General features: G+C 68.4%; 54 protein-coding genes, 2 tRNA genes and 3 pseudogenes (1 of these 59 cut by a window edge). 29 read left to right on the forward strand and 30 right to left on the reverse strand.

Annotation, left to right across the window (positions count from 1 at the left end):
* Positions 1–151: 151 nt before the first annotated feature.
* Complete coding sequence (locus ACFFCA_RS08930) at positions 152–1,102, reverse strand: helix-turn-helix domain-containing protein (RefSeq protein ID WP_375483901.1); 951 nt, start codon at positions 1,100–1,102, stop codon at positions 152–154.
* A 191-nt stretch (positions 1,103–1,293) separates the two neighbouring features.
* Here ACFFCA_RS08930 and ACFFCA_RS08935 point away from each other — a divergent pair, with 191 nt between their 5' ends.
* Both ACFFCA_RS08935 and ACFFCA_RS08940 read left to right on the forward strand, forming a co-directional pair.
* Complete coding sequence (locus tag ACFFCA_RS08935) at positions 1,294–1,983, forward strand: alpha/beta fold hydrolase (RefSeq protein WP_375483903.1); 690 nt, start codon at positions 1,294–1,296, stop codon at positions 1,981–1,983.
* Positions 1,984–2,001: 18 nt separating this feature from the next.
* On the forward strand, positions 2,002–2,835 hold the full coding sequence (locus tag ACFFCA_RS08940) for an alpha/beta fold hydrolase (protein ID WP_375483905.1): 834 nt from the start codon (positions 2,002–2,004) through the stop codon (positions 2,833–2,835).
* Between the two features lie 566 nt (positions 2,836–3,401).
* Here ACFFCA_RS08940 and ACFFCA_RS08945 read toward each other — a convergent pair.
* The 3 genes from ACFFCA_RS08945 to wrbA form a co-directional block, all read right to left on the reverse strand.
* Entirely contained in the window at positions 3,402–3,926 is a 525-nt protein-coding gene (locus ACFFCA_RS08945; RefSeq protein WP_375483907.1) for a MarR family winged helix-turn-helix transcriptional regulator, read from the reverse strand.
* 68 nt (positions 3,927–3,994) lie between these two features.
* Positions 3,995–5,167, reverse strand: a complete 1,173-nt coding sequence (locus ACFFCA_RS08950; RefSeq protein ID WP_375484072.1) for a low temperature requirement protein A — start codon at positions 5,165–5,167, stop codon at positions 3,995–3,997.
* A 15-nt stretch (positions 5,168–5,182) separates the two neighbouring features.
* On the reverse strand, positions 5,183–5,785 hold the full coding sequence (wrbA, locus tag ACFFCA_RS08955) for an NAD(P)H:quinone oxidoreductase (RefSeq protein WP_375483909.1): 603 nt from the start codon (positions 5,783–5,785) through the stop codon (positions 5,183–5,185).
* A gap of 252 nt (positions 5,786–6,037) precedes the next feature.
* Between wrbA and ACFFCA_RS08960 the strand changes: the two genes are divergently transcribed.
* A complete protein-coding gene (locus ACFFCA_RS08960; protein ID WP_375483911.1) occupies positions 6,038–7,531 on the forward strand; it encodes a BTAD domain-containing putative transcriptional regulator in 1,494 nt (497 codons plus the stop codon).
* A gap of 12 nt (positions 7,532–7,543) precedes the next feature.
* Here ACFFCA_RS08960 and ACFFCA_RS08965 read toward each other — a convergent pair whose 3' ends face one another.
* From ACFFCA_RS08965 to ACFFCA_RS09010, 10 genes are all read right to left on the reverse strand, one after another.
* Entirely contained in the window at positions 7,544–8,404 is an 861-nt protein-coding gene (locus tag ACFFCA_RS08965) for an alpha/beta fold hydrolase (RefSeq protein WP_375483913.1), read from the reverse strand.
* A gap of 79 nt (positions 8,405–8,483) precedes the next feature.
* On the reverse strand, positions 8,484–9,176 hold the full coding sequence (locus ACFFCA_RS08970; RefSeq protein ID WP_375483915.1) for a hypothetical protein: 693 nt from the start codon (positions 9,174–9,176) through the stop codon (positions 8,484–8,486).
* Positions 9,173–10,702 (reverse strand): FAD-dependent oxidoreductase, encoded by a 1,530-nt coding sequence (locus ACFFCA_RS08975; RefSeq protein WP_375483917.1) that lies wholly within the window; start codon positions 10,700–10,702, stop codon positions 9,173–9,175. The genes ACFFCA_RS08970 and ACFFCA_RS08975 overlap by 4 nt, the downstream gene beginning before the upstream one ends.
* Before the next feature lie 26 nt (positions 10,703–10,728).
* Positions 10,729–11,532: an alpha/beta hydrolase gene (locus ACFFCA_RS08980; RefSeq protein ID WP_375483919.1), complete on the reverse strand. Its 804-nt coding sequence runs from the start codon at positions 11,530–11,532 to the stop codon at positions 10,729–10,731.
* Positions 11,533–11,591: 59 nt separating this feature from the next.
* Positions 11,592–12,548 (reverse strand): hypothetical protein, encoded by a 957-nt coding sequence (locus tag ACFFCA_RS08985; protein WP_375483920.1) that lies wholly within the window; start codon positions 12,546–12,548, stop codon positions 11,592–11,594.
* Between the two features lie 249 nt (positions 12,549–12,797).
* Complete coding sequence (locus ACFFCA_RS08990) at positions 12,798–13,484, reverse strand: ester cyclase (RefSeq protein WP_375483922.1); 687 nt, start codon at positions 13,482–13,484, stop codon at positions 12,798–12,800.
* Positions 13,485–14,315: 831 nt separating this feature from the next.
* Positions 14,316–15,332 (reverse strand): NADPH:quinone reductase, encoded by a 1,017-nt coding sequence (locus tag ACFFCA_RS08995; RefSeq protein ID WP_375483924.1) that lies wholly within the window; start codon positions 15,330–15,332, stop codon positions 14,316–14,318.
* A gap of 127 nt (positions 15,333–15,459) precedes the next feature.
* A complete protein-coding gene (locus tag ACFFCA_RS09000) occupies positions 15,460–16,116 on the reverse strand; it encodes a DUF4232 domain-containing protein (RefSeq protein WP_375483926.1) in 657 nt (218 codons plus the stop codon).
* A gap of 43 nt (positions 16,117–16,159) precedes the next feature.
* Positions 16,160–17,725 (reverse strand): FAD-dependent oxidoreductase, encoded by a 1,566-nt coding sequence (locus tag ACFFCA_RS09005; protein WP_375483927.1) that lies wholly within the window; start codon positions 17,723–17,725, stop codon positions 16,160–16,162.
* Positions 17,726–17,779: 54 nt separating this feature from the next.
* Positions 17,780–19,291 carry an acyl-CoA synthetase gene (locus ACFFCA_RS09010; protein WP_375483929.1) on the reverse strand — a complete coding sequence of 504 codons (1,512 nt, stop codon included), beginning with the start codon at positions 19,289–19,291 and terminating at the stop codon, positions 17,780–17,782.
* A 216-nt stretch (positions 19,292–19,507) separates the two neighbouring features.
* Here ACFFCA_RS09010 and ACFFCA_RS09015 point away from each other — a divergent pair.
* Positions 19,508–20,291: pseudogene (locus ACFFCA_RS09015) on the forward strand (SDR family NAD(P)-dependent oxidoreductase).
* Between the two features lie 18 nt (positions 20,292–20,309).
* Here ACFFCA_RS09015 and ACFFCA_RS09020 read toward each other — a convergent pair.
* Together ACFFCA_RS09020 and ACFFCA_RS09025 are read right to left on the reverse strand one after the other, a co-directional pair.
* A complete protein-coding gene (locus tag ACFFCA_RS09020) occupies positions 20,310–20,903 on the reverse strand; it encodes a TetR/AcrR family transcriptional regulator (RefSeq protein WP_375483931.1) in 594 nt (197 codons plus the stop codon).
* A gap of 69 nt (positions 20,904–20,972) precedes the next feature.
* Positions 20,973–21,551, reverse strand: a complete 579-nt coding sequence (locus tag ACFFCA_RS09025; protein ID WP_375483933.1) for a TetR/AcrR family transcriptional regulator — start codon at positions 21,549–21,551, stop codon at positions 20,973–20,975.
* Between the two features lie 492 nt (positions 21,552–22,043).
* Here ACFFCA_RS09025 and ACFFCA_RS09030 point away from each other — a divergent pair, with 492 nt between their 5' ends.
* The 3 genes and pseudogenes from ACFFCA_RS09030 to ACFFCA_RS09040 form a co-directional block, all read left to right on the forward strand.
* Positions 22,044–23,219, forward strand: a complete 1,176-nt coding sequence (locus ACFFCA_RS09030) for a serine hydrolase domain-containing protein (RefSeq protein WP_375484074.1) — start codon at positions 22,044–22,046, stop codon at positions 23,217–23,219.
* Positions 23,216–23,965 carry a hypothetical protein gene (locus ACFFCA_RS09035; protein ID WP_375483935.1) on the forward strand — a complete coding sequence of 250 codons (750 nt, stop codon included), beginning with the start codon at positions 23,216–23,218 and terminating at the stop codon, positions 23,963–23,965. Before ACFFCA_RS09030 ends, ACFFCA_RS09035 begins: the two co-directional genes overlap by 4 nt.
* A 71-nt stretch (positions 23,966–24,036) precedes the next feature.
* A pseudogene (locus tag ACFFCA_RS09040) lies at positions 24,037–24,372 on the forward strand (dihydrofolate reductase family protein); the annotation flags it as partial.
* Positions 24,373–24,563: 191 nt separating this feature from the next.
* Here ACFFCA_RS09040 and ACFFCA_RS09045 read toward each other — a convergent pair.
* Together ACFFCA_RS09045 and ACFFCA_RS09050 are read right to left on the reverse strand one after the other, a co-directional pair.
* Positions 24,564–25,112 carry a DUF1440 domain-containing protein gene (locus ACFFCA_RS09045; RefSeq protein ID WP_375483936.1) on the reverse strand — a complete coding sequence of 183 codons (549 nt, stop codon included), beginning with the start codon at positions 25,110–25,112 and terminating at the stop codon, positions 24,564–24,566.
* Positions 25,113–25,166: 54 nt separating this feature from the next.
* Complete coding sequence (locus ACFFCA_RS09050) at positions 25,167–26,405, reverse strand: FAD-dependent monooxygenase (protein ID WP_375483938.1); 1,239 nt, start codon at positions 26,403–26,405, stop codon at positions 25,167–25,169.
* 408 nt (positions 26,406–26,813) lie between these two features.
* Between ACFFCA_RS09050 and ACFFCA_RS09055 the strand changes: the two genes are divergently transcribed.
* Positions 26,814–27,227, forward strand: a complete 414-nt coding sequence (locus ACFFCA_RS09055) for a lipocalin-like domain-containing protein (protein ID WP_375483940.1) — start codon at positions 26,814–26,816, stop codon at positions 27,225–27,227.
* Positions 27,228–27,320: 93 nt separating this feature from the next.
* Here ACFFCA_RS09055 and ACFFCA_RS09060 read toward each other — a convergent pair whose 3' ends face one another.
* Positions 27,321–28,313, reverse strand: a complete 993-nt coding sequence (locus ACFFCA_RS09060; RefSeq protein WP_375483942.1) for an NADPH:quinone reductase — start codon at positions 28,311–28,313, stop codon at positions 27,321–27,323.
* A 151-nt stretch (positions 28,314–28,464) separates the two neighbouring features.
* Here ACFFCA_RS09060 and ACFFCA_RS09065 point away from each other — a divergent pair.
* From ACFFCA_RS09065 to ACFFCA_RS09080, 4 genes and pseudogenes are all read left to right on the forward strand, one after another.
* Positions 28,465–28,542: pseudogene (locus tag ACFFCA_RS09065) on the forward strand (TetR/AcrR family transcriptional regulator); the annotation flags it as partial.
* Positions 28,543–28,737: 195 nt separating this feature from the next.
* On the forward strand, positions 28,738–29,577 hold the full coding sequence (locus ACFFCA_RS09070; RefSeq protein WP_375484078.1) for a hypothetical protein: 840 nt from the start codon (positions 28,738–28,740) through the stop codon (positions 29,575–29,577).
* Between the two features lie 173 nt (positions 29,578–29,750).
* Positions 29,751–30,884 (forward strand): glutathione-independent formaldehyde dehydrogenase, encoded by a 1,134-nt coding sequence (locus tag ACFFCA_RS09075; RefSeq protein ID WP_375483944.1) that lies wholly within the window; start codon positions 29,751–29,753, stop codon positions 30,882–30,884.
* Positions 30,885–30,932: 48 nt separating this feature from the next.
* Positions 30,933–31,343, forward strand: a complete 411-nt coding sequence (locus ACFFCA_RS09080; protein WP_375483946.1) for an ester cyclase — start codon at positions 30,933–30,935, stop codon at positions 31,341–31,343.
* Positions 31,344–31,376: 33 nt separating this feature from the next.
* Here the strand turns inward: ACFFCA_RS09080 and ACFFCA_RS09085 are convergent, their stop codons facing one another.
* Positions 31,377–32,159 (reverse strand): TetR/AcrR family transcriptional regulator, encoded by a 783-nt coding sequence (locus ACFFCA_RS09085; protein WP_375483948.1) that lies wholly within the window; start codon positions 32,157–32,159, stop codon positions 31,377–31,379.
* Between ACFFCA_RS09085 and ACFFCA_RS09090 the strand changes: the two genes are divergently transcribed.
* A complete protein-coding gene (locus ACFFCA_RS09090; RefSeq protein ID WP_375483950.1) occupies positions 32,043–33,074 on the forward strand; it encodes an aldo/keto reductase in 1,032 nt (343 codons plus the stop codon). The genes ACFFCA_RS09085 and ACFFCA_RS09090 overlap by 117 nt on opposite strands.
* A gap of 48 nt (positions 33,075–33,122) precedes the next feature.
* Here ACFFCA_RS09090 and ACFFCA_RS09095 read toward each other — a convergent pair whose 3' ends face one another.
* Positions 33,123–33,779 (reverse strand): TetR/AcrR family transcriptional regulator, encoded by a 657-nt coding sequence (locus ACFFCA_RS09095; protein WP_375483952.1) that lies wholly within the window; start codon positions 33,777–33,779, stop codon positions 33,123–33,125.
* 89 nt (positions 33,780–33,868) lie between these two features.
* On the opposite strand from ACFFCA_RS09095, the gene ACFFCA_RS09100 reads away from it, so the two are divergent.
* The 9 genes from ACFFCA_RS09100 to ACFFCA_RS09140 all read left to right on the forward strand — a co-directional run bounded on the left by ACFFCA_RS09100 (position 33,869) and on the right by ACFFCA_RS09140 (position 42,067).
* Positions 33,869–34,618, forward strand: a complete 750-nt coding sequence (locus ACFFCA_RS09100) for an SDR family NAD(P)-dependent oxidoreductase (RefSeq protein WP_375483953.1) — start codon at positions 33,869–33,871, stop codon at positions 34,616–34,618.
* Between the two features lie 68 nt (positions 34,619–34,686).
* Positions 34,687–35,580 (forward strand): PAC2 family protein, encoded by an 894-nt coding sequence (locus ACFFCA_RS09105; RefSeq protein WP_375483955.1) that lies wholly within the window; start codon positions 34,687–34,689, stop codon positions 35,578–35,580.
* The gene (locus ACFFCA_RS09110) at positions 35,581–36,597 is read left to right on the forward strand and encodes a LacI family DNA-binding transcriptional regulator (RefSeq protein WP_375483957.1); all 1,017 of its coding nucleotides are present in this window, start codon (positions 35,581–35,583) and stop codon (positions 36,595–36,597) included.
* 85 nt (positions 36,598–36,682) lie between these two features.
* Complete coding sequence (locus tag ACFFCA_RS09115; protein ID WP_375483959.1) at positions 36,683–38,035, forward strand: ABC transporter substrate-binding protein; 1,353 nt, start codon at positions 36,683–36,685, stop codon at positions 38,033–38,035.
* 102 nt (positions 38,036–38,137) lie between these two features.
* Positions 38,138–39,160: a carbohydrate ABC transporter permease gene (locus ACFFCA_RS09120; protein ID WP_375483961.1), complete on the forward strand. Its 1,023-nt coding sequence runs from the start codon at positions 38,138–38,140 to the stop codon at positions 39,158–39,160.
* Positions 39,157–40,116, forward strand: a complete 960-nt coding sequence (locus ACFFCA_RS09125; protein ID WP_375483963.1) for a carbohydrate ABC transporter permease — start codon at positions 39,157–39,159, stop codon at positions 40,114–40,116. Before ACFFCA_RS09120 ends, ACFFCA_RS09125 begins: the two co-directional genes overlap by 4 nt.
* Positions 40,113–41,486 carry a GH1 family beta-glucosidase gene (locus ACFFCA_RS09130; protein ID WP_375483964.1) on the forward strand — a complete coding sequence of 458 codons (1,374 nt, stop codon included), beginning with the start codon at positions 40,113–40,115 and terminating at the stop codon, positions 41,484–41,486. The genes ACFFCA_RS09125 and ACFFCA_RS09130 overlap by 4 nt, the downstream gene beginning before the upstream one ends.
* A gap of 45 nt (positions 41,487–41,531) precedes the next feature.
* Complete coding sequence (locus ACFFCA_RS09135) at positions 41,532–41,795, forward strand: hypothetical protein (protein WP_375483966.1); 264 nt, start codon at positions 41,532–41,534, stop codon at positions 41,793–41,795.
* A 107-nt stretch (positions 41,796–41,902) separates the two neighbouring features.
* Positions 41,903–42,067: an antitoxin gene (locus ACFFCA_RS09140; protein ID WP_375483968.1), complete on the forward strand. Its 165-nt coding sequence runs from the start codon at positions 41,903–41,905 to the stop codon at positions 42,065–42,067.
* A 61-nt stretch (positions 42,068–42,128) separates the two neighbouring features.
* On the opposite strand, the gene ACFFCA_RS09145 is transcribed toward ACFFCA_RS09140, so the two are convergent.
* Entirely contained in the window at positions 42,129–42,533 is a 405-nt protein-coding gene (locus tag ACFFCA_RS09145) for a secondary thiamine-phosphate synthase enzyme YjbQ (protein ID WP_375483970.1), read from the reverse strand.
* A 53-nt stretch (positions 42,534–42,586) separates the two neighbouring features.
* Here ACFFCA_RS09145 and ACFFCA_RS09150 point away from each other — a divergent pair, with 53 nt between their 5' ends.
* Positions 42,587–45,772, forward strand: a complete 3,186-nt coding sequence (locus tag ACFFCA_RS09150) for a BTAD domain-containing putative transcriptional regulator (RefSeq protein ID WP_375483972.1) — start codon at positions 42,587–42,589, stop codon at positions 45,770–45,772.
* Positions 45,773–45,853: 81 nt separating this feature from the next.
* Here the strand turns inward: ACFFCA_RS09150 and ACFFCA_RS09155 are convergent, their stop codons facing one another.
* Together ACFFCA_RS09155 and ACFFCA_RS09160 are read right to left on the reverse strand one after the other, a co-directional pair.
* Positions 45,854–46,687: an ABC transporter permease gene (locus ACFFCA_RS09155; RefSeq protein ID WP_375483974.1), complete on the reverse strand. Its 834-nt coding sequence runs from the start codon at positions 46,685–46,687 to the stop codon at positions 45,854–45,856.
* 2 nt (positions 46,688–46,689) lie between these two features.
* Positions 46,690–47,655 carry an ATP-binding cassette domain-containing protein gene (locus ACFFCA_RS09160; protein WP_375483976.1) on the reverse strand — a complete coding sequence of 322 codons (966 nt, stop codon included), beginning with the start codon at positions 47,653–47,655 and terminating at the stop codon, positions 46,690–46,692.
* 103 nt (positions 47,656–47,758) lie between these two features.
* Here ACFFCA_RS09160 and rph point away from each other — a divergent pair, with 103 nt between their 5' ends.
* Together rph and rdgB are read left to right on the forward strand one after the other, a co-directional pair.
* Positions 47,759–48,481, forward strand: coding sequence for a ribonuclease PH (rph, locus tag ACFFCA_RS09165; RefSeq protein ID WP_375483978.1), 723 nt, complete (start codon positions 47,759–47,761; stop codon positions 48,479–48,481).
* A 10-nt stretch (positions 48,482–48,491) separates the two neighbouring features.
* Entirely contained in the window at positions 48,492–49,082 is a 591-nt protein-coding gene (rdgB, locus tag ACFFCA_RS09170) for an RdgB/HAM1 family non-canonical purine NTP pyrophosphatase (protein ID WP_375483980.1), read from the forward strand.
* A 33-nt stretch (positions 49,083–49,115) separates the two neighbouring features.
* On the opposite strand, the gene ACFFCA_RS09175 is transcribed toward rdgB, so the two are convergent.
* From ACFFCA_RS09175 to orn, 4 genes are all read right to left on the reverse strand, one after another.
* Positions 49,116–49,188 (reverse strand) — tRNA-Lys (locus ACFFCA_RS09175).
* Between the two features lie 42 nt (positions 49,189–49,230).
* On the reverse strand, positions 49,231–50,451 hold the full coding sequence (locus tag ACFFCA_RS09180) for a YbhN family protein (protein ID WP_375483982.1): 1,221 nt from the start codon (positions 50,449–50,451) through the stop codon (positions 49,231–49,233).
* Between the two features lie 197 nt (positions 50,452–50,648).
* Positions 50,649–50,724, reverse strand: a tRNA-His gene (locus ACFFCA_RS09185).
* 85 nt (positions 50,725–50,809) lie between these two features.
* Positions 50,810–51,400, reverse strand: a complete 591-nt coding sequence (gene orn, locus ACFFCA_RS09190; protein ID WP_375483984.1) for an oligoribonuclease — start codon at positions 51,398–51,400, stop codon at positions 50,810–50,812.
* A 60-nt stretch (positions 51,401–51,460) separates the two neighbouring features.
* Between orn and ACFFCA_RS09195 the strand changes: the two genes are divergently transcribed.
* Positions 51,461–51,772 carry a 4a-hydroxytetrahydrobiopterin dehydratase gene (locus ACFFCA_RS09195; RefSeq protein ID WP_375483986.1) on the forward strand — a complete coding sequence of 104 codons (312 nt, stop codon included), beginning with the start codon at positions 51,461–51,463 and terminating at the stop codon, positions 51,770–51,772.
* Positions 51,773–51,790: 18 nt separating this feature from the next.
* Here the strand turns inward: ACFFCA_RS09195 and ACFFCA_RS09200 are convergent, their stop codons facing one another.
* Positions 51,791–52,420 carry a TetR family transcriptional regulator gene (locus ACFFCA_RS09200; protein ID WP_375483988.1) on the reverse strand — a complete coding sequence of 210 codons (630 nt, stop codon included), beginning with the start codon at positions 52,418–52,420 and terminating at the stop codon, positions 51,791–51,793.
* Positions 52,421–52,531: 111 nt separating this feature from the next.
* Between ACFFCA_RS09200 and ACFFCA_RS09205 the strand changes: the two genes are divergently transcribed.
* The 3 genes from ACFFCA_RS09205 to ACFFCA_RS09215 are packed head-to-tail and all read left to right on the forward strand — an operon-like array spanning position 52,532 to position 55,097.
* Positions 52,532–53,656, forward strand: coding sequence for a ferredoxin reductase (locus ACFFCA_RS09205; protein ID WP_375483990.1), 1,125 nt, complete (start codon positions 52,532–52,534; stop codon positions 53,654–53,656).
* Positions 53,657–53,701: 45 nt separating this feature from the next.
* Complete coding sequence (locus ACFFCA_RS09210) at positions 53,702–54,847, forward strand: fatty acid desaturase family protein (protein ID WP_375483992.1); 1,146 nt, start codon at positions 53,702–53,704, stop codon at positions 54,845–54,847.
* Positions 54,848–54,863: 16 nt separating this feature from the next.
* The gene (locus tag ACFFCA_RS09215) at positions 54,864–55,097 is read left to right on the forward strand and encodes a hypothetical protein (RefSeq protein WP_375483994.1); all 234 of its coding nucleotides are present in this window, start codon (positions 54,864–54,866) and stop codon (positions 55,095–55,097) included.
* A 3-nt stretch (positions 55,098–55,100) separates the two neighbouring features.
* Here the strand turns inward: ACFFCA_RS09215 and ACFFCA_RS09220 are convergent, their stop codons facing one another.
* Positions 55,101–55,300, reverse strand: the final stretch of a protein-coding gene (locus ACFFCA_RS09220; protein ID WP_375483996.1) for a TetR/AcrR family transcriptional regulator. The gene runs 355 nt beyond the window's last position; only the last 200 of its 555 coding nucleotides appear in the window; its start codon lies beyond the right edge, outside the window — the gene reads right to left on this strand; its stop codon occupies positions 55,101–55,103.

Below are 55,300 nucleotides of genomic sequence, written 5' to 3' on the forward strand. Positions count from 1 at the left end.
TCGGACGCTACGACTCACGCCGTGTGCCCACCGTCGAGTCTCAATCAGACGGCTCTGGCGCTATCGAGCTTGGCATCGGAGCGCGGTTGCGGGCTCCGCGGCTGGGTCCGGCACCGTAATGAGTGGGCTGGGTTCACGCCCGATGGCGCGGTCAGGGTTGGGTGGCGCGCAGTTCGCGCGGGGTGAGCCCAAAGGTCGTTTTGAATGCACGGTTGAAGCCGCTGAGGTCGCTGAAGCCGCAATGGTGCGCGATGGCGGCGATGCTGTGTCTGGCGGAGCGGGGGTCGAGTAATTCGTTTCGGGCACAGTGCAGTCGACGTCGGCGGAGGTAGAGGGCCACGGTCTCGTGCTCGTCTTCGAAGAGCTTGTGCAGGTAGCGGGTGGAGATGTTCGCGGCTGCTGCAATCTGGTCGGGTGTGAGTGCTGGGTCGCGAAGGTGCGTGTCGATGTAGCTTTTGATGCGATCCCGCAGGATGCGGTGGCGCGCGTCACCGCGTTGGGGGTTCGTTGGGGTGGCCAGCAGCGACACGACGAGGTCGGTTGCGTGCGCCAGTATGTGCTCAGCGTTGGCTTCGGCGATTTGAGACGCGTGCTGGGTGATGTCTAGAACGAAGCGAGACACGACGCCGGTCAGGCCGCTACCACCGGACAGCCGCTGAGCGCTCATACGGCGACGTTCGACCTCGGTGAGTCGGACCGCGTCAACGGGGATGCATAGGGCGGTTGCCGCCCACGGTTCCGGGGGCGTCCAGGTAAATGGGCGAGAATTCTCATACAGGACGGCATCGCCTGGGCCCAGAGTGGCGACGCGGTCGTCTTGCTGAAGAGAGGCGCTGCCGGCGGTGAGAATTGCGACCTGGAAGTAGGCGGCGTCCGACTGTTTGATCAGTGCTGGCGTACGGCGATGGATATGCGCTGTTGCCTCGTGCTCCAGGAATAATAATCGCCCGCGGGCAGTGCTACGCAACACTGCTGTGGGCTCACTCGGCTCGGCCCACCCATCGAGCTGGATAGGCGCCAGAGTGTCGCTCAGGACGCTACGCCACAGCGCCTCGCGATCACGACTGTCCACGCTGTCTGTGGTAACGACGACGTCCGGCATGGCACCTCCTAGCGGTCTTCGAAGTACAGCATCAGCGCTCAGGGCGGTCAACGCCGTTCTTAGCGTCGTGCACTGACGTCCCGGGGTTGTGCGCGCGCGTCCGAGAACAAAGCTGTCCACGGCGCGCAGGCTCTTTGGCGCAGGTCGACAGTGCGCGTTCCGCGCATGCCTGCCCCAAGGAGGTCCCTCACATGAGCAGTCCCACTGTTGTGCTCGTCCACGGCGGATTCGTCGACGGATCCGGGTGGAAGGGGGTCTATGACGAACTCAAGTCCACCGGTCTCGAGGCCCGGATCGTGCAGAACCCCACCAAATCCCTCGCCGACGATGCAGTCGTGACCCGCAACGTCCTCGACACAGTCGACGGTCCTGTCGTGCTCGTCGGACACTCTTATGGCGGCGCCGTCATCAGCGAAGCCGGCACCCATCCCAACGTCGCTGCCCTCGTCTATGTCACCGCGTTCGCGCCCGACACCGGTGAATCCGTCGGCTCCATCATCGACACCTTCCCGAAGGACGGACCGCAGCCACCGATCCTGCCCCCGGTCAACGGCTTCCTGTTCCTCGACCGAGCCAAGTTCGCCGACTCCTTCGCCGGCGACGTGTCCACGGAGGACGCTGAGTTCATGGCCAACTCGCAAGTGCCCTGGGGCCTGGACGCAATCAGCGGGACAGTTACCGACGCAGCGTGGCGATCCAAGCCCAGCTGGTACCTCCACGTCACCGACGACCGCATGATCCCGCCCGCGCAACAGCTCGCGATGGCCGAACGAAGCGGCGCGGCCATCACCGACACCCCCGGCAGCCACGCCATCTACGTCTCACAGCCCACGATCGTCGCCGACCTCATCCGCAGCGCCGCACACAGCGCGACCGACTAGCCACGACGGAGACCCGCAATGACCAAAGAAGTCTCTCGTCGTCACGTGCTGGCAGCTGGCGCGACGCTCGCCGCGTCGGCCGCTGTAGTGGCCGGCTCGACGGGAGCGGCCGCAGCGACCGGGCGCAAGCAGAACACGCCGAAGCCGACCATCGTCCTAGTCCACGGCGGCTACGCCGACTCGTCGTCCTGGAACGGCGTCATCACGCACCTGCAGCGGCGGGGGTACCCCACAATCGCCGGATCGAACCCACTGCGCGGCATCCCCACTGACGCCCCATACATCGCCAGCTTGCTTGACTCCATCAACGGACCCGTCGTGTTGGTGGCGCACTCCATGGGTGGAACCGTCATCACCAACGCGGCCGCAGGAAAAAGCAACGTGAAGGCGCTGGTGTACGTGGCCGCCTTCGTTCCCGACATCGGGGAAACGCAGGGCGAACTCATCACCAAGTACCCCGGCAGCGAAGTCGGGCCGGTAAGCGTGCCAGTGCCCTACACAAAGGCTGACGGCACCACGGGCACCGACCTGTACCTCAGCAAGAGCGGCCAAGCCGCGTTCGCCGCCGACCTGACTGAAGCGCACTTCAAGGTCCTGCAGGCAACGCAACGGCCGTTCGACGCCGACTCGTTTACCTTCCCGACGACGGCCGCGGCGTGGAAGACAATCCCGTCGTGGTGTCTGATTGCGGGCAGCGACAAAGCGATTCCACCCCGAACTGAACGCTGGATGTATGAACGCGCGAGAGCCCGCCAGATCGTCGAGATCCCGCACTCCTCGCATGTAGCGTTGATCAGCCACCCAACGACCGTCGCCAAGCTGATCGAGCGCGCCGCCCGGTCGGTTCAGTAACACAAGGCGACCCACTCCTACGCGCTAAAACGGGAGTGGGTCGCGCCGGGTTACTCAGAAGTACGAATCGCTGATTCAAACACCTACGCGAGGAGCTTATTCAACAACCGCCACATCGATTCATCTGAGCGTCAAGTGTGTATTGCACTCGACCCACTTTGGTGGACACCTGATCCTGGCCGTCCGTCGAGGTACCCGGATGAGTTTCGGCATAGCAGTGCAGATGGCGTTGGCCACTGAGGAGTCCAGAGCGTCAGTGGCCCGGGCGGCTGGGGGTGAATGAGACAACGCTGCGCAACTGAGTTGCCAATAAGCTGGCAGAACCAGCATGGCGGGCGAACCCGTTGTCGGCGAGCCCGTCGGAGTTTGAGGAGCTGCGCCGGCTGCGACGCCAGAATGAAGAGCTGCGGATGGAGAAAGAAATCCTCTACTAGGCAGCCGCCTATTTGCCCAGGAGACTATCCGGTCTGCCGCTCCCAACTGACCATAGGTGATCGAGGTGACTCGTGAGTGCGCGTCCGTTTGCCCTGGAACGGTTGGCGTCGGATGCGGGTTTGCTCCGGCCGTTAGACCGGGTGACGGACCCTCTTCCGTTTAAGGTCGGGGTCACGCTCGTTTACAACGTCCCGCAGGATTCGCAGAGCGTCTTCGAGTTGACGTCGCTGGGACGGGGACAGGGCCGAGAAGGTGACGGTTAGGTCGTCGATGTGACTGGGCAGCGCTCCGAGGACGGCTTGTCGCCCGGCCGGCGTCAGTTTTGCGTACACCGCTCTGCGGTCATCGCCCTCGCGGCTGCGTTCCACTAAACCCTGCTCTTCGAGCCGGTCGATCAGGCGAGTCACCCCACCTGTGGTGAGCGCGAGTTCGCGGACCAGATCACTTGACCGCACGCTGGCACCCGGCGAACGGATCAGCCGGATGAGAACCTCGAAGGTGGATACGGGCAGATCTGAGTCCCTGCGGAGGCCTTCGTCCATCCGTAACCCGAGCCCGTTGGCCGTTTCGACCAGCAGCCCAGCCAGGGTGACGTTCTCGCTACGAATCAGCGAATCTTCGTTGTTGACCTCGCGGCGGGATCGACCGGTTGCCATTCAGTTCGCTCCTTCAGTGCCTAGGCAGTAGCTGACCAGTCAGGAGCTTACTAGAATCGGGACGGTGTTTAGTCGAGGCCGTTCGGGGTGTCACTGACGACGCGCACAGCGGGGGTAGGGCCTGCCTTTCGTGCTCGGCTGATGTTCAACCCGGAATGCACGACGAGTGCGCCCACACAGGCCAGGAGCCACGTCGGTGTTTTGAGGCCGTGGCCGAAGAGCAGGAGGGCCACCAGTCCGGACATGAGTACTGCTCGGGGCGTGGCCAAGGATCGTGACCGAGGGACGCGTAAGACCCACCCCATGGCGTTGAGCGTAAGTAGGTACGCCCCGATTCCTCCGGCAATCATCGCGGCCGCACTTCCCGGCGCATAACCGTCGGCGTGCTCGGCGGCGAGTTGGGTGCCGGCCCCGACGAAAATCACGCCGAGTACCAACGGGAAGTGCAGGTAGGCGCAGATGATGAAAGCGATGCGACCGCTGTTGTCCTGGTCGGCCAGCATCCGGTACCGGAGCCGCCAGGCATGGCGGTCGAAGAACCCCCACCACAAGAGCGCCGCGATGACGAAGCCTTCGGCCAGCACGACCGATGTCGACGGCTGCAAAGGCCTGTCTACGACACTGACCGTGTTGACGGCCGCTTCTCCGAGCACGATGATCGCGAAGGCGGCGAAGCGGTCGGGTAGATGGCGCTCGTCAACAGGCAGCATCCTCTGCAGCCGGTCAGCCACAGCCGGGATCAAGATGTCGACGATCATGGCCATGATCCAAACGATCATCTTGATCGACTCCGGCAGGAAGATGGACACGAACCACGCCGCCGCGGTCAGCGTAAATCCGGTGGCGTAGAACGCGGTGAGGCGCTGGTCTTCTTCGCGGACGCGTACGTAGATGACGGCAATGACGAGGCGCACGGTGAGATAACCGGCCGCGAACCAGGTGTCGGAAGCTCCGGGCACCTCCGGTACGGCCAGCGCCATCAAGCCTGACGCACCGGCCGCGAGGAGCAGCAGGACGGTCGTGATGTTGTCGTCGCTGGGGAACCGGTTGAGCGCGAAGGTCACGCCGGTCCAGGTCCACCACACGGGGACGAACAGCAGCACCACGCGGGCGGCGGTGCGCCAACTCGGGCCCTCATGCAACACGTCCGCGAGCTGCGCGACGCAGAGCACGAACACGAGGTCGAAGAACAACTCGAGACCGGGGTTGCGTTGCTCGGGCCGGGAAACACGCGCCATCATGTTCACGCGTCGAGATCAGCCCTGCAGGCGTGCGGCGATCGCGGCCAGCCTCTTGCATTGATAGTGGGCGGCGGACACCGTCGCCTCGTCGGGGAGCGCGCCGGCACCTGAGGCCCAGGAGGTGCCGTACGGGTTCCCGCCGGCTTCGGAGACCAGCGGGTCTGTGTATCCGGTCGGCACGATGATGCATCCCCAGTGGTACAGGACGTTGTTCAGGGCCAGAATTGTCGACTCCTGCCCGCCGTGGTTGTTGGCGGAGGAGGTGAAGGTGGTGGCGGGCTTGTCGACGAAACCGCCCGCCTGCCACAAGCCGCCGGTTGAGTCGATGAACTGTTTGAGCTGAGCGGCCGGCGTCCCGAAGCGGGTGGGCGTACCGAGCGCCAGCGCGTTGCACCACTCGAGATCTTCGAGCACGGCAGTACGCACGCTGTCCTTCGTCGCGTCGACGTGGGCCTGCCAGACCGGATTGGCAGCGATCGCCGCATCGGGGGCCAGCTCGGGTGTACGACGCAGTCTGACCTCGGCGCCCGCGGCGCGAGCGCCGTCGGCGACACTCTCGGCCAAGCGGTGCACGCTGCCGGTTGCGCTGTAGTAGATGACCGTGACTCGCACGGACATGACATCCTCCTTCGCCGGACGGCCGGTCGAACGGTGAAGGTTTCGTGCCGGCACTCGGTCCCCACCCTGACGGCGGAACCCGCCTATTACCTGACGATAGGCAAGCGAAGTGACCGCCCAGTGCGTCGCCGGGACCGCCGACCGCGGAGCCGAAAAATTTTCCTCCGGTGTGTTGCGGAGCGACCTGGCACGGGTACAAACTTGCTGACAGATCAGTAACTGATTACTCAGTCAGATCGCAAGGAGGTCGTCATGGGACTGCAGCTGAACAGCATTGCCGTTGCCACGAGTCACCGTTCGGTCTGTGGACCGGCGCCGGCGCTGACTCCGACGTCGGAAATGGACCGAGAGCAGGATCGGACCGGCCGGGCGGCCGAGGTGCAGTTCGTCCTCTTCGGCGGGGTGCGCATCGTCCGGGCCGGCGTCGAGATCGAAGTGACCCAACCGAAACAACGCGGTCTGCTCGCGCTGCTTCTGGCCAATGTCGGCGAGGTGGTCTCTGTGGGTTCGATTGTCGACGCTCTCTGGGCCGGCGAACCTGCCGCCACGGCCGTCAACCAGCTGCACCGACACGTCGGCGCTCTGCGACGTGCCTGCGAGCCCGGGCTCGGGCGACGGCAGTCCGGCCAATTCATTCTCGGCAGCGGTCACGGCTACCGGATCGCGGTCGACCCCGATACGAGCGACCTTGTACGGTTCCGTCAGCTCGCCACCCAGGCACGCGAACTCGGCGACGTGGGGGACCAGGCGAACGCCCTCAGGCTGTCACTGCGGGCGCTCGCGGTCGCTGCTTCGCCGGCTGCTGACGAGGACTTCCAGGACCTGCCGGAGTTCGCGTCCGTCGAGGACGAGCGGATCGCCGCCATCGTGACGGCGGTGAAGCAGTGCAGATACGCAGCGGACTACGCAGCACTCCTACCGGCCCTGCGGTCGGCGAGCGAACGTCATCCCTACGACGAGTCACTGGCGGCGAACCTGGTCGACGTGTTGTCCCGCACGGGACGAAGCGCCGAGGCGGTGCGCCTGTACCGCGCCGTACGTCAGAGGCTGCATGACGAGCTTGGCTGCGAGCCCGGCTCCGGGCTCAAGCGGGCGCTGGCGGCAGCTCTGCGTGCGGATTCGACGCCGCCGGAGGAGGCCCGGGTCGACAGCACCGGGACGGTGCCACCGCGCGGCCGCCTGCCCGTGCCGCTGCCCGGCTTCGTGGGCCGCCGCCATATGCTGGCCACGCTTGCGGAGTCTGCGGAGCAACGGGAAATCCTGCTGCTGGCGGGCGCCGGCGGGGTCGGGAAGACGGCTCTGGCGGTCAGACACGCAACCCAGATCGCCGGTCGGTACCCCGACGGGCAACTGTATGTTGATCTTGGCGGTCACGACCCGGGCCGCGAGCCGATCTCCACGCTTGACGCCCTTGCGGACATGCTCGCGGGTTTGAACGTCCCCGCCCATGCCACGCCGCGGGGCGCCAACGAGCGATCGAGGTTGCTGCGCAGCATCTTGTCCTCGCAGCGGCTCCTCGTGCTTCTCGACGACGCGCACGATTTCGCGCAGATCGAGAAGTTGCTGCCCGGCTCGGGCCCGGCCGGCGTCATTGTCACCAGCCGGCACCCTCTGCCCGAGCTCGTCGCGCGCCACGGCGTCGAACTCGTCGAGGTCCGGTCCGTGGATGACGAGCTTCTCGACCTTCTGGCGCGTCGTTCCGCGTCGTCACGTGACAGTCGCGACCTGGCCGACACGGCGCCCTGACGCGGAATCTGTCTATCCGAGCAGTTCGTCGAGCATGGGGTCGACGAGCCGCGTCAGCACCGACAGGTGCCCTTCTCCCGGCGCGCGGTGAAGTGACGCGTCGGGCAGGTGTTCGGCGACCCACTGACTGTGCGCGAGGGGAACGTTGCGGTCGTCGCTGCCGTGCCACATCGAGACTGGCACGTCGACGGTGCCCAGGTCGAAACCCCAGGGCTTGACGAAAGCCAGCTCGTCGTCGACCCAGCCGTCGACGCCCGTGCTGAGGGCGACCCGGTTCGCCGCGGCCAGGTCCTCGGCGAACTCCCCGGTGAGCACCGCCGCGTCTGCGGCAACCAACGTGTCGCCTGTTTCGTCGAAGGCCCGTGGGTCGGCGTGCGGATGCAACATCGCGGCCGCCGCGTGTGACACGACCTCGCGAAGATGCGACTCGCCCTGCAGCGCGGCCTCCCACTCATCGACCTCGACACGAGCCATCCCCTGCAGGAAATCGAGTCCCTCTCCGTCGTACGGGGCAAGACCCGAAACGACAAGTGTGCCGATGACGCCCGGTAGGCGTGCCGCACAGGCGAGCGCGTGCGGCCCACCGCCGGACCATCCGGCCACGAAGTACCGGTCGACACCAAGTGCACGAAAAACCGCGTCGGAGTCGGCGACGACGTCGACTACCGCCCGCCCCGGCGACCGTGTGGACGTGGCGTAACCGGCTCGCGAGATGATGACGAGGCGCGCGCCGCGTCGGTGCACCGCAGCCTCGAGCTGCCGGGTCAGCAACCCACCCCCCGTGCCGTGATGGAACAGCAGAGGTAACCCGTCTTCTGGTCCGCTGATCCGGACCCTGAGGTCCCGGCCATCGTCGAGTTTCAGCGTGGTCATTTGATTCGTTGCCTTCCAGGCATCGTGTCGGACGGTTGAAGGAGGGCGCGGCTCGGTCGCCGCGCTTCGCTGGGCCGGCTCAGCTCGCGCGGCCGTCGAGAGCAGCGAGTCGGCGACTCTGGTAACGGAAAAAACCGATCAGGAACGCCGCCCCGAACGCGAGTCCGCTGACCAGCGCCGAAACCCTGCTCAGAGTCAGGGGCGCGCGGAGCAGCACGTAGACCCCGGTGCCCCCGACGACCGCGTCCACGAAGGCGACCATCGTCGCCAACGTAAACACGCTGAGCAACCGGCTTCGGCGCAGACCCATTCCGCCGAATGCATCGTCGGCCGAGGCCGTAGACGTAAACGAGAAGAACCTGGACGCATCGGGGTGCAGACCCACGTAGTACGAACGGATGCGCGCCATTTCCGCGAGGTGGAGCAGATTCTCCCCGCTCGTGTCGACGAGGCGGACCACGGTGAACAGTCCCAGCAGGAAGATCGTCGGAACCAGGACGGCGAGGGCCCCCAGCAGAAGCGGCTGACGGTCGGCCGCGAACCCCAGAGCGATCAGGGAGCTCGACAGCACACCCAGGAAGATGGACGCCCTCCCAACGGCCTCGCTGACTGTCGTGCTCGCCGCCGACTGCAGTGCGAACTGTTGCGTCGTCAGGGTTGTGAGCAGCGCCGACGACTGCTCGGCGGTCGGCGAACCAATTGATGACTGGGTGTCCGGTGGGGCCACAGCCCTCAACTCATGTTGGTTGTCACCGGTCTGCTGGTCGGTCATTGCGCGTCGCTTGGGGTGACCTGGGCAAGTACGCTCTCGACCATCTCCGCGCCGCCGGCGTCCGAGATCACGGCGAGATAGCCGTCGGGTCGGATCAGCGCCAGCGTATGGTCCTGAGCGCCGTAGGCGACGCGAAGATGGCCACGTGTGTCCATCACACGGCCGGGCCCTGGCGCCTCGGCTACCCGGACGGTCTGCAGGTCGAGGCCCCTGTTGCCCACTGGTGGCATGTCGCCGAAGGCCAGCAGAGTGAAGCGTCCGCCTCGTGTGAGGTCGAACAGCCGGTATTCGCCGTCGGGTGTCTCGAGGTGGGTCGCATCCGGTGCCCGGTCGCCGGCGCGAAGGTCGGCGTCGACGTCACGATCGTCGAAGGCCAGGGCGGAGCCGCGGTAGTTCAGGTCGAGTTGCAGGGTGCTGGCGTCGCGGCGAGTGGCCATGCCCTCTTGCATGGTCTGCGACAGGCGGGCGTTCGACAGACCTAGCACGTGGGCCGCAATCGACCGCCGCTCAGCCTCGTAACTGTCCAGGAGCGACTCCGGGGCGCCGTGCACGACCGCCGCGAGCTTCCATCCCAGGTTGTGGGCGTCCTGGATCCCGGTGTTCATGCCCTGGCCGCCGGCGGGCGAGTGCACGTGCGCGGCGTCCCCGGCGAGGAAGACCTGGCCCTGGCGGTACTGCTGGGCGAGGCGGACGTTGGCACGCCACAACGACGGCCACGTGGGCTCGCCCAGCTGCAAATCAGCTTGACCGGTCCGGCGCTCGAGGACGGCCTGCAGGTTGGCGAGGTCCAGCCCAGGGTTTTGTCCCGGGGCGATGCTGGCCTGGTACTGGAACACCTGGGTCGACGGCAGTGGGCACAGGCTGAGGAAACCATCCTCGTGGCGCCACATGCGCCACGCATCCCGGCCGAGACCGCCGACGTTCACGTCGGCGACGATCATCCGCACGTCCTCGAGCGTCTCGCCCTCGAACACGATCCCTACTGCCTCGCGGACGGTGCTATGGCCGCCGTCGCAGCCGACCAGCCACCGCGCCTCGAGAGTCTCGGTCCGATTCCCGGTCTTGATTACGGCCGAGACTCCCTGGTCGGACTCTGAGAAACCCACGAGCCGGGCGCCGAACTCCACCGCAACGCCGAGTTGGTCCAGCCGGAGCCGCAACGCTTCCTCGACGCGCCACTGCGGTGTCACCAGGCTTGTCGTGTACGGCACGTCCGGGCGGTTCTTCAACGACTCCGGCTCGGCCCCGCCGAGGATCACCCGGCCGTCCAAAGCGGTGGAGCGGATCGGCATCGCCAGCTCGCCGTTGGCCAGTACCTGGTCGACGATGCCGAGATCGTCGAGCACCTCCAGGGTGCGCGGTTGGACACCCTTACCGCGCGAGCCGGGCTGCGGGCCCGGCGCAGCCTCGAGCAGGCGACAGGTGATGCCACGGCGAGCGAGCTCCACGGCCAGGGTCAGACCGGTGGGTCCGGCACCGACGACGAGCACTGCGCAGGCGTCGGTTGTCTGCGGCACGCGTGTCATCTCCTTTGGGTTGATCGTTCGCGTTGTCATCCGGCTGCGTCCGGGAGGTGCGCGGCGATGAAGGCCAACGTCGGTGCGATGACATCCTGGAGATAACCCTCGGCGTGTCGCGACCCCGGCAACAACAGGGTCTGCACGGCCACACCTGAGGCGGCCAATGCCGCGGCCATGACGGACACCTCGGTCGCTGGGACGAGCTCATGGATGGAGTTGACCAGGAACATGGGCCGGCAGCGGCTTGTGACCCGGTGGGACACGGTCGCGACACACGCATCTGCGAGATCGTTCGAGCCCACGAGGTTCATGACCAGCCACTTGTAGTAGGACGCGTCGGCGCCGGTTTGGTCTATCGACGCGCTGGGCGCGGTCGGGTCCACGTCGAGCTTGCGAGCTGTCGTGGTCTGGTGGCGTTGCATGAAGTCGTCGAGCACCATCAGGCCCGACCATGACACCGCGGGCAAGCGGTGCCGGATTGCGATTTCAACGGCAAGGTTGCCTCCGGAGGACCCGCCGACGGCGACGACACGGTCGCGATCAAACACCGCATCGGACTCCTTGAACGAGGTCAACGCCGAGGAGACGTCGTCCACCTGCGTCGGGTAGAGGTTGGACCGCGTCTGCGCGTCGGCCAGCCGGTAATTCGGCGCCGCGACCACGTACCCGGCGTCCGTGAACAGCTGCGCCGTCACGGTCTCCTTGTTCTTGTCTCCCTGCCACCAGCCCCCGCCGTGGATGAGTAGGACTGCGGCCCCGTTCGCCACGGCGGGTTGATGGATGTCCATGCGCTGGCGGACGTCCCTGCCGTAAGCGACGTCACGAATCGATTGCACGGTGGGTGCCTCCAAGAGGAGTGATGGCCGAGGGCCGAGGTGTTCTGCGGGCCGATGACTCAGGCGGAGGCTGCCGGCAGCGGCCAGCGGCGGAATATGCCGACGTGGATGATGACAGCCGCGGCGACGGTGTTCAGGGCATAGGTCGCCCACCCTGTCGCGGCACCACCGGTGAAGCCGAGGACGCGTGCTGACGCTGTGCCTGCGACCAGAGCGAGGCCGCCGAGAGCGAACATAGCCAGGCCTGCGAACAGGTTCGCCGAACGTGTTCCGAGCAGTCCCGTCGGCCAGCCCTCGAACAGCATGCCCAGGACCAGACCTGCGGTGGTGACTGCCGCGCCCAGGGCGCCGATCAACAGCTCGTCGTGGATCCACCCGGAAAGGATCGCGTGCACCCCGAGCCCCAGGACGACGGTGGCAAGGTTTCCGGTAACCAGGCGCGCGGGGCGTGAGTGCACTCTCGCTACCGGGACACCGCGAAGTACAACCCACCCCAGTACCTGAAACACCGACACGCAGGCCAGAGCGGCCAGGAACGTATTAGGGGTGATGAGTCCGGTGCCCACGAACAGCCGTTCCAGCACCAGCCCGACCAACCAGGTGGCGATGAGCGCGATGGCGCCTCCGCCGAGACGACCGCGGGAACGCAGCGGCCAGCCCTCGGTGACCAACGTGAACTGGAGGAAGACCGTGAAGGCGGCGGCACCGAGCGGCAGCAGTGCTGGGAACGGTGCGTCGTGCCCAGCGACGTCGTCAGCGGTGAACAGCGCAGCGAGGTCGGGATGCTGCACGATGGTTTGCCCGAGCGCGGCGAAGGCGGTGCCGCCGACGGCGACGATTGCGATGTCCGCCCACCCCGACCAGAACGGTCGAAGTCTGGCGCCAGGCCAATCCTCCCACCACAAGGCAATCAGCGCAGTGACAGGCAGGGCGTAGAGGACGAGGATTCCGAAAACCGGCAGCGTGTCGCGCGCTCCGCCCCGGACGAATAGGAGCGTCACGGTCACCAGCGCCACGACGGCCAGACCCAGAAGTCCGTTCCGCGGCTGGGGTGCGCGCTCGACCTTCGTTACCGCGGTGACCTGCTCGGGGTGATGTCCGCTCCGGCTGCTGATGGGCGGTCTTGTCGACAGCGGTTGACGCGGTAGGTAGCGCCGCTTCAACCACTGCCGTTCACGTGACGTACTCATCTCGGATCTCCAGGTAGGGCCGGCCGGGTCGACGACGGCCCGCACGTTCCGGGTCAGCGCGACTAGCTGTTGCTGCTAGCCGATGCCGAGCGCCGCGTAAAAGCTGTGGTCGTCGTAGAACAGCCACTCCTCGTCCATCGTGCCGTCGCTGTTCCAGACGCCGACGGTGGCCATGTTGTACGACCACGCTCTGTTCGTCGGCTGTATCTGGCCGCCTTTGCCGTCAGGCGTCGGCCTAGTGAAGGTGCCGGCCATCACCCCGGTGACACAGGTCAAATTGCCCTTGGCAATGCGTAGCGGGTGGTGGTGAATGTGTGCGTCAGGGGAGGACACGAAAATGGCCTGCATGTCCTCGAGGTGCTTGTCCAACCCGTCGGTGTAGTGACCGTCCGGAAAGTGCACCCGGATGTTCTTGGCGTGGCTCTCTTGAAATCGGTCCCACAGCGCCCCGCTGAAGATCGTGAAATCCAGTTCGTCGAATGTTGTGAGGTGCTGCAGCTCCTCCGCGGTCAGCCCCGACGGGAACGGCGGGTTGGCCAGGTCCGTCGACGCGGGGTCGGGCAACACGTCCGGGGTGATCGGACCGAGGTCCGTCTTGCCCGCACGTCCGCTCGCGGTCATGCGCAGGCTGACGCCGGCCAGCACCGAGGAAATAGCCGCGACTCCCAACACCGTCGACGCTCCATGCAACCCATGCGGGTCGACGCGTTCCCCACCAGCGGCGTTTGGCGAGCCCGGGCCGTGCTCGAGATGACGTGCCATGCTTCCTCCAACGGTGTAGTGAGCAGCCGAATGCTGAACAGTTCGCTCGGGACTGATCACTGCATTCGCGAAATCACGTCCTGCGAGCCAGACCTCACGCTAGGAACTCGAAGTGACTGCCGAGTGCGCCTGCCGAGCCGCATCACCTGGTTGCCCGGTCGTTCTACGGGGGTTCAGCCGTGAGCTGGAATTGCTAGCTCTAGTGTCGGGCTGGCGCGGCAGCGAGATACGCGCGTGGACATGGTCGTCGCGGCGCACCCACTTCCGGATGGCGAGACGGAACGGTCTGCACGACCCCGGCCTCGTTGCCTACCAGTAAGATCATTCTGGCCGCCGACCAGGCGCGCCCGGACTCGAGAAGGCGCTCGGATATGACGCCCGCGTAGGTGCGAACCGTCTACTCCAAGGGGTGGGCAGCAATACCCCGGCGGAGCAGTCCGAAGTGTTCGAGATCATCTAGAAGATGACCCACGTCCTACGGCCCGCCCACAATCGTGTTGACCCCGTTGGCAGGGCAAACAAGCTCCTCGCGGCGCTCACGAAGTAGAGTGCGTACATCAGCAGAGTTCGTCACCTGTCATCGACCGACTATTGGATGACAGATGGTCTGACAATGGCTGACTTAGCACCTATCGATCTATCTGCGGATCTCTCGTACTCCAAACTGCCGCGCAAATCGACGGCTATGGCGCAGCTCGACCTACCTGGTATTGCGTCAGCTGACAGGCGATCGAAGGTTCGAGCGTGGTTGCTATGCGCCAACGACAGGTGTGAGGTGTTCGGTGCGACCTCACCTCATGTCGAGAGGGCGCAGGATGTGTACTGGGGCCGTCAGGTGGAGGCAACGTCGATGAGCACTTTCCCGACTGATCCTTCCTGCACGGCTCGGTGGGCGTCGGCGGCATGTTCGACCGGGTAGTGGTGAATGGGTAGTCCGTGCTCCTCGCCAACGGCGAGATTGCCGGATTCGACAGCGGCAGCTACGTCCCTGACGGCGGCGGCAAGTGTCGCGGGCGCAAAGTTGTAGAGAAGCTCGAAGTGCAGGCGGAGGCCGTGCTGCATGCTCGCCATGATCGGCACGTCGACGAGCTCGCCGCCGTCGGTCGCGTAGGCCGAGATCGTGCCGCCGCCGCGGATTACCGCGAGATCCAGCGCGAGATTCTCGGCAGGCGACACCTCGACAACGGTGTCAACTCCTCCCGGGATGAAGTCGCGAACCTCGGCCGCGACGTCGGCATCGCGGTAGTTCGGGACGTGGTGCGCTCGGGCCAGCTCGGCCTTCCGGGGCCCGCTGACTGTCGAGATGACCGTCGCGCCGGCCCATCGCGCGAGTTGGATGGCTGCGTTGCCCACTGCGCCTGCGCCTCCGGCGACGAGGACCGCGCTGCCGTCCAGCGCGCCGGGATGCAACCTGTGGGGACCGTCCTCGGACGTAGTCAGCGCTCGATGCGCAGTCAGCGCCGGCACACCGAGAGAGGCTCCGACGTCGGAGGAGGCACTATCGGGAAGTCGCACCACACGTTCGACGGGAAGCACTGTGTACTCCTGAGCGGTACCGGTCGGTCGGCCATGCTGCGCGAGGAACACCCACACGCGATCACCCACCGTGAGACCACTGACGTCCGCGCCGACCGCGTCGATCACGCCGGCGCCGTCGTGGTTGGGCACGATCTCCACGAAATCGAGGCCGGGTCCGGTTGCACTCCGGCGACGCTTCCAATCGGTCGGATTGATGCCGGATCGAACGACCCGGACGCGCACCTCGCCTGGTGCTGGTTCGACTGTCGGACGGTCGACAAGCTGCAAAACATCGACGCCGCCGGACGTGGCGTAGATGACCGCTCGCATTGATTCTCCTCGCGTTGGACGTGTGATCCGGATTGCCGCTGACCCATCGACGGGTCACCTCGATCGCACGGGTCGATCGGCCGTTACCGAGGTGGCGCCGGCCGGTACGGACGGGCGGCGACGAGCGTCATTGCTTGCGCACGGGGTGGACCTCGAAGCTGTAGCACTGGGGCCACCCGATCGTGAACGGCACCGCCGTGCGGGTGTCCGGCGGCGTCACGAGGATGCGCGGGTACTTTGGTGCGTCACACCCGGCCTGCGCGGCGCCCGATGTCTTGGTGCTGTGCCCCTCGAGGTAGGAGAACACCGAACCACCGGGATGCACGGTGAGGGTGGCGACCCGTTCGATCGTGCCCGCCACTGGGCCGCCGATGACGCGCTTGGCCTGTCGCACTTGCGTGCCGCTGGAGTCGACGATGGCCGCACCCGGGAAGCCGGTCAGCGTGCACGCGGTCGAGGACGTGTTGGCGAGGGTTATGCGCAGGACGTGTGCGTCGGGGACGTTCTGCGACGCGACGCCGGCGCGTAGTTGTGACTCGGCGCAGGCAGCCGTTCCGGCTGATGATTCGGGTGATGTTGTTGGGTGCCCAGTGGCGCTGGCGTCGCTCGTAGGCGGCGGAGCTGAGGTGGAGGTCGTTGTGCTCGGCGTGTGCGGCGGCGAGGACGACGCCGTCGAGGGCGTGGAAGTCGTGCCGGAGGCGCCCGTGGAGCTGGAGCAGGCTGCGATCCCCGTCAGGGCGATGATTGCGCCCAGCGCGAGGGTGATTCGGTGCAGTCGTGTCACGGGGTTCCTTTCCTTCGGCAGTGCCCTCTTGGGTGCGAGTGAATCAGCTGATCTTCGCCAGGTAGCCCGCGACGGCTGTCTGGTCGCCGGCATCGGATATCAGTCCGATGTAGCCGTCCGGTCGGATCAGCGCGAGCGTTCCGTCTACGGCGTCGTAGGACTGCGTGAGGAAGCCGGCCGTGTCTGCGATCTCTGTCGCGGCGGCCGGCTCGGTGACCACGCGCAGCGTGTGGACGTCGGAGCCATGGTCTGCGGGCGCGGTCGCGGATCCGAACGCCAGCAGCGTGAAATGTGGGCCGCGAAGGAGATCGAACAATCGGTGTGTGCTGTCGTCCGCGGCGCCGACGGCGATCTCGGTGGCGTCCGGTGCCCGATCGCCTGCTCGCAGACGGGCGTCCTCGGCCCGGTCGTCCTGGGCGAGGACGGAGCCGCGGTACCCGACGTCGAGCTGCATGGTGGTCGCGTCCCGCCGGGTCGGGATGGCGTTGGTCCGGAGGGTCTGGCGCAACCGATCGTTGGACAGCGCGAGGACACCGGCCGCGATGGGCCGTCGTTCAGCGTCGTAGGTGTCGAGCAGCGTCTGCGGGGCGCCGTTGACGACGGCGGCGAGCTTCCACGCGAGGTTGTAGGCGTCCTGGATGCCGGTGTTCATCCCCTGCCCACCGGCGGGGGAATGGACGTGCGCGGCGTCGCCGGCGAGGAACACGCGCCCGACGCGGTAGCGGTCGACAAGACGGACATTGGCGCGCCACAGCGTGCGCCAGAGTGGTTGGCGCAGCCTGATGTCGGACCGGCCGGAGCGTTGTTCGAGGATCGCCTGCAGATTCGCGAGGTCGAGGTCGGGGTTCTGCCCGTCGGCGATGCCGGCCTGGTACTGGAACAGGTCCGTCGAGGGCAGCGGACAGAGGTTGACCATGCCCTCGCGGTGGATCCACATGTGCCAGGCGTCGCGGTCCAGGCCGGTCGCCTCCACATCGGCGACGATCATCCGCACGTCCTCGAGGGTCTCGCCGTCGAAAGTGATCCCGGCCTGTTTCCGGACGGTGCTGCGTCCGCCGTCGCAACCCACCAGCCAGTCGACGGTGACGGTCTCCGTCCGGCCGTCGCGGGCGAGGATCGCTGACACGGTCCCGGGTGCCTGCTCGATCCTGATGAGGGTGGTCCCGAACTCGACGACGCCGCCGAGCGAGGTCAGCAGGTCGCGCAGCGTCTCCTCAATGCGCCACTGCGGTGTGATCAGGCGGGTCTGGTACGGGACATCTGTGCGTGCCGGGGGGATATCGATCCCGCGCAGGACCGACGCCCCGTCCGGACCGGTCACCCGCATGGGCATCGCGAGCTGTCCGTGGGCCAGGACGGTGTCGATGATGCCGAGGTCTTCGAACACCTCCAGCGTCCGGGGCTGGATGCCTTTGCCGCGCGAGCCCGGCTGCGGCCCGGGGGCGGCGTCGATCACCCGTACCGGCACGCCGCGGACTGCGAGCTGGCACGCCAGCGTCAACCCGGTGGGCCCGGCTCCCACGACGAGCACGGTGGGGTGGGACACGGCGCCAAGGGCATTCACATCAGTCACGGTGTGGTCTTTCTCGATAGGGTTTGCGTCGCTCATGGGGCGCCTGGTGCGGGTCGCGGCTCACGGCCCTGGGGATTCGAGTCACCGGGATCAGGTGGTCAGGAGTGACCGCTTGGCCAGCTTGCCGACAGCAGTGCGAGGCAGCGTCTGGACGACGTCGATCTCGCGCGGCACCTTGAAGTGGGCGACGCGCTCGCGCAGGTACTCGGTGAGTTCACCGGCAAGGCCTACGGTGGCGGTCTCCGCCGGCTGGACGAATGCCTTGACCCGTTGGCCCATCTCCTCGTCGGGCACACCGACGACGGCGACATCGCGCACCTTCGGGTGCATGGTCAGGGCATTCTCGATCTCCTGCGGGTAGATGTTCACCCCACCCGAGATGATCGTGAACGCGGCCCGGTCGGTGAGGTAGAGGTAGCCGTCCGGGTCGAGTCGACCGACATCGCCCATCGTGGTCCAGGTCGGGTGGCGCGGGTGTTGCGCCTGCCTCGTGCTTTTCGGGTCGCGGTGATACCAGAACGGCAACTCCTCACGCTCGAAGTACACGAGCCCGATCCGACCCGTCGGCAGCTCTGCGCCGTCCTCGCCGCAGATGTGGGGCACTCCGAGGATCGCGGTGCCGACGGAACCCGGGTGTTCGAGCCACTCGGCCGAGTTGATCAACGTCATGCCGTTGGCTTCGGTGCCCGCGTAGTACTCGAACAGGATCGGACCCCACCAGTCGATCATCGCGTGTTTGACCGTGGGCGGGCATGGTGCGGCGGCGTGGATCGCCACCTGCAGGCTCGAGAGATCGTGACCCGACCGCTCGGCCTCAGGAAGCTTGAGCAGCCGCACGAACATCGTCGGCACGGCCTGGAGGTGAATCACCCGGTATCGCTCGACAGTCGAAAGCATGGACGACGCGTCGAAATGCTCCATCATGACGACGGTGCCACCGACTGACTGCATCGAGGCGCAGTAGCGCAGCGGAGCAGCGTGATAGATCGGCGCCGGGGACAGGTACACGGACTCGGTCCCGAATCCGAAAGCCGCTGTGTGCAAGGCGACGTCGGGGTGGCCGGGATCATCGATCTGCCGCTCGGGAAGCGGCGGTCGAACGCCTTTGGGTCGACCAGTGGTGCCGGAGGAATAGAGCATCGGCGCTCCACGTGGCTGGTTGCCCAGCGGCTCCTCCGAGGAACGGGCCAGGGCCTGTTCGTAGTCGCCGAAGCCGGGAACGGGGCCTCCGAACGCCAGCTGCACCAGCAACCCATCCGCTTCGAGCGCCTCGGCGAGATCATGCTGGGCGGCCGACACGATGAGCCCGGCGGCGCCGCTGTCGGAGAGGATGTAGCTGACCTCGTCAGGAGCAAGGTGGTGGTTGACGGCAGTCAGGTACAGCCCGGACCGCATCGCCGCCCAGTACACCTCGAACGCTTCGAGGCGGTTGTCGGTAATCAGCGCTACAGCGTCACCATGTCGTAGTCCTGCGCGGCGCAGGTGATGCGCCAACCGCGTGGACCGACGGTCCAGATCGGCGTAGGTCAACGTCCGGCCTGTCTCAGCGATGATCGCAGCGCGCTTGTCGGGTGCGGAAACGGCGAACAAGCCCGGGAACACGGCTACCTCGTCTCATCGCTGAACCGGCAATCTGGATACGTCTCGTCTCTTGGCTATCGCGACGCTAGCCAGAATCGCTAAGATACGCAACGTATCTACAGTCGGTTGGGGTCGGCCGCTACCCGCGCACGAGAACTCACGCCGCGAGGCGCGCGCGGCTCCGCGCATCGCTCGCCTGGACCGCACCCGGCTGGCTATCGAAGAGGAAGGGACAGCATGACCAGTGATCCGAGCGGACCCACGCCGCTACTTGATCGCAAGGTAATCTCCATCGTCGGAGCCAGCTCCGGGATCGGCGCCGAAGCCGCTCGCCTGTTCAGCCGCGAGGGCGCCACGGTCGTACTCGGTGCGTGGTCGGAGCGACCGCTGGCCGAGCTGTGCGATGAGCTCAACGCTGCCGGCGGCCGGGCAACGTATCGCGTGTGTGACATCGGCAAGGCCACCGACAACGTCGAGCTCGTCGAGCACGCGGTCTCGGAGTACGGGCGTCTCGATGGAGCCTTCAACAACGCCGGTATGGGCGGTAGTGGCTACGGACGCCTGGCCGATCTCGAGGGAGACGTTCGATGACATGGCGCAGACGAACGTCAAGGGCATCTGGCTGGCCATGCGCGCGCAGATCCCCGCGTTCCTCGCGGGCGGCGCCGGCGGAGCGATCGTCAACACCAGCAGTGTCGGCGGTCTGCGTGGCGGGCCTGGCTTGAGCGCCTATCCGGCTACGAAGCGGGCTGTCATCGGTCTGACCACCACCGCCGCTCACGACTAGGTAGCGGACAACATCCGGGTCAACGCGATCGCGCCTGGTACCGCCGACACGGTCATGATGGCGGCGTGGAAGGAGCGCGAACCCGAGATCGCCGCGCGCCTGGACGCCATGACTCCGTTGCGCCGCGGCTCCCAGCCGGCCGAGGTTGCCCAGGCGGCCGCGTGGTTGCTGTCTGATCGTGCGTCCTACGTCAGTGGCGCAGTCCTCGCGGTCGACGGCGGACTGACCGCGTGAGGGGTGAACCGTTCCGTGTCATGACCCTGCGCGGCGACCGGCGCCGTACAGCGGCAGCGCCACCTGATCCACGATCTCGTCGAGGTCGACATCGTCCAAAGGCTGCTTGGTCATCACGAGCTGGTACCGAGCAGCGTCGAGCGGCGCCGTGAGAGTGGCGGCGGCCAGCTCGGCTGTCGGAAGTTCACCGCGTGCGGCCGCGCGGTCGATGAGCTCTTGCACGATGGCCGTGGGCGAACCGAATACCTCGGCCCGCACGGTCTCGAGCAGCGCCGGGTTGCCGGGGAACTCGGACAGCAGCCCAGGCGCTGCGGCCAGCAAGTCGCTGAGCCGATCGCTCATGTGGGTCAGCACCGCTCGCAGGTCGCCGCGCAGCGTTCCGGTATCCGGGGCGACGGTTGCCGACGCCGGCGCATGGTGGACCACGGCGGCGAGCACGAGATCAGGCACGGTCGGCCAACGGCGGTAGAGCACGGTCCGGCTCGTCGCTGCTTCGGCTGCGACGGCCTCGAAGGTCACCGCGGGATACCCGACCCGTTCGAGCACGCTCCACGCCGCTTCCAGCAGGGCGTCCTCAAGCACCTGTCCCCGGCGACGCGTCTCGGGCGGCATCGCGTCCTCCTCGTCGTGGCACATTGCCAGGTTCACAGTAGGGCCGGCAGACGGGTCCACGGCGTTCGTTCACGCGCCGTAGAGGGGCAGCGCGACATCGTCGACGAACGCGTCAAGCTGTAAGTCATCAAGCGGTCGCGCAGACATGATCAGCTGGAATCTCGCTACGTCGAGCGGTGCGGTGAGCGTGCGTGCGGGTAGCGACGCGGTCGGGATCTCTCCGCGGGCGGCGGCGCGGTCGACGATGGGCTGCAGGATGTCGGCCACGATGTCGATCGGGGTGCCGAACGCCGAGCGACGAACGGTGTCGAGAAGCTGCGGGTTGCCGGGGAAGTCCGCGAGCAGGCTGGATGCGGCGTCCACCACGTCGGCGAGCCGGTCGCTCATAAACGCCAGGTACGCCCGCAGGTCGCCGCGAAGCGAGCCGGTGTCGGGTGGGTCCGACGGTGATGGTGGCGCTCGGTGATAGACGGCGGCGAGCACCAGCTCGGGCCGTGACGGCCACCGACGGTAGAGCACGTTCTTGCTCGTCGCGGCCTCAGCTGCGACTGCCTCCATCGACAGCGCCTGATACCCGACTCGCTGCAGGACGACCCAGGCGGCGTCGAGCAGCGCGTCGTCCAAGGCCTGCCCCCGCCTACGTGCCACCGCGGGTCCTGCACCGCGAGCGAAGGACAAACATTTCCTGCTCGCTTCTCGTAGTGCCGCGATCGATGTGCATGAAACCTATGCGCGGCGCGGTCGTGGACCCAAGAGGCGCATCCGGCGTGTCATGCACCTTGAATAAGATACGCGACGTGTCCTATCTTGAAGCGGAGGGGTCAAGACGCTTCCCGGCCGCCGCAACGAAGGGCCGGTGCTGCACCAGCGTCGGAACCCGTTCTTGACGTCAGGAGGACACGTGCGAGCCGTCATAAACATGGAGCTTCGGCTTAGCGACACGCCTCAGACACCCGAGCGTCGGGTGGCCGGCACGGGCACAAGCTGATGCCCTACGTACGAGACACGAACGCCGGACTCGCGGCGCCGCTCCCCGTGGCCGCTGCCGAGGCAGTGGGGTTCGCCGGCGAGCGGCTCGACCGTCTCGACGTTGCGTTGCAGGGTGAGATCGATGCCGGCCATTACGCGGGCATCAGCGTGATGGTGGCCCGTCACGGTCGACTTGTGAAGTTCGGGCGTTACGGCTACCAGGTTCTGGGCGAGAGCGCTCCGTTGCGCCAGGACGCGATCTATCGGATCGCCTCGATGACAAAGCCGGTCATCGCCGTGGCCATGCTGACTCTCTACGAGCAGGGCGCGTGGCAGCTCGACGACCCGGTGACGAAGTTCGTGCCCGAGTTCGCCGACCTTCGCGTCCTGCAGCACGGTGAACTCGTCCCGCCCGACCGGCCGATGACCATGCGCCATCTGATGGCGAGCGCCGCAGGATTCGCCACTGGGTCGCCCGTCGGCAGCACCAATCCGGCGGTCGACGAGCTGTACGCGGCCGCAGGACTGTTCGATGGCACCAACGACGACATCATCGCCAAACTGGCGACACTGCCTCTGGAGTCCCACCCCGGCACCGAGTTCCGGTACGCCATCCAGCAGGAGGTACAGGGCGCGATCCTGCGACGGCTCACGGGCGAGCAGCTCGACACCCTGCTGGAGCGGCTGATTTTCACACCGCTCGGCATGACCGACACCGGTTTCGACGTCGCACCTGACCAACGTGAGCGCATCCCGCCTCGTTACTGCCTCGACGACGACCTGCAGCTCGTCGTGGCCGCCGATCAATCACCGTTCCCGGCTGTCGCGGGCACCCCGCCCGGTGTCAAACCGTCCTATCTGCTCTCGATCGCCGGGCTGTACTCGACCGCCCAGGACTACCTGCGTTTCGCGCAGATGTTGGCCAATGGCGGCGCCCTGGACGGTGTCCGGGTTCTCGCGCCCCCGTCGGTGACGCTGATGACCACCAACCTGCTACCGGCTGGCGTGCCGATCCACTTCCTGGAGCCCTTCGCAGGCCTCGGCTACGGGATGAACGTCGCAATCGTCCTCGACCCGTCGCACGCGAGCTTCACCGGCGGCCCGGTCGGAGCCGGTACCTACTTCTGGGGTGGAGTGCACGGCACCTGGTTCTCGGTGGACCCGCTCCACGGTGTCGTCATCGTCGGGATGGTCCAGCAACAAGACGGCGGCAATCCGATGACCGGGCGGCCGTACCCGGTGCCGGACATCGCCGGCATCACCCGCTCCATCACCTACGGCGCACTCGTCGCGCCCGAAAAGTATCCGGACATGACTGAACGACTCGACAGAGAGGACCGAACGTGACCACCACCGACACACAACCCGCATTCCGAGCCGAAACGAGCACCTTCCTGTCGACGGCTGGCATGCCCGGACGTTTCGCTTCCAATTTCGACTTCCAGTTGGTCAACATCTTGGGTGCGGCCGACTCAGGCGGCTCTGCCCCCGGTGAGTGCTACGCGACAGCAGCCCACATCGTCGACGGCGACCTTGCCAGTTGGAGCACCGCCTGGGCGGACACCGCGCGCAGGGTGCAGGACCTCGCAACCGACTGCCAGAAGAGCGGACACGACGTCAGCGCCGGCGAGGCGTACCTGCGAGCCTCTACCTATTGGCGAGGTGCCGGGTTCTTCCTCGAACGTAACGACGAGCACCGCATCCCGTTCTGGAACAACAACCGCGAGTGCTTCCGGGCCGGTCTGAGGCTTTGCAACATCGCCGGTGAAACCATCGCCGTGCCCTACGAGAACGGCAAAAGCCTGCCCGGCTACTTCGTCAGCAGCGGCCCCGGTACGGCGCCGAAGCCCACGGCCATCATCATCGGTGGGGGCGACATGACGGCCGAAGAGCTGTACTTCTTCACTGGCGCCGCCGCGGTACGCCGCGGCTACAACGCCCTGATCGTCGAACTCCCCGGCCAGCGCGGCGCGTATTACTCCGACCCCGAACTTGTGTTCCGCCCCGACAACGACGTCCAGCTCCGCTACGTGGTCGACTGGGCACTGAACCGTGCCGACGTTGACCCTGAACGGCTGTCACTGACCGGCTAAAGCATGGGTGGTCTGTTCGTCCCCCGCGCCATCGCCACCGAGAAACGGATCAAGGCCGCAGTCGTCAGCCGACCTTTGTCTTCACTTCACGGCAGTTGCCCGTCCCGACTAGAGCCGACGTCCGGTTCCGTCACGGCGAGGTCGCCGACCACCTAGCGGAGATTCAGGCTGCGGCCGACGGAGCCAGCGTGTGGGTCGTTGGCGGAGGTGACCTGGCAGGCCAGTTCCTGGACGTTGATGCGCTCGACGAGCTCGTGTTGACAGTCGCGCCCGTGGCTCTAGCGGCGGGTGCTCCGCTGTTCCCGCGCCGGGTCGATTCAGACCAGGTCCAGCTCGTCTCCGTCCGTCACCAGGGTCAGTTCGCCGAACTCACGTACACCCTTCGACCGCGGCACCGGGCGAGATGATCTGAAACGGTCCTCGGAACCTTCTGCGCGCGGCGCTACCGTAGCCGAAGACGCGCAGATCGACGGCATTGGCGCTCAACACGGCATGACAGTGCGGTAGCGCTCAACGCAGTATGACTGCGTGGTGGCCCCCAAGGCCATTCGTCCTGGATTGGTGAGCATCCCATCGATGACGAGGTAGCACGTGTCGCTCATAGTTCTTCGGCCGCGTCACCAAGTCGGTCGAGGCCGGTCAGGATGGCGTCGAGCACGGCCCCGTAGACGAGGTGGGATCCGGGCTCCCAGATCCACCAGGCGCGGGGCAGTCGGTAGGGCGGGTGTTGCAGGTGGGCTGCGGGCAGGGCGATCCCATGTGCGGCCACGAACAATCCCGCACCAGCACCGGTGCCGCGACCGATCCGCACGGCCGGTCTGGAGGTCGCGACGACTGCGTACGCGACGCCGAACCCCACCCCCATGGCCCAGTGCAGCGGCGCCGCGGCCTTGAGGCGCTGCTCGTCGGTGAGCTCCGCGCCGGTGACCGAGTGCTGCAGCCGGTCGGCGAGCTCGCTCGGCGGCATATTCTCCGGGTGTCCAGAACCGTCGGCCCCGATCTGGATCTTGGCGGCCGGCGACGGTGGCAGCAGATTCTCGGCGCGCGGCTGCAGGAAACCTTCGGCCTTGGTCTTGGCGTAGGTGGCGGCGGCGCCCGCCATCGTGCCGATCAGTGCAGCGCGCACGACGGACGTTCTCGACGGCATGTCGGTCTCTCCTCGGTTCCGGGGTGGTCGGGTGATGGGACGGTCGGTCAACCGTCAGGTGGACGCCACCAGCTCGGGGAGCGGTCGCTCGCTGCCGGTGGTGTCGGTGAGGCGTTGGGTCAGCGTGGCCAGCGGTTCGGAGGACATGGCCTTGCTGGCCAGTCGGCTCAGGGCAACGCCGACCCTGCTGCGGGGGTAGGCGAGGTGGTCGATGCCGGGCGGCAGTTTCTGCACCTCGTCCACCAGCGGCCGCATCCAGGTTTCGTAAGCATCGAGGGCCGTGCCGATGTCCGCTTCGGTGGACAGGTACGCGGCGAGTGCGTATCCCGCTGTCAGAGCTAGCGAGGCACCGCCGCCGCCGATGGGCGTGACGCACCATCCGGCATCACCGGCCAGACAGACCCGCGCGCGGTGCCAATGCGGGGCCCGGATCTGGGTGAGCCGATCGATGTAGAGGTCATCGGTAGTGGCGAACCCGTCGAGCACTCGCGGGGCCTGCCATCCTGCGTCACGGAAGATGGTGCGCAGCTGCGCGACGGCGTCGTGCGGCGGGGTGTCGAGCACAGTGTGGTCGCCGGCGAACGCCAGGATCGCGCGGGTGGTGCCGTGGTTGTCCGGCCGCAGGTGCACTTGCCGTCCGCCGGTGGTGGTGTACCAACGCCAGAACGAGTCGTCGTCCTCCGTGCGCGCAATGGTCCCGAACGCCATCGTGATGCCGAGGTCGTCCTCGAGGATGGTCCCGTCGTCGAAGACGAGATCCCGGGTTGTGGACCGTACGCCTTCCGCGACGACGAGCAGGTCCGCCCGGAGCTCCTGACCGGAGCGGGTCAACACGGTCACCGGCCCATGACCGTTCTCGACGGCGGTGATGTCGTCGCCGTAGACGAACCGGACCTCGGCAGGCAGCGCGTCGAGGATGCACCGGGCGAAGTCGCCCCGCAACACCTCCAGCTCGGCGGTGGCGCCGTCGTCACCCGTGGAGGGCAGTTCCGCGATCACGGCACCGTCCCGATCGACGATGACCGTGCCGGTCTCGGTCGTGTTCCGAGCCTTTACCGCGGCGGTGAGGCCCATGCGGTCAAGAACCTCGTGTGCGACGCCTCGGACGTCGACGTTCTGACCGCCGTCGCGGAAGCTCTCGGCTTGTTCGATGACCGTGACCTGCCACCCGATCCGGTTCAGCCAGAACGCGGCTGACAAGCCGGCAATACTTGCACCGGAGACCACAGCGCGCACCAAAGACCCCCTCGGAGTGGAGACAACAATCTGAGCATTCCCACGCCCGCCTCGCACCGCTCGAGGCAATCACGACCTCCGCACCATTGTGCTCACTGCGGCACGACAGCGCGGTAGCGCTGAACCCGGCAGGACAGCGGGGCACGACACCGATAACACTGCCGGCGACGGGGCAACGGACGGACCGGCAGCGTCGACCCGCAGGCGCGGCCTGCACCGGCCGTCCGGCCGTCCATGGCTGCGATGTTCGACACCTCTACACCTGGCCCCGGTTGCAGGCCACGCTCTGCTGGCTGACCCGCAGATCCAGCCGGCCGAACATCCTGCAAGCGACGGCCGGCGCGAGCTGAACATTTCCCACGCCACCTTCGAGACCGTGCCCGCGACCCGCGCGGTCGACTACCTGCGTGACCTGCTCGCCGCGCTCGACGTCATCTCAGCGGTGCGGCGGCCATAGTGTTGAGTATGACTGTTCGCGAGCGATTGCTGGGTGCGTGGACGTTGCGTGACTTCGTTGAGGCGCCGGTCGACGGCAGCCCGGACGCCCGTCCCTTGGGCGCCCATCCTCGAGGCACCATTCTGTACAGCTCTGACGGGTTTGTGTCCGCGCAGGCGGCCCAACCTGCTTCGGACTTGGCGACGGACGCGTCTTCGGGTTTGTACCTCGCCTATTCCGGCCCGTTCGATGTGGACGAGGACACTGCGATCGTGCGGCATCACCTTGAGGTTTCACTGGATCCTGAGCTGGTCGGCACGATCCAGCGGCGCCAGGTTTCCTTCAGAGATGACGGCTCTCTGAACTTGGATTCGCTGGAGGCTATTAGCCTCGCCGGAAGACTCGTGGTGGTGCGTGTGGTCTGGTCGCGTCGCGAGCAGTGAAGCTCAATCATCGAGGGTGGCGTAGATCGCGTTCCCGAGCAGGGGTCTCGACCCGAACAGGTCGTGCGCGGTCTGCATCAGATCGGTCATCGGTCAGGTGATCTGCACCAGCACCCTGCCGGGGGCGCCCGCCTCGACCGCTTCCTGCGCCGCGGCGATGTGCTCAAGCGGGAACCGCTCGACGATGACTGACCGCAGCGCGCCTTCGACCAGCGCCGCGGTGAGCTCAGCCGCAGCGTGCGCCTTCACCTCCGGGGCGAAATCGTCGCTACCGAGCAGCCGCAGGCATGTATCGGCGAAGCCAAGTGTCCAATACGGAATGGCCGGTCGGTCGACCGATGTGGCAAACGAGGCGATGGTCGCGCCGATTGCGACGACCTGGGAGTTCACTTCGACGTTGGCGGCGAAGTCGACATCGGCGATCCGGTTGACCCCGTTCGGGGCCAGCGCGCGAACGGCCTCAGCCAGATCGGGGCGAGCAGAGTCGAGCACGTGTGACGCGCCGAGGGCGCGGGCGCGTTCGTCCTGCCCCTCGCGGACAACGGCGATGACCGTCGCCCCATCACGGCGGGCCATCTGGGTGGCGATTGCGCCGACCCCACCCACCGCTCCGTGGATCAGCACGTGTAGCCCGGTGACCGGGCCGTCGGCGAACACCGACCGGTAGCCGGTAATCCCGGCGATGCCCAGGCACGCGGCCTGTTCGCTCAGCCACCTGTCGTCCTGATCCGGCGAGTGCGGCAGGTCGACCGCGAGGTCCGTCGGTACGACGACATATTCAGCCGCCGTTCCGAAGGGACGGTAGGACTGCGCTCCGTAGCACCAGACACGCGTGCCGATTCGCGACTCCGGCACGTCGGCACCGACCGCATCGATGACGCCGGCCCCGTCACTGTGGGGAATGACCCGCGGGAACGCCATCTCCGAACCCTGCCAATTGGAGCGCTTCTTCACATCGCCCGGGCTGAGCCCCGACACCTCGACCGCGATGCGAACCTCACCCGGGCCCGGCGCAGGGTCAGGCAGCTCGCCGACAACCAGAACGTCCCGAGCCGGTCCTCGCCGGTCGAACCACGCTGCCCGCATCCAGCTCCATCCTTCCGGCCTCCGAGCTACGGTCTACGCAACGTACTCTCGATGCTCGCCGCGCTGATGATCGCGCGTTCGTTCTCTGCCAGTGCCCAGAGCCATTCATCAGCGCGAGCCGAGCAGTTCGGATGACGTCGCTGCCGCGCGAGTGTTCGCCCACGGCAAGACCGATGTGTCCCTGCGCGGTATCGCCCGGGAGGCCAACGTCGGTATCGCGACCCTCTATCGACGGTTCCCAACCGCGAGCTGGGGGCCGAAGCCATGGGGGCGCGCGAGCGTGGATACGGGGTGGACTAAACCGCGCTCGTCGGTGATGGCGCTGTATCGCGCAGGACCCACCTCTGCTGCGGCCGCCCCCGTCCGGGTCGGAACGAGAACGAGGGCGATCGCCCGGTCGAGACCGCCCTCTATCTTGGGCTGCATGGCGCTAGGACTGACCCACGAGCAGATCGCGCAACTGCGCGACGATGTGGCTGCCGGCAAGTCGCCGCGCGTCCGGATCGCCGGCTCGCAGTTCGGCGTCGGCGCGGTACGCAAGGTCGGTGACCCTGCAGCCGACGGCAACGACTACGTGACCGTGCGGGTCAAGGTCGACGGTGTCACGGACGACCTGCGCTTCGCGCCACGTGAACTGTCGCGTGGCAAGAACGCGCCCGCGAAGCGGCCGACCCGCACGTCGCCCGCGAAGCGGGCGCCCCGTGAGTCGCCCGAGCCGCTACGCGCCGATGCGGCTCGGGCTGGGCGGCGCGCGGCGACGCCGGCCACGCGCACCACCGTGGATCCAGCTCGAGAGACGCGTCCGGTCAGGACGAGGCGCAAGCCGGCATCGTCCTCTGCCGCCGCCGAGTCCGCCGCCGAGTCCGCCGCCGCGTCCGCCGCCGTGTCCGCCGCCGCCGAGTCCGCAGCTTGTGACTCCGCGGGCCCTGCGTCCGCGGCCCGCCGGCCAGCCGCGGCCACGACGCCTCCCAGGCGGGGTGGGCGCAAGGCCACCTCCGGCGCCCCGGTGACGATCACGCTGAAGTCGACCGGCACCTCGTGGACGGTGAGCGCTCAACGCGGCGCGAAGTCGGTGGCCAGGAACGTCGCCGTGAACCCCGGCGTCGTCTCGGCCGTCGCCGGCCTGCTGCAGGTGTCCTCGCTCGAGGAAGCCGTCGCCGCCGTCAATGACACCGCGCGCGTCGAGGCCGAGGTCCGAGCCGAGGAGCTGCGAGCCGAGCTGACGCGCATCCAGGCCGTCCTCGACAGCCACCGTCTGCCCTGACCACCGGGCGGTCGAACCCCGCCGGGCGGTGTCGTGAACGGTAATCAGGTTGTCGTATCGACCGTGATGTCAGACGTCGTGCCTTGGGGAGGCAAGAAGTAGGACAGGTCGAACGTCTGGGAGCCTGCAGCCGCACGAGCGGTAGACCCCACCTACAAGCCCAGGAGCTGACCATGCGCGCTTTGGTGTACCACGGCCCGAAGAACGTCTCCGTCGATGACGTTGCGGACGCCAGAATCGAGCGTCCGACCGACGCCCTGATCAAGATCACCACGACGAACATCTGCGGCAGCGACCTGCACATGTACGAAGGCCGCACCGACGTCGAGGAGGGCAAGGTCCTCGGTCACGAGAACATGGGTGAGGTCATCGAGGTCGGCGACGGAGTCGACCGCGTCAAGGTCGGCGACATGGTGTGTCTGCCGTTCAACATTGGGTGCGGGTTCTGCAAGAACTGCGAGTCCGGGCTGACCGGATTCTGTCTCACCGCGAATCCGGGCAACGCCGGTGCGGCGTACGGCTACGCCGACATGGGGCCCTACAACGGTGGACAGGCCGAGCTGCTGCGAGTTCCCTACGCGGATTGGAACGCTCTCGTATTGCCCGAGGATGCCCGCGAGAAGGAGAAGGACTATGTGATGTTGTCCGACATCCTGCCGACCGGCTATCACGGTACGGAGCTCGCGCAGGTGGGCATCGGTGACTCGGTGGTCATCTGGGGCGCCGGCCCAGTGGGGCTGATGGCCGCCATGAGCGCCCGCTTGCGAGGCGCGGACCAGATCTTCGTTGTCGACCGTCAGCCCGACCGTCTCAAGCTGGTCGAGACCATCGGCGCCACCCCGGTCGACGACAGCTCGGGCGGTGCGGTGGACGAGATCCTGCAGGCCACCCGCGGCGAGGGCGCGGACCGGGGCGTCGAGGCGGTCGGCTACCAGGCGCACGACCACCATGGCCACGAGGCGCCTGGCCTGACCATCAACAGCCTCATCGCCGCTGTTCGGCCCACCGGCCGCATCGGCGTCGTCGGCGTGTTCGTGCCGCAGGACCCGAACGCTGAGGACGACCTGGCCAAGAAAGGTAAATTCGGGTTCGACTTCGGCACGTTCTTCTTCAAGGGCCAATCCATGGGCACCGGGCAGTGCAACACCAAGCAGTACAACCGGCAGCTGCGCAACCTGATCCACCGCGACAAGCTCAACCCGGGCCTGATCGTCAGCCACGAACTGAACCTCGACCAGGCCGCCGAGGGCTACCGGAACTTCGACGACCGCCTCGACGGCTGGACCAAGGTTCTGCTTCACCCCTGACGCGTCGTCGACGCAACCGCCCCGACCCCTTGAAGGAGTGTCCGACACATGTTCGACAAGAAGACCAACATCAGCGCACAGCAGGCGTTCGGCGAGGCCGTCAACACCGGCAACCTCAACGCGTTCGACGACCTCGTCGCGACCGACTGCGTCGATCACGATCCTGCACCGGGACAGGTAGCCGGCCCGGACGGGTACAAGGCCCTCTTCACCGAGATGCGCACGGCGTTCCCCGACCTGCACGTCGAGGTGGAGACGCTGGTGGCCGACGACGAGCAGGTCGCGTTCGCCTACACCCTCACCGGCACCCACCAGGGGCCTTTCCAGGGTCATGACGCGACCGGGAAGTCGATCGAGGTCCGTGGCATGCAGATCAGCACGTTCGCCGACGGCAAGATGACCGAGCGCTGGGGCAGCTCAGACGAGCTCGGCATCATGACCCAGCTCGGTCTGGCCTAGCCGACGGTCGATGCAGGGGGCACGCCAGGCCGGTCAGTCAGGTGAGCAGCGAATGCCGTCCAGTGCGGCGTCGAGGATGGGGTCGACGTAGCTCGCGTCACCGGGAACCGTGGCTGCGGCCAGCACGAGGTCAAGAACCTGGTCGATGGTGAGATCGGCGCGGACCAGACGCGCGTCCTGCGCGGCGATCAGGAGCGGCCGCCCGGCGGCGATCACCCGGTCACGGCTGCCGCCGAAGAACGGGTCGCCCCGGTCCGTGTGCCGCAGCAGCTCCGCGGCGATCGGGTGCTTGTTGCGATGGAAGACGGAGAAGCGCAGCAGCCACGTCCGCAGGGCCTCGTCCGGCCGGCCGGCGGCCTGGTCGGCGGCGCGGCAGAGGTCGTCGACTTCACCCGTGTACAGACCCTCGAGCAGCTCGCGGCGCCCCGGGAAGTTCCGGTACAGCGTCGCCATGCCGACGCCCGCTCGCCGTGCGACCTCCGCCATCGAGACATCGCCGGAAGAGCTGGTCAGCAAGGCGCGGGCCGCCGTGAGAATACGCTCGCGGTTGCGTTCGGCGTCGGCTCGGCGAGCGGGCGACGGTGGCGTCGAGGCCAAAATGGACAACCTATCCGAATAGGCGGTACGGTTCGAACGGACAGGTTGTCCGTTTATCTGAGAACGAGCGTACCGCCGCCGACGGCGGGCGAGGAGGCTGTCATGGAATACCGACCGCTGGGCCGCACCGGGATCACCGTCAGCCACCTGAGCCTCGGCGCGATGATGCTCGGCGCTATGGGCAACACCGATCGCGACGAGTGCGTCCGCATCGTCCACGGCGCCCTTGATGCCGGCATCAACACGATCAACACCGCCGACGGCTACTCGGCGGGGGAGTCGGAGGAGATCCTGGGCGAGGCCCTCGCCGACGGTCGGCGCGACGAGGTCGTCCTGACCGTCAAGACCGGGTTGAAGGTCGACGGACACCCGAACCACGGCGGCGGATCCCGGCGCTGGCTGACCCAGGCGATCGAGGGATCCCTGCGTCGCCTGCGGACCGACTGGATCGACGTGTACGAGTTGGGCGTCCCCGATCCGGACACCGACATCGACGAGACCCTCGGCGCGCTCACCGACCTCGTCACCGCGGGCAAGATCCGAACGTTCGGTGCGTCGAAGATGCCGCCGTCGCAGATCGCCGAAGCGCGTGCCGTGGCCGAGCGACGCGGGTTGGGCGTGTTCCGTGTCGAGGAGTCGCCGTACTCGATGCTCAACCGTGCCGTCGAGTACGACTTGCTGCCCACCTGCTCGCGACTCGGGATCGGGGTTCTGGCCTTCGGGCCGCTCGCCCGCGGCTGGCTGTCCGGGCGCTACCGCCTGGGTTCGGACGTCGGCGCGCCCGGTTCCAGCAACCGCGCACGCGGCGGCCGGATGGACGCCACCGCGCCGGCCAACGCGGCGAAGCTGCACGCCGCCGACGCTCTCGGTGCTCTCGCCGACGACGCCGGGCTCACCCTGCCGCAGTTGGCCACGGCGTTCGTCGCCCGTCACCCGGCCGTCAGCACCGTGCTGATCGGGCCGCGAACCTTCGAGCAGCTCGAGAGCTCGCTCACGGCCGACGGCGTCGACCTGTCCGAGGACGTGCTCGACCGCATCGATGCCATCGTCCCGCCCGGATCGACCGTCGACATCACCGACGCGATGTGGGAGCACGGCACCCGCGCCCTGGACGCGGGCGCACGCCGACGCTGACGGCACCGCCCGAGTGCGGACCCGCTTGCGCGGCAGTAGACGGTCGCGTCAGCAACTCGGCCGCGGGGTCGGTTCGGTGGCGTAGCTGCGGATCAGCTCGATGGTGGCGTCGAGCGCGGTCTCGAGCGGCACGGTGGTGCGGCGGGTCTGGGTGAGGACCAGCCCGCCCTGCAGCGCGGCGAGCAGGGCCAGGGCCAACCGGTCGGTGTCGGTGCCGTCGCGCAGCAGCCCACGGTCGCGCATGGTCGCGAGGCCTGACCGGATCGGCGCCTCCCACTGCTCGAAGCCGTCGACGAGGTCGGCTCGGGCGTCGGGGTCGTCGTCGGCGATCTCGGCGGCGATCGAGCCGATCGGGCAGCCGCCGGCGCAGTGCCGCGAGCGCTGCAGGGTCACCAGGTTGTCGCGCCACCGACCGAGCGCTTCGAAGGTGTCGAGCGCGTCGAGCTCGGGCTGCTGCACGGCAAGGATCGCGGCGGTCTGGTGGGCGATCACGGCGCGCATCAGGGTCTGTTTGTCGCCGAAGTAGTGGTAGAGCTGCGACGCACTGACCCCGGCCTCGCGCTGCACGTCCTCGACACCGGTGCGGGTGACCCCGTGCGCGAACACCAGGGCGGACGCGGCGTCGAGGATCCGGGCGCGCGTCGCCTCGCCCTTCGCCGTGAGCCGACGTTCTGAAGCCGGGCGGGTCCGGGTCGATGCGGTCATGGGACCAGCCTACTGCGTTCTGGAGTGGCGTCTCCAAAAACGACTGGGCAGTCTGGAGCAATCACTCCACTCCAGGAAGAGGAACGGCCATGACCACCGAGCTCTCCGGCACGACCGCGCTGATCACCGGCGCCACCAGCGGCATCGGCCGCGCCACGGCCCTCGCGCTCGCCGCGCGCGGCGCCCATGTCGTCGTCTCCGGCCGCGACGCCGGACGTGGTGACCAGACCGTCGACGCCATCCGGGCGGCCGGCGGCACCGCCGATTTCGTGCGTGCCGACCTGACCGACGCCGCCAGCGCCCGCGAGCTCGCGTCCCGGTCCACGGAGCTCGGCGGCGGGCACGTCGACATCCTGGTCAACAGTGCCGGCATCTTCCCGTTCGGCCCGACGGCCGACACCACCCAGGCCGACGTCGACGCCGTGCTCGCCGTCAACGTCACCGCGCCCTATTTCCTCGTCGGGGCACTGGCCCCGGACATGGCCGCCCGCGGCCACGGCGCGATCGTCAACGTGACCACCATGGTCGCCGAGTTCGGAGCCGCCGGAATGGGCCTCTGCGGCGCGAGCAAGGCCGCGCTGGTGTTACTGACCAAGTCCTGGGCGGCCGAGTACGGGCCTGCGGGCGTGCGCGTCAACGCCGTCAGCCCCGGCCCGACACGGACGGAAGGCACCGCAGGCATGGGCGCGGCGCTCGACCAGCTCGCCGCCGCCGGACCGGCCGGACGCCCCGGGCAGCCGGAGGAGATCGCCGAAGCCATCGTCTTCCTGGCCACCGACGCCGCCAGCTTCGTCCACGGCGCCATCCTGCCCGCCGACGGCGGGCGGATCGCCGTCTGAGGCCACGCGGGCGCCCGGATGCACGCCCGACGCCGAGCACGGTGCGTCCGGTGGGTGAAGATGGAGGGGTGACGCTGGATCCCGAAGAGCTGTTCGACCTCGACGCCGACCGACCCGACCTGTCGGGCACGGTGCTGCTGCACATGCTCGACGGCTTCGTCGACGCAGGAGGTGCGGTGCGGCTCGCGCGAGCCTCGCTGCTCGCCGACGACGCGCCGGTCGTCGCGCGCTTCGACGTCGACCAGCTCTACGACTACCGGGCCCGGCGGCCGATCATGCACTTCGACGTCGACCACTGGAGCGACTACGCCACGCCCCAGCTGGCGCTGCACCTGCTGCACGACAGCGACGACACCCCGTACCTGCTGCTGGCGGGCCCTGAACCGGACGTCCAGTGGGAGCGTTACGCGGCGGCCGTCGAGCTGCTCGTGCAGCGCCTCGGCGTGCGGCTCGTCATCGGGCTCGACGCCTTCCCGATGTCGGTGCCGCACACGCGGCCGACGCCGATCATCGTGCACGGCTCGCGGCGCGAGCTGTTCGCGGACTACCGCGCGTGGCTCGGCCAGATCATCGTCCCGGCCAGCGCCGGCCACCTGGTCGAGTACCGCCTCGGCCAGGCCGGGGTCGACGCGCTCGGCATCGCCGCTCCGGTCCCGCCGTACCTGGCCCAGGCCGAGTTCCCGGCCGCGTCGATCGCGCTGCTGCGCGAGGTCGGCGCGCGCGCCGGGTTGCGCTTCGACACCGAGGTCCTCGAGGAGGCCGAACGGTTGAACCGCGCGGCCATCGGGCACGAGGTCAGCGGATCCGAGGAGCTGCAGACCATGGTCGCCGCGCTCGAGCAGCAGTACGACGCGGCGGCGGCCGCGGCGCAGACCGCCCTGGCCGAGGGCGACCTGCCGTCGGCCGACGAGCTGGGCGCCGAGCTCGAACGCTTCCTGGCCGACGAGGCCCGCGGCGACTAGGTGGGCCTCAACATTCGCGACATCGCGGCTGCGGCGGGCGTGTCGCCGGCCACGGTGTCACGGGCGCTGCGCGGGATGGACAACGTCGACGTCAGCACGCGGGAACACGTCATCGCGGTGGCGCGCGCGCTGGACTACGCGGTCTCGCCGGTGGCCTCGCGGCTCGCCACGGGCCGTTCGGGGACCCTGGGGATCGTCACGCCCTACGTCGGCGGTTGGTACTTCGCGGAGCTGTTCGCCGGGATCGAGGCCGCGCTCAAGCCCTTCGACCTCGACGTGCTCATCCACACCACCGAGGAGCCGACCGGCGCCCGGCCGAGCACGGAGGCACACGTCCGCCTGCGTCGACGGGTCGACGCCGCGCTGGTCATCGGGCTGGCGCCGGACAGCAAGGAGATCGCCGGGCTGGCCGGGCTCGGCATCCCGCTGGTGCTGATCGGGTCGCAGGTCGACGGCGTCGCCAGCGTGTCGATCGACGATCGGGCCGACGCGTGTCGTGCCGTCCAGCACCTCCTCGACCTGGGGCACCGCCGCGTCGGGCTGATCAGCGGACGACGGCTGCCGACCGGGTTCGTGCCGGAGAACGACCGGCTCGCCGGCTACCTGGATGCGCTGTCCGCCGCGCACCTCGCCCACCCGACGTCGCTGCGCGAGGTCGGCGAGTTCACCACCGCCGGTGGCGAACGGGCCATGAGCGTGCTGCTGGCGCGTCAGCCCCGGCCTACCGCCGTCTTCTGCATGTCCGACCAGATGGCGTACGGCGCGCTGCGGGCGATGTCGCGCGCCGGCGTCGGGACGGGCACCGGCGACGGCGCCATCGCCGTGATGGGCTTCGACGACCACGAGCTCGCGACGACCTTCGATCTGAGCACGGTGGCCCAGCCGGTACGCGCCATCGGCGCACTCGGTGTCGACCTGGTGATGGAACAGCTCGACGGTCGTCAGCCACGGGTCATCGTGCTGCCGACCGAGCTCAGGGTGCGCGCTTCGACGCAAGGGTCGGTCACAAACCGGTAACGGTGCCGGCGACGTGCTGGTCGCTCCGAAACCTCTCTGTCACAGTCATGAAACCGGTTTCATAGGACGTCTCGGAGGAGATCGAATGACTAGTCGACGGTGGGCCGCCGTTGGGGTGGCAGCGGCCACGCTGACGCTCGTGGCCGCGTGTTCCAGCAGTGGCGGATCGGGGTCCAAGAGCTCGAAGGCCAAGGCGCTGACGGGATCGTGCGCGCAGTACCAGGCCTACGCCGGCCACAGCGGGTCGACGGTGACCATGTTCGGCTCGGTCCTCAGCCCCGAGTCGAACTCGCTGAACACGTCATGGGCCCAGTTCAGCAAGTGCACCGGCATCAAGATCAAGTACACCGGCTCGAACACCTTCGAGTCCGACCTGCCCGTCAAGGTCAACGGAGGCAACGCTCCCGACCTCGCCATCATCCCGCAGCCCGGCCTGCTGCAGCAGATGGTCAAGACCGGGGCGGTGAAGAAGCCCCCGGCGCAGACCGTGGCGAACGAGAAGAACTGGCCCGCGGTCTGGAAGAGCTACGGCTCGGTCGACGGGACGTTCTACGCCGCGCCGATGAGCGCCAACATGAAGTCCCTCGTGTGGTACTCGCCGAAGTTCTTCGCCGCGCACAAGCTGAGCGTGCCTACGACCTGGTCCGGGCTGATGCAGCTGTCGAGCCAGATCGCCGGCATCAACGGCACGAAGCCGTGGTGCGGTGGCATCAACTCGGGCACGGCCAGCGGTTGGCCCGCGACCGACTGGCTCGAGGAGGCCGTGCTGAGCACCTACGGCGGACAGGTGTACGACGACTGGATCAGCCACAAGGTGAAATTCAGCAGCCCGCAGATCCAGGCCGCGATGCGCACCGTCGCCGGGTACATGCAGAACCCCGCCTGGGTGAACGGTGGCTACGGCAATGTGAAGACCATCGCCACCACGACGTTCCAGAACGCGGGGTTCCCCATCCTGAAGAACAAGTGCGCGATGTTGCAGCAGGCGTCGTTCTACGAGGCGCAGTGGCCCAAGGGCACGACGGTCTCCTCGACCGGTGACGCCTTCGCGTTCTACCTCCCGCCGGTGAGCAGCTCGGTGCGCACGCCGGTCGAGGGTGGCGGCGAGTTCGTCACCGCTTTCTCGAACAAGCCCGCCGTGCAGGCCGTGCAGAGCTACCTGTCGACGCCGCAGTGGGCGGACAGCCGCATCAAGGTCGCGCCGGGCTGGGTGTCGGCGAACGAGAAGGTCGACCAGTCGCTGTACACCGACCCGATCGACAAGCTGTCCGCGAAGTACCTCGCCGACCCGAACGCGACGTTCCGGTTCGACGCCTCCGACGCCATGCCCGCCGCGGTGGGCTCGGGTGCGGAGTGGAAGGCCATGGTCGACTGGTTCGGCAGTGGCAAGTCGATCAGTGCCGTCGCCCAGGAGATCGACGCCGCCTGGCCGAAGTAGGCCCGGCCCGCCGCCCGTCCCCGCACGATCCGCGACGAACGGTGTGGGCCCGACCTCCGGGTCGGGCCCACACCGCCGTCGCGTCGAGATCAAGGAGCGCTCATGCCGATGGAGCACAGCCTGCTGCTGGCCAGCACCGCGTCCGAGGCCGGGTCGCGGTTACTCGGCGTCGTCGAGGTCGTCGCCGCCTTTCTCGCGATCCTCGCCGTCATCTTCCTCGTCGTGGGGCGGGTGAGCGGCCGCGCGCAACGCCCGATCGCGCTGGCCGTCTGCCTCCTGCCGGCGCTCGTGCTCGTCGCGGTCGGGCTCGTCATCCCGGCGATCGACACCATCGTGAACAGCTTCAAGAACCAGCAGTACCTCGGGCAGCAGCACACGTCGTTCATCGGCTTCGACAACTACCGCTTCGACTTCACCGACTCCGACACCCAGCGCACCCTGCTGAACACCCTGCAGTGGCTGGTGATCGTGCCCGTTGCCTCGGTCGCGGTGGGCCTGACCGCCGCGCTGCTGCTCGGCCGCATGCGTCACACGGGGATCTGGAAGACGCTGATCTTCCTGCCCACCGCGATCTCGTTCGTCGGCGCCGCGGTCATCTGGAACTACGTGTACGACGCACCGGTGCAGGGTGGCCCGCAGACGGGGCTGCTCAGCCGGATCGCCCTCGCCTTCGGCTGGCACAACCCGCCGAATTGGCTCATCAGCAGTCCGCTGAACCTGTACCTCGAGATGATCATCATGATCTGGATCCAGGCCGGTTTCGCGATGGTCGTGCTGTCGGCGGCGCTGAACGCCATCCCCGACGACATCATCGAGGCGGCCCGGATGGACGGCGCCAGCGGGCTGACCCTGTTCCGCACGGTGCAGGTCCCGATGATCCGCAACACACTGGTGGTGGTCGGGACGACGATCATGATCGCGACGCTGAAGGTCTTCGACATCGTCTTCAGCCTCAACAACGGCAACTTCAACACCGACGTGCTCGCCCGGCAGATGTACGGCGACCTGTTCGTCACGAATCAGGTCAGCCGCGGCAGCTCGCTCGCCGTCATCCTGTTCGTCGTCGTGCTGCCACTCGTGCTCTACAACATCCGGCAGCTGCGCCGGGAGAGGGCGACCCGATGACGACCTCCACGCCCCCCGTCCTCGACGCCCCCACCTCCGACGCCCTGGCCACCTCCGACCGGGAGGCGGCCCGCACGGTGGTCCGGCGCAGGCTCAGCAGCCCGATCGCGACCGCGGTCATCGTGCTGATCTCGGTGCTGTGGACGATCCCGACGCTGGGTCTGCTCGTGAACTCCGTCCGCTCGAAGCAGGACGCGGCGACCACCGGTTGGTGGCAGATGTTCACTGACCCCAGCTTCAGCCTGTCCGGCTACCACAGCGTCCTCGTCGACAACGGCGGCTTCGTCCTGCCGCTCGCGAACTCGCTGGCCATCACCATCCCGGGCACGATCATCCCCATCTTCATCGCGTCCATGGCCGCCTACGCCCTGGCCTGGATGCGCTTCCGCGGCAGCGACATCATCTTCTTCTTCCTCTTCGCCCTGCAGGTCGTGCCCCTGCAGATGGCGCTGGTGCCGCTGCAGCGGTTCTACGCCCACGGAGCGCACATCGGCACGGTGACGATCTTCCCGTCGCTGGGCATCAACGGCACCATCGCCCAGATCTGGCTGTCGCACACGATGTTCTCGCTGCCGCTGGCCGTGTTCCTGCTGCACAACTTCATCGCGTCCCTGCCGTCGTCGGTCATCGAGGCGGCACGCGTAGACGGTGCGAGTCACCTGCGGATCTACCGCAGCATCGTGTTGCCGCTCGCGCTGCCGGCCATCGCGTCGTTCGCGATCTTCCAGTTCCTGTGGGTGTGGAACGACCTGCTCGTCGCCAAGACCTTCGGTGGCCTGGACTCCTCGACGCAGCCGGTGACCGCACACACGTCGTCCATCCTCGGCAACTTCGGTTCGCACCAGGAGCTGCTCGGCCCGGCCGGCTTCCTGACCATCGTCGTGCCGGTCGTCGTCTTCCTGGCCCTGCAACGCTTCTTCGTCCGCGGCCTGCTCGCCGGCAGCGTGAAGGGATGAGCCGGACCAGCTCCGGACGTTTCCCGGACGGTTTCCGCTGGGGCGCGGCCACGGCGGCGTACCAGATCGAGGGTGCGGTCGCCGAGGGCGGACGCACCGCCTCGATCTGGGACACCTTCGCGCACACCCCAGGTCGCGTGCACGCCGGTGACACCGGCGACGTGGCCTGCGACCATTACCACCGGCTCGACGAGGACCTCGACCTGATGAGCCACCTCGGGCTGCAGGACTACCGGTTCTCGGTGTCCTGGCCGCGGGTCGTGCCCGGGGGCAGCGGTGCACCGAATCCGGCCGGGCTGGACTTCTACGCACGTCTGGTCGACCGCCTGCTCGAACGGGGCATCCGGCCCGTCGCCACGCTCTACCACTGGGACCTGCCCCAGGAACTCGACGACGCCGGTGGCTGGTTGAACCGGGACACCGCGGAACGGTTCGCCGAGTACACCGCCGTCGTGGCTGCGCACCTGGGTGATCGAGTGGCGTCGTTCACGACCCTGAACGAGCCGTGGTGCTCAGCCTTCCTCGGCTACGCCAGCGGTGAGCACGCACCGGGTCACCGCGACCGCGCGTCGGCGTTCCTGGCGGCCTACCACCTGCTGACGGCCCACGGCCTTGGGACGGAGGTGTTGCGGTCGGTCCTGCCCGGCGGTGGCGACGTGTCGGTGACGGTGAACCCGGCCGTCGTCCGGGCGGCGTCCGAGGCCGACGAGGACGTCGCCGCGGCCGACCACGTCGACCTCATCGCCAACCGGGTGTTCCTGGAGCCGCTCATGCACGGGCGGTTGCCCGCCGGTCTGGTCGAGGCCACGGCCGACGTCACCGACTGGGCCTTCGTGCGCAGCGAGGACCTCGCGCGGGCCGGTGAGCGGGTGGACCGCCTGGGCGTCAACTACTACTCGTCCAGCGTGGTGTCGGCGAAGCCCGGTCCCGGCGGGGCGACGGTGTTCCCGGGCTCGGCCGACGTGTACGTGTTGCCGTCGCGCGGCCGGACCACCGCGATGGGCTGGCAGATCGACCCGGACGCGTTCGTGGCGCTGCTCGTCGACCTGGACCGCGCGTACCCCGGGATGCCGATCGCCGTCACCGAGAACGGCGCCGCCTACCCGGACACCACGTCCGCGGACGGAGCCGTCCGGGACGAGGCGCGGGCCGAGTACCTCGTCGAGCACGTGGGTGCGGTGCGGCGTGCGATCGAGGCCGGCGTCGACGTGCAGGCCTATTACGTGTGGTCGCTGCTCGACAACTTCGAGTGGGCGTGGGGCTACTCGCAACGGTTCGGCATCGTGCACGTCGATTTCGAGACCCAACGACGTCGCATCAAGCACAGCGGCGAGGTGTTCCGCCGGATCGTCAGGGACGGCGGGGTCTGACGGCTCATCCGTACGGCGCGGGTCGTCAGGCAGTAGGTTCGCACCATGCAGGGTGACCAGTTGACATGGCATTGGGAGATCCCGAACGCGAACCCGTTCGCGCACGGCATCGACCTGGGGTTCAAGGCCGGGTTCGCCGGCGACAAGGCGCCGAAGAAGGCCGAGTCCGACGCCGAGACGAGCGCCTACGAGGCCGGAGTCGCGGCGCGCAGGGAACTGCGCGACGAGTCGCGCCGGTTCTCCGAGCTGCGGGTCTACTTCACCGACGACGACCACGTCGCCTACGAGCTCACCGAGCGCACCGACTGATTCGTGTCGTTCGCCGGGTTGGTCCGGCCGGCGCGCGGGTAGGGGAGGGGCAGAGCGCACAGCCGGTGCCGCTCACGCGGCGTCAGCCGCAGCGAAGGGAGCCCGCCATGCCGGGAATGGACGACCTCAAGAAGATGGCCGACGACCACGACGATCAGGTCGACAAGGGCCTGGAGAAGGCCGGGGACGCGGCGGGCGACAAGTTCGGCCACGAGGACCAGATCGACAAGGGCGTCGACAAGGCCCAGGAGCGCACCGGCGACGACAGCTGACGCACTGCGCAGCACGAGGCGGGTGGACCCTCTGGGTCCGCCCGCCTTGTGCGTTCCCGGGTCAGCCCTCCAGGATGCTCAACCGCACCGTCCGCACCGGGTTGTCGACGTTGGTGTCCACCAGGCAGATCGACTGCCACGTACCGAGCGTCAGCCGGCCCGACACGACCGGCACCGTGATCGACGGCGCCACCAGCGCGGGCAGCACGTGGTCGCGGCCGTGACCCGGGCTGCCGTGGTGGTGGCGCCAGCGGCCGTCGCGCGGCAGCAGCTCCTCCAGGGCGGCGAGCAGGTCGTCGTCGCTGCCCGCCCCGGTCTCGAGGATCGCGACCCCCGCGGTGGCGTGCGGGACGAACACACTGAGCAGGCCGTCGGCGGAGTCGGCCACGAAGGCCGCGCAGTCGCGCGTGAGGTCGTGCACCTGGGGCCGTCCGCCGGTACGGACCTCGATCGTTGTCGTGTGCATGTCACGATCCTGCCCGCCCCACCGTGTCGCGATCACGTGGGACAGTGGACGCCGTGCAGATCGCGTTGCTCGGGCCGCTGCAGGTCCACGACTCGTCCGGCCGGGCGGTCGAGATCGCCGGGACGCGCCTGCGCACCCTGCTGATCCGGCTCGCGCTCGACGCCGGGCGTCCCGTCAGCACCCGCGCGCTCGTCGACGCGGTCTGGGGTGACCGACCTCCCGCCGACGAGGCCAATGCCTTGCAGACCCTGGTGTCGCGGCTGCGGCGCTCGCTCGGTGACCCGTCGGCGATCGCGGCCTCGCCGGCCGGCTACCGCCTCGTCGCCGACCCCGAGGACGTCGACGCCTTGCGCTTCGAACGGCAGGCCGTCGAGGGCGCCGCGGCCCTGCGGCGGGGCGACCACGGTTCAGCCACGCCGTTGCTCGCGGCCGCGCTCGACCTCTGGCGCAGCCCGAGCCTGGTCGAGGTGGTCGGCGACTGCGGGGAGGCCGTGCTGGGCCGGGCTGCGCGTCTCGACGACCTGCGCCTCGAGGCCGAGGTCGACTACGCCGAGACGACGGGTGCCACCGACGTCGCCGGGCTCACCGCCCTCGCGGCCGCGCATCCGCTCAACGAGCGGCTCACCGGGCTGCTGATGCGGGCCCTCGGCGCGTCCGGTCAGCAGGCCGAGGCGCTGCGCATCTACGACCAGCTGCGGACCAGGTTGGCCGATGAGTTGGGTGTCGACCCGTCTGCGGAGGTGCAGCAGGTGCACCTCGCCCTCGTCCGCGGCGAGCTCGAACCGGCGCCCGCTCCGGCCGTGCGACGCACCAACCTCAAGGCGCAACTGACGAGCTTCATCGGCCGCGAGGACGAGGTCGCGCGGATCGCGAAATCGCTCGAGCAGAACCGTCTCGTGACGCTGGTGGGGCCGGGCGGAGCCGGCAAGACGCGGCTGGCCGCCGAGACCGCGGCGAGCATCGTCGACCGCGCCCCCGACGGGGTCTGGCTGGCCGAGCTGGCCGGCGTCACCTCGGGTGCGGACGTGCCGCAGGCCGTGCTGTCGGGTGTCGGGCTGCGCGAGATCCACCTGATGGACCGCGGCGCCACCGTCACCGCCCGCGACGCCATGAGCCGGTTGCGTGAGGGCCTCGCCGAGCGCAACGCGATCCTGATCCTCGACAACTGCGAGCACGTCATCGAGGCGGCGGCGCAGCTCGCCGAACAGCTGCTCGGCGACTGCCCTTCGCTGCGGGTCATCGCCACCAGCCGCGAGCCGCTGGGCATCATCGGCGAGACCCTGCTCGCCGTCCCGGCGCTGGGCCAACCCGCCGCGACTGCAGGTGCCGCGGAGGCGCTGGAGTACCCGGCGGTGCGGCTGTTCGCCGATCGGGCCGCGGCGGTCGCGCCCGATTTCGCGGTCGACGACACCACGGTCGCCGCCGTCATCGAGGTCGTACGCCGCCTCGACGGCCTGCCGCTGGCCATCGAGCTGGCCGCGGCCCGCCTGCGCACCCTGCCCATCGACGAGATCTTCGGTCGGCTCTCCGACCGCTTCCGCCTGCTCACCGGGGGCAGCCGCACGGCCCTGCCGCGGCACCGCACCCTGCGCGCGGTCGTCGAGTGGAGCTGGGAGCTGCTGACCCTGCCCGAGCGGCACCTCGCCGAGTTGCTGGCCGTCTTCCCGGCCGGGATCACCACGGCGTCGGCCACCGCCGTCCGCCCCGACGACGTCGACGCCGAAGAGGTGCCCGATCTCATCGCGTCGCTGGTCGACAAGTCGCTGCTGCAGCCCGTCGGCGACGGTCGACGCACCCGCATGCTGGAGACGCTCCGCGAGTACGGCGTCGAGCGCCTCGTCGAGCGCGGCGAGCTCGCTGCCGCTCGTGAGCGGCACAGCGAGTATTTCGCGGCCCTGCTCGACGAGGCCTCGCCGCACCTGACGACGGCCGGGCAGCTGCCCTGGTTCGCGACCCTCGGCCTCGAGCGCGAGAACATCCTGGCCGCCATGCGCCTGCGCTGCGATCTGGGGGACGCCGACGTCGCCCGCCGGATGGCCGTCCAGCTGTCGCTGTTCGCCATGATGCTCGGCGACCACGGTGACGTGCCGAGCCTGGTCGACGAGGCGCTGGCCGTACCCGGAGGTACGGACCGAGGTCTCGAGCTGATGGCCCGCACGTTGCGGACCATGAACGCCACCGCCGCGGGCTCGAGCGCGCAGGAGGTGGGGGAGATCGAGCGGGAGCTGCAGGCCATCGCGCGCGAGTTCGACGACGTCGACACGTCCACCATGACGGCCATGGCCGTGCTGCGACCAGCCGTCGCGTTCTTCGCCCAGGACCGCGAGCGAATGGCGCGGTTCGCGGCGGAGTCCCTCGCCGACGGGGACGTCTGGGCCCAGGCCGCCACACACATGTTCCTGGCCAACATGGCCGAGAACGACGGTGACGTCGACCTGATGCGTGAGCAGACCCTGGCGGCGCTCGTCCAGTTCCGCGAGGTGGGGGAGCGCTGGGGCCTGGCGAGCACGTTGCGCACGCTGGGGGCGGTGCACGTGCTCGACGGCGACCTCGACGCGGCGGTCGAGGCCTACGAGGAGAGTTTGGAGCTCGTCAGCGAGCTGAACTCCAACGACGACAAGCTCTTCTCCTACGCGCGTCTGGCCGACATCGCCCTGCGCCGTGGTGAGCTCCAGGCGGCCCGACGTTACGTCGAGCTGGCCCAGAACTGCGCCGAGGCCAGCGGCGGGATCGAGGCGGTGTTCATCTCCGCGATGTTGGGCGACATCGAGTGGCGCGTCGGCAACGAGCAGCACGGCCGCGAGCTGCACGCGGACGGGATGCGGAAGCTCGACGAGCTGCCGCGTGAGCACCCGATGCGCGGCCACATCCGCACCTTCCTCCTGGTGCTGGCAACCCGCATCGCCCTGCGCGACCAGGACCTCACCGCGGCCGGCCGTACCGCCCACGAGGCGTACACCGCGGCCCGCGGCGCCAGGGACCTGCCCCTGCTCGCCACCGCAGGTGTGGTCGCGGCCGAAGTGGAGGTCGCGCGCGGCCACCACGAGTCCGCGGCCGAGGTCCTCGGGGCGTCGGCGCGGCTGCGCGGTGCCGACGACGAGACCGCGCTCGACGTCAGCGCGCTGACGACGGTGCTGCGCGACGAGCTCGGGGACGATCCGTTCGAGCGCCTCTACGAACGAGGCCGGGCGCTCACCTCCGAGGAGGCGAGCGCCCGGCTCGAGGTGCCGGTGGAGTGAGTCGTCCTACGCCTTCCGGCGCTGAGTTGTCCTACGCCTTCCGGCGCTGAGTTGTCCTACGCCTTCCGGCGCTGAGTCGTCCTACGCCTTCCGGCGGTAGGCCCGCAGCGCCAGCGGCACGAACACCACCACCAGCCCGACCATCCAGCCGGCCGTCCAGGCCAGGTTGTGCGCCACCGGGCCACCGACCAGCAGACCGCGGACGCTGCCGACCAGGTGCGAGATCGGGTTGACCTTGACGAAGGCCTGCAGCCAGCCGGGCATCGTCGACGTGGCGACGAAGGTGTTGCTGCCGAAGGACAGCGGCAGGACGAGCAGGAACATGATGCCCTGCACCGAGCCCGACGTCCGCACGATCATGCCCACGAAGACCGAGACCCAGCAGAAGCAGAGGGCAAAGGCCAGTACCAGGCCCAGCGCGGCGAGCGCGGCCAACGGGTCGGTGGTGATGCGGAACCCGATCACGTAACCGAAGCCGATGAAGATCGCGCACAGCAGGACGTAACGCAGCAGGTCGGCGAGCACCGCGCCGACCAGGGGCGCCGACCGGGCGATGGGCAGCGAGCGGAACCGGTCGAAGATGCCCTTCTCGATGTCGGCGTTGAGGTTCTGCCCGAGCGAGATGCTGCCGAGCGCGACCTGCTGGCCGAGCAACCCGGGAAGCAGGAACTGCAGGTAGTGGTGGGTCGAGCCGCCGGCGATCGCACCACCGAAGACGTAGGTGAACAGCAGCAGGAAGATGATCGGCTGCAGGGTCACATCGATGAGCTGTTCCGGCGTGCGCATGGTCTTGATCAGGTTGCGCTTCGCGAGCACGAGGGAGTGCCTCAGGTCGCGGAAGCGCGGTGGCGCCGAGCTCGATGTGGCCGCCGTGGGCAGGGACGGTGCCGGGGGAGCGCTCAGGGTGGTCGTCATGGTCACGCGACCTCGCTTTCGGTGGTGTCGGTCGTGCCGGTGAGGGTGAAGAAGACCTCGTCCAGCGTCGGTAGGTGCAGGGACAGCTCGGTGACCGCGATGCCGGCCGCGTGCAGCCCGGCGACGACACCGGGGAGCGCGTCGCCGTCGGTGACGGGCACGGACAACGTGTCGCGACCCTCGCTCTCCGCCGGTGTGCCGACGACCGCCTCGAGCAGCCGGCCGACCTCGGGCAACGTGTCGGGGTCCGTGGGGCGGACGGTGAGCCGCTGGCCGCCGACCACCCGCTTCAGGCCCAGAGGGGTGTCGTGCGCGATGACCCGTCCGTGGTCGATCACCGAGATCTCGTCGGCGAGGGCGTCGGCCTCGTCGAGGTACTGCGTGGTGAGCAGCACCGTCGAGCCCTCGGTGACGAGGTTTCTGACGACGTCCCACATCGCCTCCCGCTTGGAGGGGTCCAGGCCGGTCGTCGGCTCGTCGAGGAAGATCACCGCCGGGCGTCCGACGAGGGACGCGGCCAGGTCGAGGCGGCGCCGCATGCCGCCCGAGTAGGTCTTGGCGACGCGGTCGGCGGCGTCGCCGAGCTCGAACCAGTCGAGCAGTTCGTGGGCGCGGCGGGTGGCCTCGGCGGAACGCAGGTCGAGCAGCTGGCCGATCATGCGCAGGTTCTGCAGGCCGGTGAGGTCGTCGTCGACGCTGGCGAACTGCCCGGTCAGACCCACCGACTGCCGGACCTTCACCGGGTCGGTGGCGACGTCGAACCCGGCGACGCGGGCCGAGCCGGAGTCGGCCTGCAGCAGGGTGGCCAGGATGCGGACGGCCGTGGTCTTGCCCGCGCCGTTGGGGCCGAGGACACCGAGCACGCTGCCCTCGCGGGCGGTCAGGTCGATACCGGCGAGGGCCTGGGTGGCGGTGGATCCCTTGCCGAAGCGCTTCGTCAGGCCTTGGGCTTCGATGGCGTTTGTCATGACAGCACCATGCTCGGCGCCGCTGGCACCGCGCATGCACGCCGCTGGTACGGGCTGGCAGGCCCCGCCGGCGCCGTCGGACCCCGTCGTTAGGCTCACGGGTATGCCTCGTCCCGACGCCCGTTCCGCCGATCAGCTCCGCCCCGTCACCATCACCCGTGACTGGCAGAAGTACGCCGAGGGGTCGGCGCTGGTCGAGTTCGGTGACACCAAGGTGCTCTGTTCGGCGTCGGTGCAGCAGGGTGTGCCGCGCTGGCGCAAGGGCAGCGGGCTGGGTTGGGTGACGGCCGAGTACGCGATGCTGCCGCGGGCGACCCTCACCCGTAACGACCGCGAGTCCGTCAAGGGCAAGATCGGCGGGCGCACCCACGAGATCTCCCGGCTGATCGGCCGCTCGCTGCGCGCGGCCATCGACCTGTCCGCTCTGGGCGAGAACTCGATCTCGATCGACTGCGACGTGCTGCAGGCCGACGGCGGCACCCGCACCGCGGCCATCACCGGTGCCTACGTGGCGCTGGCCGATGCGGTGTCGTGGCTGCGGGCGAAGGGTTCTCTGGCGCAGCCGGAGCCGTTGATCAACTCCGTCTCGGCCGTGTCCGTCGGCGTCATCGACGGTGAGCCGCGCCTCGACCTGATGTACGAGGAGGACGTGCGCGCCGAGACCGACATGAACGTCGTGGTCACCGGCAAGGGCGAGTTCGTGGAGGTACAGGGCACCGCCGAGGGTGTGCCGTTCCGCCGCGACGAGCTCGACGCCTTGCTCGACCTCGCCGTGGCCGGGTGTGCGGAGCTGGCGCGGCTGCAGTCCGACGCGCTCGGGCGCTGAGCGGGCCGTCGTGCGGGTGCTGCTGGCCAGTCGCAACGCCAAGAAGTTGGGCGAGCTGCGGCGCATCCTCGCCCCCAGCCTCCCGGGGCTCGAGGTGATCGGCCTCGACGACGTTCCCCCGTACGCCGAGGTACCCGAGTCGGGCGCGACCTTCGGCGACAACGCCCTCATCAAGGCCAGGGAGGGTTTCCGGCGGACCGGGCTGCCCACGGTCGCCGACGACTCGGGCCTCGCCGTCGACGCGTTGAACGGCATGCCGGGCGTGCTGTCCGCCCGGTGGGCCGGGTCCCACGGCGACGACACCGCCAACCTGCGGCTCGTGCTCGACCAGGTCGGCGACGTACCGGACGATCGTCTGGGTGCGGCGTTCCAGTGCAGCGTGGCCTACGTGTCGGCGGACGGCGAGATCCTCACCGACGGCCGCATGCCCGGCCGGCTGGTTCGCGAGCCACGCGGCGCCAACGGTTTCGGCTACGACCCGATCTTCGTCCCGGACGGCTTCGACCGGACCAGTGCCGAGCTCGCCCCGGGCGAGAAGGACCGCATCAGTCACCGTGGCCAGGCGTTGCGCGCGCTCGCGGAGCGGCTCGCCGAGACGTAATCGCCCCGAATAGCCCCGGATCAGAAGTGTGGGTGCGCCATCAGGGACTCGAACCCCGAACCCGCTGGTTAAGAGCCAGCTGCTCTGCCAATTGAGCTAATGGCGCCGGTCATGCCGTCGGCCCGCCGAAGCGAGCCGAGAATCGAGATTAGCACGCAGCCTGATTGCCGCAGAGGGCGGCGTCCTCGACCGTCAGGGTGCTCGCCACGGGCTCGACGGCGACGCCCGCAGCAGCCGCGGCCACCCCGTGACGGCGCTCGATCATCCAGGTGCTGATCCAGGCGACCCAGCCCACCGCCACGACGAGCAGGAAGCTGATCAGGCGGTACAGCACCACGCCCGCGGTGGCGGCGACCGTGCTGACGCCGCCGCTGGTGAGAGCCAGCACCATGGCTGCGTCGACGATGCCGACCCCGCCGGGCAGCAAGGAGATGCTGGATGCGCTCATCCCGGCGACGTAGGCGACCATCACGATCCCTACGGTGGCGCGGTCGGCGCCCACGGCCTCGCAGCAAGCGAACAGGCACACGAGGTCGGCGCCCCAGTTGAGGACGGCCAGGCCCAGACCCACCAGCCAGTCACGGTGACGCGGGTGGATGGCGAACAGGCCTTCGGTGAAGCGTGTGACGGCGGCCAGACCGGCGTCGGGCCGGCGGCGCAGCGCGCGGTTGACCCGCCGCAGACTGATGGGCACGGCCCGCTGCACCATGGCGGCAGGATCGCGGCGACGCAGGACGAGCGTGGTGACGACGACGGCGAGCGCCGCGAGCACGACGAGCACCGAGCTGGTGAGGTCGTCGCCGGCGGAGATGCCGACGAAGGTGGCGAGGACCGCGAAGCCGACCAGGCTGAGCAGGCCGGATGCGACCACGGTGAAGCCGGCCGCCGGCACCGTCGCGCCCCAGGACCGCAGCCGCTTGAAGACGTAGCCGGACGAGATGGCGGTACCGCCGGGGAAGGTGACGGACAGGGCGTTCGCCGCGTAGGTCAGGTTGATCATGGAGCGGATGCCGACGCGTTGCCCCGCCGCCGAGAGCATCCGCCGCTGGACGCGGGCGAACGCGCCCATCGACAGGCCCTCCGCGCCGAGAGCAAGCAGCAGCCACCACGGGTTCGGCTCGGTCAGCGCGTCGGCGGCCTTCTCGAGGTAGGGCGTGACCAGGGTGATCTCCACGCCGAGCAGGACGACGAGACCGATGGCAAGCGACCAGCGCAGCACCCGGCGCAGCGGCCAACGCTCACGCGCGAACGCGCTCGTACCGAGCGCCGCCGTCCCCATCAGCGCGTCCACGGGGTCGATCAGGCGCGGATCGACGACGCCGGTGGCGGGGGTAGCCGCCACTGCGTCCGTCTGTGCGCCCGCCGCCATGTCGGTCTCCGTCCGACGCCCCTGCTTCCGTGGTGGAACAAGGTCTCTCGATGACAAGGTATTCCCCGCCGACGACACCTTTTGCACGGGTTGAGCCGACATTTCGGCTCAGAATTGCCCAGGAGTTCGGCCAGAAATGTCGGCAGCGCTCGGAGACACGAACGTCCCCGGCCGGAGCCGGGGACGTTCAGTGAAACTGGGGTGAGTGACGGGACTTGAACCCGCGACATCTGCGACCACAACGCAGCGCTCTACCAGCTGAGCTACACCCACCGTGTCGGCAACGAGTGCCGAGCGGAGCCAGCATACCCGGGCCCCGGCCGCGGGCCGAGCCGGTATCGGACGGGCCGGGCCGTGCTCAGAGGGCGTCGGCCGCGGCCCGGGCCTCGTCCAGGGTGGGGCCCGGTTCGGCCACGAACAGGGTGGCCCGGTAGTAGGCGAGTTCCCGAATGCTTTCCAGGATGTCCGCCAGCGCGCGGTGGGCCAGGCCCTTCTTCGGCTGCGACTGGTACACCCGCGGGTACCAGCGCTTGGCGAGTTCCTTCAGCGATGAGACGTCCACCATGCGGTAATGCAGGTAGGCGTCGAGCTCGGGCATGTCGCGGGCGAGGAAGCCGCGGTCGGTGGCGATCGAGTTGCCGCACAGCGGAGCCGAACGGGCGTCCGGGACGTGTTTGCGGACGTACTCGAGCACCAGCTTCTCCGCCTCGGCCAGGGAGATCGTCGAAGCGCGCACCTGATCGGTCAGCCCGGAATTGGCGTGCATGTCGTGCACGAACGGGATCATGCCGTCGAGCACGTCGTCGTCGGCGTGGATGATCAGGTCGAGACCGTCGTCCAGGGGCTGGAGGTCGGCGCCGGTCACCACCACGGCCACCTCGATGAGGGCATCGTGCTCGAGATCGAGCCCGGTCATCTCGCAATCGATCCATACCAGACGGTCCGCCACCCTTCGAGGCTATACGTCGCCGCTACGGTGGCTGTGAGGACCGACGGAGGGTGGTGCGTCGTGGCGCAGCGGATTCTGGATCAGAGCGCGGTGGACGACGCGTTGACCCGGTTGCACCCCGGATGGTCCGGCACGCCGAAGGCCCTGACGAGGTCGATCGAGTTCGCCGACTTCCCGACCGCGGTGCAGTTCATCACCGTGCTGGCGCCGCGCTGCGAGGAGCTCGACCACCACCCCGACCTCGCCCTGCGCTGGCGGTGGGTCGACGTCGTGCTCTCGACCCACAGTGCCGGCGGCGTGACGGGCAAGGACGTGCAGCTCGCGGAGGTCGTGGACGAGGTCGCCGCCGTCCTGCCGATGGCGGGTGGCTGACCCGCGGTTCGCGGTGCGTCAGGGCTTGCTGCGCCAGGCCCCCATGCCGAGCACGATCAGGCGCAGCTGGCGTTCGGCGGTGTCGAGGTGGCCCTCGACGTCCTCGGGGTGCCGGTCGTCGACCTCCAGCAGGTCGAGCACGGTGCCCAGCATGGCCGTCACCATCAGGTCGGCGGCCATCTCCAGGTCCTCCGACGTCCAGTCGAAGCCGGCGGTCAGGCGGGCGAGGTCGACGGTCAGGTCGCTGGTGAACATCCGTAACTCGGTGGCGATCGCACGGCGCACCGCGGCGACCCCGCCGTAGCGCTCGCGGCTCAGGAAGCGGAACTGGTCAGGATGCAACTTCACGTGTCGCGCCAGTGACTGCACCGTGTCGGCGATGATGTCGCTGTGCGCGGTGCGCCCGCGTCGGGCCTCGCGCATCATCTGGCGCAGCGGGCGCATGCACTCGTCGACCAGGTCGACACCGAGCGCGTCCATCGACGCGTAGTGCCGGTAGAACGCGGTGGGCACGATGCCGGCGTCGCGGGCGACCTCGCGCAGGCTGATGCTCGACAGGCTGCGTTCGGACATCAGTCGCAGGGTGACGTCGAGCAACCGCTGGCGGGTGCGCTCCTTGCGCTCCGCACGGGATCTGCCCTCCGTCATGGGCCTGACGCTACCTGCACGTGCCCGCCGTCACGTGCTCTCACGTTGACACGGCCCGCCGCACCTCGACACACTCATCAGTGTACAAGCGTGCACTGAAAGGAGCCCGCGATGTCCTTGCTCAACCCGCGCCGTTCCGCCGGTGCCCGACGCTTCTCGCCCCTGGGGCTCGTCGAAGCGCTCGTCACGCCCCACGGTATAGACCGCTACCTCGAGCTCGTGAACCCGATGCTGACGGTGCGCGACCTGCGCGCCGAGGTCGTCGACGTCCGGCGTCAGGTCGTCGACGGCACGGGGGTGGACACCCGGCTGACCCTGCGCCCGACCCGCCAGTGGGACGGGTTCGACGCCGGCCAGTTCGTCTCCGTCACGGTGGACATCGACGGCGTCCGTCGCACGCGCTGCTACTCGCCGGCGAACTCCCAGCACCGACGCGACGGGCTGCTGGAGCTCACGGTCAAGGCCCATCCCGAAGGGCTGGTGTCCCAGTACCTGCACGAGCAGGCGCGACCCGGCCTCGTCCTCGGGCTGAGCCAGGCCGACGGGACGTTCCGGCTGACGTTGCCGCGGCCCGAGCGCCTCCTGCTCGTCAGCGGCGGCAGTGGCATCACGCCGGTCATGTCCATGCTGCGCACGCTGTGCGACGAGGGATACCGGGGCGGGATCGTCTTCCTGCACTACGCGCTCAGCGCCGAGCACGTGTCCTACCTGCCCGAGCTGCGGCAGCTCGCCGACGCACACGACAACGTGCGGCTCGCGCTGGCCTACACCGAGCAGCAGCTCGGCGGTGACCTGCACGGGCTGTTCCACGCGTCGCACCTGCGCGACGTAGCGCCCTGGTACGCGAACGCGCAGACCTACTTGTGCGGCCCGCCCGGGCTGATGGCGGCCGTCCGCGCACACTTCGACGGGCGCCGCCTCACCGACCGGCTGGCCACCGAGGAGTTCGCCCCCGCGCCGGTCGCCGCGCCGGACGCGGACGTCAGCGGCGTGACCACGTTCGCCCGCAGTGCCGTGACGAGCGACAACACGGGAGACACGTTGCTGGAGCAGGCCGAGAACGCCGGGCTGTCGCCAGAGCACGGCTGCCGCATGGGCATCTGCTTCTCGTGCACCCAGGTCAAGACCAGCGGGTGCGTCCAGAACATCCGCACCGGAGAGATCAGCAGCGACCCCGACACCGAGGTGCAGCTGTGCATCCACCGCGCCGTCGGCGACGTCGCTCTCGACCTCTGATCCGTCACCTCTGCTCCGTCACCTCTGATCCGTCAAGGAGACCCCATGACTTCCAAGTCCCAGACCATCCCGCTGTCCGACGAGCAGGTCGAGGAACTCGGCCACGAGCTGGACGCCATCAAGGCCCGCCTGGTCGAGAGCCTGGGCGCCGACGACCGCGACTACATCTACAACGTGATCAAGGCGCAGCGGGCCTTCGAGGTCGGCGGCCGTGCCGCCCTGATGCTCAGCGTGCTGCCGCCGTTCTGGCTGATGGGCACCGCTGCCCTGTCGATCTCCAAGATCCTCGACAACATGGAGATCGGACACAACGTCATGCACGGCCAGTACGACTGGATGCGTGACCCGGCGCTGAACTCCAAGAAGTTCGAGTGGGACACCGCCTGCCCCTCGGACCAGTGGCGCTACTCGCACAACTACATGCACCACACGTTCACCAACATCGTCGACAAGGACCGCGACATCGGCTACGGCATCCTGCGGATGGACGAGAGCCAGAAGTGGAACCCCTACTATCTGGGCAATCCGCTGTGGGCGTTCCTGCTGATGACGTTCTTCCAGTACGGCGTCGCGATGCACGACCTCGAGGCCGAGAACCTCGTCACCGGTAAGCGTTCGATGAAGGACAACGTGCCTCTGCTCAAGGGCATCTGGCGCAAGGTCGGCAAGCAGACTCTGAAGGACTACGTGCTCTTCCCGCTGCTGTCCGGGCCCCAGGCGCCGTTCACGCTCTCGGCCAACATGACCGCCAACCTGGTGCGCAACCTCTGGGCGTACTCGATCATCTTCTGCGGGCACTTCCCGAGCGGCACGGCCACGTTCAGCGAGGACGAGACCGAGAACGAGAGCCGCGGCGAGTGGTACGTGCGGCAGATGATGGGCTCGGCGAACATCACGGGCAGCCCGCTGTTCCACATCCTCAGCGGCAACCTGAGCCACCAGATCGAGCACCACCTGTTCCCCGACGTGCCGGCGCGGCGCTACCCGCAGATCGCCGGCGAGGTCGAGGCGTTGTGTGCCCGGTTCGGGCTGCCGTACACCACCGGCCGTTTCTCCAAGCAGGTCGGCTCGACGTGGGGCAAGATCTTCCGGCTGGCCGTGCCGACGCGGGGCGACGACGACGCACCGGGCGACTCGCGCAGCGCTACCGTGACGGTGGCGGACGACACGGACGACACAGTCGCTGCCTGACGATCAGGGAGTGCCCATGAGCAGGTTCGAGATCGCCAAGGACACCGTTCAGGTGGTGACCGAGTCGGCAGCCTCGCACGTCGGCCGGATCGCCACGATCCTCAGCGGTGCGGTGCGCGAGGTCACCCACGAGGTGGGGGAGTGGGCGTCGGACGTCGTCGAGATGCGGGACGCGGCAGCACGCGCTCGCGAGGCCGACCTGGCCGGGAACGCGCGCGGCTTCGACGCCGAGGACGACCCGACCGTCTGACGGTCAGCGCAGCGGCAAGGCCGCGCGGTGCAGTGCCAATTGCTCGAACAGGTCGAGGGCGTCGCGGAGCTCGTCGAGGTCGACGGGCGTGCGCCGTTGCTGGTACCCGACCAGGATCGACAGCGCCATCGAGGCCAGCAGCGGTGCGGTGTCGCCGGCCACCGGCGTCAGGACCACGCGTAACGCAGTCAGTCGCTCGTCGT

Source organism: uncultured Jatrophihabitans sp. (assembly GCF_964252635.1).
In the GTDB taxonomy this organism is placed as follows: Bacteria; Actinomycetota; Actinomycetes; order Mycobacteriales; family Jatrophihabitantaceae; genus Jatrophihabitans.

Bases quoted from the DNA above. Each gene is read 5' to 3' on its own strand.
- ACFFCA_RS08930 (WP_375483901.1), bottom strand. From the start codon at position 1,102: ATGCCGGACGTCGTCGTTACCACAGACAGCGTGGACAGTCGTGATCGC.
- ACFFCA_RS08935 (WP_375483903.1), top strand. From the start codon at position 1,294: ATGAGCAGTCCCACTGTTGTGCTCGTCCACGGCGGATTCGTCGACGGA.
- ACFFCA_RS08940 (WP_375483905.1), top strand. From the start codon at position 2,002: ATGACCAAAGAAGTCTCTCGTCGTCACGTGCTGGCAGCTGGCGCGACG.
- ACFFCA_RS08945 (WP_375483907.1), bottom strand. From the start codon at position 3,926: ATGGCAACCGGTCGATCCCGCCGCGAGGTCAACAACGAAGATTCGCTG.
- ACFFCA_RS08950 (WP_375484072.1), bottom strand. From the start codon at position 5,167: ATGATGGCGCGTGTTTCCCGGCCCGAGCAACGCAACCCCGGTCTCGAG.
- wrbA (WP_375483909.1), bottom strand. From the start codon at position 5,785: ATGTCCGTGCGAGTCACGGTCATCTACTACAGCGCAACCGGCAGCGTG.
- ACFFCA_RS08960 (WP_375483911.1), top strand. From the start codon at position 6,038: ATGGGACTGCAGCTGAACAGCATTGCCGTTGCCACGAGTCACCGTTCG.
- ACFFCA_RS08965 (WP_375483913.1), bottom strand. From the start codon at position 8,404: ATGACCACGCTGAAACTCGACGATGGCCGGGACCTCAGGGTCCGGATC.
- ACFFCA_RS08970 (WP_375483915.1), bottom strand. From the start codon at position 9,176: ATGACCGACCAGCAGACCGGTGACAACCAACATGAGTTGAGGGCTGTG.
- ACFFCA_RS08975 (WP_375483917.1), bottom strand. From the start codon at position 10,702: ATGACACGCGTGCCGCAGACAACCGACGCCTGCGCAGTGCTCGTCGTC.
- ACFFCA_RS08990 (WP_375483922.1), bottom strand. From the start codon at position 13,484: ATGGCACGTCATCTCGAGCACGGCCCGGGCTCGCCAAACGCCGCTGGT.
- ACFFCA_RS08995 (WP_375483924.1), bottom strand. From the start codon at position 15,332: ATGCGAGCGGTCATCTACGCCACGTCCGGCGGCGTCGATGTTTTGCAG.
- ACFFCA_RS09005 (WP_375483927.1), bottom strand. From the start codon at position 17,725: ATGAGCGACGCAAACCCTATCGAGAAAGACCACACCGTGACTGATGTG.
- ACFFCA_RS09020 (WP_375483931.1), bottom strand. From the start codon at position 20,903: ATGCCGCCCGAGACGCGTCGCCGGGGACAGGTGCTTGAGGACGCCCTG.
- ACFFCA_RS09030 (WP_375484074.1), top strand. From the start codon at position 22,044: ATGGTGGCCCGTCACGGTCGACTTGTGAAGTTCGGGCGTTACGGCTAC.
- ACFFCA_RS09045 (WP_375483936.1), bottom strand. From the start codon at position 25,112: ATGCCGTCGAGAACGTCCGTCGTGCGCGCTGCACTGATCGGCACGATG.
- ACFFCA_RS09055 (WP_375483940.1), top strand. From the start codon at position 26,814: ATGACTGTTCGCGAGCGATTGCTGGGTGCGTGGACGTTGCGTGACTTC.
- ACFFCA_RS09060 (WP_375483942.1), bottom strand. From the start codon at position 28,313: ATGCGGGCAGCGTGGTTCGACCGGCGAGGACCGGCTCGGGACGTTCTG.
- ACFFCA_RS09070 (WP_375484078.1), top strand. From the start codon at position 28,738: ATGGCGCTAGGACTGACCCACGAGCAGATCGCGCAACTGCGCGACGAT.
- ACFFCA_RS09075 (WP_375483944.1), top strand. From the start codon at position 29,751: ATGCGCGCTTTGGTGTACCACGGCCCGAAGAACGTCTCCGTCGATGAC.
- ACFFCA_RS09080 (WP_375483946.1), top strand. From the start codon at position 30,933: ATGTTCGACAAGAAGACCAACATCAGCGCACAGCAGGCGTTCGGCGAG.
- ACFFCA_RS09090 (WP_375483950.1), top strand. From the start codon at position 32,043: ATGGAATACCGACCGCTGGGCCGCACCGGGATCACCGTCAGCCACCTG.
- ACFFCA_RS09095 (WP_375483952.1), bottom strand. From the start codon at position 33,779: ATGACCGCATCGACCCGGACCCGCCCGGCTTCAGAACGTCGGCTCACG.
- ACFFCA_RS09100 (WP_375483953.1), top strand. From the start codon at position 33,869: ATGACCACCGAGCTCTCCGGCACGACCGCGCTGATCACCGGCGCCACC.
- ACFFCA_RS09115 (WP_375483959.1), top strand. From the start codon at position 36,683: ATGACTAGTCGACGGTGGGCCGCCGTTGGGGTGGCAGCGGCCACGCTG.
- ACFFCA_RS09120 (WP_375483961.1), top strand. From the start codon at position 38,138: ATGCCGATGGAGCACAGCCTGCTGCTGGCCAGCACCGCGTCCGAGGCC.
- ACFFCA_RS09125 (WP_375483963.1), top strand. From the start codon at position 39,157: ATGACGACCTCCACGCCCCCCGTCCTCGACGCCCCCACCTCCGACGCC.
- ACFFCA_RS09130 (WP_375483964.1), top strand. From the start codon at position 40,113: ATGAGCCGGACCAGCTCCGGACGTTTCCCGGACGGTTTCCGCTGGGGC.
- ACFFCA_RS09135 (WP_375483966.1), top strand. From the start codon at position 41,532: ATGCAGGGTGACCAGTTGACATGGCATTGGGAGATCCCGAACGCGAAC.
- ACFFCA_RS09140 (WP_375483968.1), top strand. From the start codon at position 41,903: ATGCCGGGAATGGACGACCTCAAGAAGATGGCCGACGACCACGACGAT.
- ACFFCA_RS09145 (WP_375483970.1), bottom strand. From the start codon at position 42,533: ATGCACACGACAACGATCGAGGTCCGTACCGGCGGACGGCCCCAGGTG.
- ACFFCA_RS09155 (WP_375483974.1), bottom strand. From the start codon at position 46,687: ATGACGACCACCCTGAGCGCTCCCCCGGCACCGTCCCTGCCCACGGCG.
- ACFFCA_RS09160 (WP_375483976.1), bottom strand. From the start codon at position 47,655: ATGACAAACGCCATCGAAGCCCAAGGCCTGACGAAGCGCTTCGGCAAG.
- rph (WP_375483978.1), top strand. From the start codon at position 47,759: ATGCCTCGTCCCGACGCCCGTTCCGCCGATCAGCTCCGCCCCGTCACC.
- ACFFCA_RS09180 (WP_375483982.1), bottom strand. From the start codon at position 50,451: ATGGCGGCGGGCGCACAGACGGACGCAGTGGCGGCTACCCCCGCCACC.
- ACFFCA_RS09200 (WP_375483988.1), bottom strand. From the start codon at position 52,420: ATGACGGAGGGCAGATCCCGTGCGGAGCGCAAGGAGCGCACCCGCCAG.
- ACFFCA_RS09205 (WP_375483990.1), top strand. From the start codon at position 52,532: ATGTCCTTGCTCAACCCGCGCCGTTCCGCCGGTGCCCGACGCTTCTCG.
- ACFFCA_RS09210 (WP_375483992.1), top strand. From the start codon at position 53,702: ATGACTTCCAAGTCCCAGACCATCCCGCTGTCCGACGAGCAGGTCGAG.
- ACFFCA_RS09215 (WP_375483994.1), top strand. From the start codon at position 54,864: ATGAGCAGGTTCGAGATCGCCAAGGACACCGTTCAGGTGGTGACCGAG.